This is a genomic window from Klebsiella sp. M041 (genome assembly GCF_059759695.1).
In genome coordinates, this window is the sequence record NZ_JCAXWU010000019.1 from 1 (window position 1) to 56,879 (window position 56,879).

Genomic DNA, 56,879 nt, shown 5'->3' on the forward strand with positions numbered 1-56,879 from the left:
ACCGGTGGTAATAAAGCGAAAAAATTCGGTGGAGCGGTAGTTCAGTCGGTTAGAATACCTGCCTGTCACGCAGGGGGTCGCGGGTTCGAGTCCCGTCCGTTCCGCCACTTATTTAACATTAAGCCTGCTCAGATAGCAGGCTTAGTGGTAAGAAAACTTTAGGGGCGTAGTTCAATTGGTAGAGCACCGGTCTCCAAAACCGGGTGTTGGGAGTTCGAGTCTCTCCGCCCCTGCCATTTATAAGAATCCTTTGCTCAGGCAAAGGATTTTTTTTATCTCTACTCTCCATCTGCAATATCCCTGTTCAAAATACCTTGCTTCTCTCCGTCCATGGAGAGTACCGCTTATTTCAGGATAGGGCTTTTCAGGATCTCGTGGATCTGCGCCTGCTTATCGCTATTTTGTAACCAGATCGCATAGAGTGGGCGGGAAAGCGTAGCGCTGTCCATGACCGTATGTAACCCATGCTTCTCTTTGGCCCAGCGAACAGGTAGCCAACAGCAGCCGTTCAGGCGTGATAATTGCTGGTAGATCAATTCAGCTGAAGAGGTAGTGAGCAGCGGAACATCATCGCTTCCTATCAGACCCACTTCGTTTTGCTGAAAATCAGGCCCCCATTCAAGGCGCAAGTAATTCAATTCATTTCTGTTTTTTGCAGGCGATGCGCAATACAAGGCAAGGGTAAAATTACCCAACAGCTGGCTGCTTAATTCATCCATCTTCGGCGATTCGGTGGTGATCAGCAGATCCAACTGGCGTTCATGAAGCTGTTTAACCAGCGACTGCCGCTGTGCGATACGCGCTTCAAACTGGAGATTGTAAGGTGCGCTGTAGAGGGTGCCGAGCCAGCCGTTAAGCATGCATTCCCACAGCGAGGCGCTGGCTCCGATGGAGAATTCATTATGTCGCGAAGAGTGTGCGACCTCCTTGCGCGCAGCCTGCCAGGTATTCATTAACGTTTCGGCGTAAGGCAGGAGCTTTTCTCCGGCCGTCGTCAGGCGAATGTTATTACGATGTCGGGTGAACAGGTTCACACCAAGTTGATTTTCCAGCTGACGAATACGAAAGCTGACCGCTGACTGCGTCAGGTAAAGCGCCTCTGCTGCTCGCCCAAAGTGACGAGTTCTGCTCACTTCCAGGAAAGTCTTGAGCAATTCCGTATCCACACCGTTCTCCACAAAATTATTTGTCGTGATGATTTAAATGTTTTGTTTGACGCTCTGTCAAGCGTAACTAATACTCCGCGCCATAAATAGCTCGGCCAAAGAATCAGGAGCGTGTAGGATGGCGGAAAGCTTTACGACGACTAATCGTTTTTTCGACAATAAAAATTATCCACGCGGGTTCTCCCGTCACGGTGATTTCACCATCAAAGAGGCGCAACTGCTGGAACGTCATGGTTATGCCTTTAACGAACTGGAACTGGGTAAACGCGAACCTGTTACCGATGATGAAAAACAGTTTGTCTCGGTGTGCCGTGGTGAGCGTGAGCCGGTAACGGAAGCAGAACGCGTATGGATTAAGTATATGGCGCGCATCAAGCGGCCGAAGCGTTTCCATACCCTTTCCGGCGGCAAACCGCAGATGGAAGGCGCTGACGATTACACCGAAAGCGATGACTAAGAAAAAAGGGCGTAAGCCCTTTTTTTACGCCATCATTTTCTGCAGATGGTTTAGCATCCGGTCTATCGCCCGATAGCTGAGCGCCTCCTGCAAATGACGGCGTTCAATCTCTTCAGCCTCTGCCAGATCGGCAATGGTTCTCGCCACCTTTAACAGACGCTGCCAGGCTCGAATAGAGAGCCCCAACTGCGTTAGCGTCTGTTCCAGCCAGACAGCGTCCTCCCGCCGTAAGTGGCAGCAGCTCTTCATTTCACGATTCTCAAGATGAGCATTGAGCTTATTTTGCCTGAGCATTTGCCGTTCGCGCGCCGCCAGCACCCGCTGCCGGACCGTTGCGCTAGACTCTTCGCCCTGCGTGCCCTGGCTCAGTATCCCTGGCGGCGGCAGCGGGATCTCTAAGGAGAGATCGAAGCGGTCAAGGAAGGGGCCTGACAGACGTCCCAGATAACGTAATGTCTGCTCAGGCGATGTACGATTATGTTTGCCCTGATAATGCCCTGTCGGGCTTGGGTTCATCGCCGCGATAAGCTGAAAGCGCGCCGGATAGTCAATTTTGGCGCGCGAGCGTGATATGTGGATCTTGCCTGACTCAATGGGTTCGCGCAGCGCATCCAGTACACGCCGCTCAAACTCAGGCAGTTCATCAAGAAACAGCACGCCATTATGGGCCAGGGAAATCTCACCGGGGACCGGTATTGAGCCGCCGCCCACCATCGCTGCCAGCGAGGCGCTATGGTGAGGCGCGCGAAACGGCCTCTGACGCCACCGGGTCTTCGCGGTATGCAGATTGACCAGGCTCTGAATGGCGGTGCTCTCCAGTGCTTCCTGATTGCTTAATGGCGGCAGGAGACCGGGTAGCCGGCTGGCAAGCATGGTTTTCCCGGTGCCGGGCGGGCCTATCAGGAGCAGGTTGTGACCCCCGGCGGCCACAATCTCCAGCGCTCGTTTTCCCTGCTGCTGGCCGATAACATCGCGCAAATCTTCGCCGCGTTCATCAACAATAGGTGCCTCGGCAAGAGGCGGTGAAAGCGATGTCTGCCCCGCGAGAAAAGCGCACACCTCCTGCAGATGGTCGGCGACCAGGCAATCGCTGCCGCCGATCAGGCCGACCTCAGCCGCATTATCAGCGGAGACGACGATACGCCGGCCGGCTTTGATGGCCTCCATTGCGCTGGGGATCGCCCCTGGAACGCCACGTAACCCACCTGTGAGGGCGAGTTCGCCCACAAACTCATAGTGATTCAGTCGCGTCGTATTGAGCTGCTCTGAGGCGACGAGAAGCGCGAGAGCGATAGGCAGATCGTATCGTCCGCCCTCTTTAGGTAGATCCGCTGGCGCCAGGTTAATGGTTATTTTCTTCGCAGGGAAAGCGTAGCCGCTGTTGATCAGGGCGCTACGGACCCGGTCACGGGCCTCTTTCACGGTAGTCTCCGGCAGTCCGACCATAGTCAGGCCGGGCAGACCGTTGCTGAGATGAACCTCGACAGTAATCAATGGCGCTTCGATACCGAGCGCCGCGCGAGTATAGACGATGGCGAGCGACATAAAACCTCCTGTACCAGGCAGGATTATGGCTGACCTGTGGTAAAACGGGAGCGGTAATAGTGAGAATTTAGGACCATAAATCCATACTTTTCGCGCTATATCGTTACATTTAGCCGAAAATGGAATTTCGCTCGCAAAAGAGAGTGGCGTGGGCAAGGCACGCGCAAAAGCGCGCGCCAGGCGAGAGAAAACTGAATTTTTTTCATTTCTGATTTTTTTCATATAAAACAATTATTTTTGCTGAAACTGTTAGGCTGCTCAGCAACGGAGATATAAAAAAATCTTGTGTTTTATGTGATGTCTGTGGTACCTCTTTAGGTATTCCTTCGAACAAGAAGCCAGAAAGTACAGAAAATGACAGCCCTTCTACGAGTGATTAGCCTGGTCGTGATTAGCGTGGTGGTGATTATTATCCCACCGTGCGGGGCTGCACTTGGACGAGGAAAGGCTTAAGAATCAAGCCTTAACGAACTAAGACCCCCGCACCGAAAGGTCCGGGGGTTTTTTTATAACTGAAATAACCTAAGCGAGGAGCAGATGATGACTTTTAGCATAAAATTCTGTTTCTCCCGATTTATGACGGGGAACTAACTATGAATGGCGCGCAGTGGGTGGTACATGCTTTGCGGACACAGGGGGTCGACACCGTTTTTGGCTATCCGGGTGGCGCAATTATGCCGGTTTACGATGCACTGTATGACGGCGGCGTGGAGCACCTGCTGTGCCGGCATGAGCAAGGGGCAGCCATGGCGGCCATTGGTTATGCGCGAGCAACCGGTAAAACCGGAGTGTGTATCGCGACCTCCGGCCCGGGCGCGACCAATCTGATCACCGGCCTGGCGGACGCTTTGCTTGACTCCATCCCCATTGTCGCCATCACCGGCCAGGTGGCCGCGCCCTTCATCGGCACGGATGCGTTTCAGGAAGTAGACGTTCTCGGTTTGTCACTGGCCTGTACTAAGCACAGTTTCCTCGTGCAGTCTCTGGACGAGCTGCCGCGGGTCATTGCTGAAGCTTTCCAGGTGGCAAACTCAGGCCGTCCAGGCCCGGTGCTGGTTGATATCCCTAAGGATATTCAGATGGCGCAGGGCGATCTCGATCCCCATTTCTCTACGGTCGCCGATGAGATGGCATTTCCGCAGGCGGAAGTGGCTCAGGCTCTGCAGATGCTGGCTCAATCGCAGCAACCGATGCTGTATGTTGGCGGCGGGGTCGGCATGGCGCAGGCGGTACCGGCGCTGCGTGAATTCCTCGCCGTAACCCGGATGCCGGCGACCTGCACTCTGAAAGGGCTGGGCGTGGTGGACGCCGATTACCCGTATTATCTCGGCATGCTGGGAATGCACGGCACCAAGGCGGCCAACCTGGCGGTACAGGAGTGCGATCTGCTGATTGCCGTCGGCGCGCGCTTTGACGATCGCGTGACCGGCAAGCTCAATACCTTCGCGCCACATGCCAAAGTGATCCATATGGACATCGATCCGGCGGAGCTGAACAAGCTGCGCCAGGCGCACATCGGTCTGACCGGCGACCTGAACCGCTTGCTGCCGGCGCTGCAGCAGCCGTTAGCTATCGATGGCTGGCGCGAGCGGAGTGCCGCGCTGCGTGCCGATCACGCCTGGCGTTACGATCATCCCGGTGAGGCAATCTACGCGCCGCTGTTGCTGAAACAGCTTTCCGACCGCAAGCCGGCGGACAGCGTGGTGACAACCGACGTTGGTCAGCATCAGATGTGGTCGGCTCAGCATATGACCTATACCCGCCCGGAAAACTTCATCACCTCCAGCGGCTTAGGCACCATGGGCTTTGGCCTGCCGGCCGCCGTTGGCGCCCAGGTGGCGCGCCCTAACGATACAGTGATCTGTATCTCCGGTGACGGCTCCTTCATGATGAATGTGCAGGAGCTGGGCACCGTTAAACGCAAGCAGTTACCGCTTAAGATCGTATTACTCGACAACCAGCGGTTAGGGATGGTTCGACAATGGCAGCAGCTGTTTTTCCAGGAACGTTATAGCGAAACCACTCTGACTGATAACCCTGATTTCCTCACGCTGGCCAGCGCCTTCGGTATTCCTGGCCAACACATCACCCGTAAAGACCAGGTTGAAGCGGCACTCGACACCATGCTTTCGAGCCAGGGGCCATACCTGCTTCATGTCTCAATCGACGAACTTGAGAATGTCTGGCCGTTGGTGCCGCCCGGCGCCAGTAACTCTGAAATGCTGGAGAAATTATCATGATGCAACATCAGGTCGCTTTACAGGCACGTTTCAACCCGGAAACCTTAGAGCGCGTGCTGCGCGTTGTCCGCCACCGTGGTTTCCAAATCTGCGCAATGAACATGGAAACCGCGGCGGACGCACAGAACATAAATATCGAATTGACCGTTGCCAGCCCGCGGCCCGTCGAATTACTGTTTAGTCAATTAAGCAAACTGGTCGACGTTGCCTGCGTCGAGATCCAGCAACCCACATCACAACAAATCCGCGCCTGAGCGCAAAGGAAGAAAAATGACGACGAAAAAAGCTGATTACATCTGGTTCAATGGCGAGATGGTTCCGTGGGGCGAAGCGAAAGTTCATGTGATGTCCCATGCGCTGCACTATGGCACCTCGGTATTCGAGGGCATCCGTTGCTATGACTCGCACAAAGGCCCGGTGGTGTTCCGTCATCGCGAACATATGCAGCGTCTGCATGATTCAGCCAAAATTTATCGTTTTCCGGTCTCCCAGAGCGTCGACGAACTGATGGAAGCCTGCCGCGAAGTCATTCGCACCAATAATCTGACCAGCGCTTATATCCGCCCGCTGGTGTTTGTTGGCGATGTCGGCATGGGGGTAAACCCGCCTCCGGGTTACAACACTGACGTGATCATCGCGGCGTTCCCGTGGGGAGCCTACCTCGGCGCAGAAGCGCTGGAGCAGGGGATCGATGCAATGGTCTCTTCCTGGAACCGCGCGGCGCCGAACACCATCCCGACGGCGGCGAAAGCCGGCGGCAACTATCTCTCCTCGCTGCTGGTTGGCAGCGAAGCGCGTCGCCATGGCTACCAGGAGGGTATCGCCCTCGATGTTAACGGCTATATCTCGGAAGGCGCAGGCGAAAACCTGTTTGAAGTGAAGGACGGCGTGCTGTTCACCCCGCCGTTTACCTCTTCCGCGCTGCCGGGCATTACCCGCGACGCCATCATCAAGCTGGCGAAAGATCTCGGTATTGAAGTCCGCGAGCAGGTATTGTCCCGTGAATCCCTGTACCTGGCGGATGAAGTCTTCATGTCCGGCACCGCGGCGGAAATCACCCCGGTACGCAGCGTGGATGGCATCCAGGTCGGCGCAGGCCGTCGCGGTCCGGTTACCAAACGTATTCAGGAAGCCTTCTTTGGCCTCTTCACCGGTGAAACAGAAGATAAATGGGGCTGGTTGGATCCGGTAAGTAAGTAATTAAAAATGGGACGGCACGCACCGTCCCATTTAATAAACACAGATGGGAGTAAAAAGAGCATGCCTAAGTACCGTTCCGCCACCACCACACATGGCCGCAATATGGCGGGCGCCCGCGCGTTGTGGCGCGCAACCGGGATGACCGATGCCGATTTCGGCAAACCGATTATCGCCGTCGTTAACTCCTTTACCCAGTTTGTTCCCGGGCACGTGCACCTGCGCGATCTCGGCAAACTGGTTGCCGAGCAGATTGAAGCCGCCGGTGGCGTGGCCAAAGAATTCAACACCATCGCAGTGGATGATGGGATCGCCATGGGTCACGGGGGTATGCTCTATTCACTGCCATCCCGCGAGCTGATCGCCGACTCGGTGGAGTACATGGTTAACGCCCATTGTGCGGATGCGATGGTCTGTATCTCCAACTGCGACAAAATCACCCCGGGGATGTTGATGGCTTCCCTGCGCCTGAACATTCCGGTGATCTTTGTGTCCGGCGGCCCAATGGAAGCCGGGAAAACCAAGCTGTCAGATAAAATCATCAAGCTCGACCTGGTGGATGCGATGATCCAGGGGGCGGATCCGAAAGTGTCCGACGAGCAGAGTAATCAGGTGGAACGCTCCGCCTGTCCGACCTGCGGTTCCTGTTCCGGGATGTTTACCGCCAACTCCATGAACTGCCTGACCGAAGCGCTGGGCCTGTCGCAGCCGGGTAACGGCTCTCTGCTGGCGACCCACGCCGATCGTAAGGAGCTGTTCCTTAACGCCGGGAAACGTATCGTTGAGCTGACCAAACGCTATTACGAGCAGGATGACGCTTCCGCGCTGCCGCGCAATATCGCCAGCAAGGCGGCCTTTGAGAACGCCATGACGCTGGATATCGCCATGGGCGGTTCCACCAACACCGTTCTGCACCTGCTGGCGGCGGCGCAGGAAGCTGAAATCGATTTCACCATGAGCGATATCGATAAGCTCTCCCGCAAAGTGCCGCAGCTGTGTAAGGTGGCGCCGAGCACGCAGAAATACCATATGGAAGATGTGCATCGCGCCGGCGGCGTGCTGGGCATTCTGGGCGAGCTGGACCGCGCTGGGCTGCTGAATCGCGAGGTTAAAAACGTCCTCGGCCTGACGCTGCCGCAGACCCTGGAACAGTACGATGTGATGGTCACCCAGGACGATGCGGTGAAAAAGATGTTCCGCGCCGGCCCGGCGGGCATCCGTACCACCCAGGCGTTCTCGCAAGACTGCCGCTGGGATACGCTGGATGACGATCGCGCCGAAGGCTGTATCCGTTCTCTGGAACACGCTTACAGCAAGGACGGCGGCCTGGCGGTGCTGTACGGCAATTTCGCGGAAAACGGTTGTATCGTGAAAACCGCCGGCGTGGACGACAGCATCCTGAAATTTACCGGTCCGGCGAAAGTTTATGAGAGCCAGGACGATGCGGTAGAGGCCATCCTCGGCGGTAAAGTCGTTGAAGGCGACGTCGTGGTGATCCGCTACGAAGGGCCGAAAGGCGGGCCGGGGATGCAGGAGATGCTTTACCCCACCAGCTTCCTGAAGTCGATGGGGCTGGGCAAAGCCTGCGCGCTGATCACCGATGGCCGTTTCTCCGGCGGCACCTCAGGGCTCTCTATCGGTCACGTCTCACCGGAAGCGGCGAGCGGCGGCAACATTGCGCTCATTGAAGATGGCGACATGATCGCGATTGATATTCCGAACCGCAGCATCCAGCTGCAGCTGAGCGATGCGGAAATTGCGGCGCGTCGTGAAGCCCAGGAAGCGCGTGGCGACCAGGCGTGGACGCCGAAGCATCGCCAGCGTCAGGTCTCCTTTGCCCTTCGCGCCTACGCCAGCCTGGCGACCAGCGCTGACAAAGGCGCGGTTCGCGATAAATCGAAACTGGGTGGCTAATCATGGCGGATTCACAACCCCTCTCCGGCGCCCCCGAGGGCGCCGAATACCTGAGAGCAGTGCTGCGCGCGCCGGTTTATGAAGCGGTGCAGAAAACGCCGCTGCAAAAAATGGACAAACTCTCTTCTCGCCTGGATAACGTTATTCTGGTGAAGCGCGAAGATCGCCAACCGGTACACAGCTTTAAGCTGCGCGGCGCCTACGCGATGATGTCCAGCCTGACCGCGGAACAGAAATCCCACGGGGTGATCACCGCCTCGGCGGGCAATCATGCCCAGGGCGTGGCGTTCTCCGCATCGCGGCTGGGCGTTAAGGCGCTGATCGTGATGCCGGTAGCGACCGCCGACATCAAAGTGGATGCCGTTCGCGGCTTTGGCGGCGAAGTGTTGCTGCATGGCGCCAATTTTGACGAAGCGAAGGCGAGAGCGATTGAGCTGGCGCAGCAGCAGGGCTTTACCTGGGTGCCGCCGTTCGATCACCCGATGGTCATCGCCGGTCAGGGGACCCTGGCGCTGGAGCTGCTGCAGCAGGATGCCCACATCGACCGCGTGTTCGTCCCGGTGGGCGGCGGCGGCCTGGCGGCAGGCGTGGCGGTGTTGATCAAGCAACTGATGCCGCAGATTAAAGTGATAGCGGTGGAAGCGGAAGATTCGGCCTGCCTGAAGGCGGCGCTGGATGCCGGTCATCCGGTGGATCTGCCGCGCGTCGGCTTGTTTGCCGAAGGCGTGGCGGTCAAACGCATCGGCGATGAAACCTTCCGTCTGTGCCAGGAGTATCTGGACGACATCATCACCGTCGACAGCGACGCTATTTGCGCGGCGATGAAGGATTTGTTCGAAGATGTGCGGGCGGTGGCAGAGCCTTCCGGCGCCCTGGCGCTGGCGGGGATGAAGAAATATGTCGCCCAGCACAATATTCGCGGCGAGCGACTGGCTCACATTCTGTCCGGGGCCAACGTCAACTTCCACGGTCTGCGCTACGTGTCTGAACGCTGCGAGCTCGGGGAACAGCGCGAAGCGCTGCTGGCGGTGACGATCCCGGAAGAGAAAGGCAGCTTTCTGAAGTTTTGCCAGCTGCTGGGGGGGCGTTCGGTGACCGAGTTCAACTACCGCTTTGCCGATGCCAAAGACGCCTGCATCTTTGTGGGGGTGCGTCTGAGTCGTGGGCTGGAGGAGCGGAAAGAGATCCTCCAGTTACTGAACGATGGCGGCTACAGCGTCGTTGACCTTTCCGATGACGAAATGGCCAAGCTCCATGTGCGCTATATGGTTGGCGGCCGACCGTCCAAAGCGCTGCAGGAGCGGCTGTTCAGCTTCGAATTTCCAGAGTCCCCGGGGGCGCTGCTGAAGTTCCTGCACACCCTTGGCACCCACTGGAATATTTCGCTGTTCCACTACCGTAGCCACGGCACCGACTATGGTCGGGTTTTGGCGGCCTTCGAGCTGGGCGAGCACGAGCCGGACTTTGAAACTCGTCTCAATGAGCTGGGCTATGAGTGTCACGATGAGACCCATAACCCGGCATTCCGCTTTTTCCTCGCGGGCTAGTGGTTCGGCAGGATTTTCCAGAAAGCATCAATAAGCGGCTCATGCAGCCGCTTTTTTTGTGCGCAAACGCCGAGCTCGAACGGGGTTTGCTCATCGCTGCGCTCCAGAATCATCACCCTGTTGCGTACCGGCTCCGGACTGTTCTCCAGCACCACCTCCGGCAGCAGCGCCACGCCGCATCCCAGGGCGACCATCGACACCATCGCTTCGTGGCCCCCGACGGTGGCGTAGATCGACGGATTGCTGATTTTATGCCGTCGAAACCACAGCTCGATGCGTCGACGTACCGGCCCCTGATCAGCCATGATAAACGGCACTGTCGACCAGTCCGGACGCTCGACGGTCGCCTGGTTGCGCACCGGGCAGGGAAGGGCCGGGGCAATTAACACCACGGCGAGGTTCTCCAGCATCGAAAACGCCACCGACCCTGGCAGGGTCTCCGGTTTACCGGCAATCGCCAGGTCGGCTTCGCCGGTGACCACCTTCTCCATGGCGTCGGCGGCGTCGCCGGTCGACAGCTTGATCTCTACCGAGGGATGCGCGGCGCGAAAGCGGTCGAGGATCGGCGGCAGATGGCTATAGGCGGCGGTGACAGAGCAGAAGATGTGAAGCTCGCCGGAGAGCGAAGGGCCCTGCTGATCGATGGCGTGGCGAAGCTGCTGATACTGCAGTAAAGTCTGCTGGGCAAAGGTGCGTAACTCTTCCCCTGCTTCGGTCAGGGTCACCGTGCGATTATCTCGCACGAACAGCGGCTGGCCGAGGTCCTCTTCCAGGCGCTGGATCTGGCGCGAAAGCGTCGACGGGCTGACGTGCATGGCCCGCGCGCTGCGGCCAAAATGGCGGCTTTCCGCCAGATGCAGAAAGGTTTTCAGATCGCGTAAATCCACGGCGCGTACTCCCCGGTTTTGTATTTCATAAAATGCAACGTGACGTTGTGAATATATCAATTTCCGCAATAAAATTCCTGTCATATAGTAAGTTCATTCTCGCAAAAGCGAACCGAACAATAAGCACGACACAACATCACGGAGTTACAGACATGGCTAACTACTTTAATACACTGAACCTGCGCCAGCAGCTGGCACAGCTGGGCAAATGCCGCTTTATGGCGCGCGACGAATTCGCCGATGGCGCAAGCTACCTTCAGGGTAAAAAAGTGGTCATCGTCGGCTGCGGCGCGCAGGGTCTGAACCAGGGTCTGAACATGCGTGACTCCGGCCTGGATATCTCCTATGCGCTGCGCAAAGAAGCGATCGCCGAGAAGCGCGCCTCCTGGCGTAAAGCGACCGAAAACGGTTTTAAAGTCGGCACTTATGAAGAGCTGATCCCACAGGCGGACCTGGTGGTTAACCTGACCCCGGACAAACAGCACTCTGACGTTGTGCGCTCCGTACAGCCGCTGATGAAAGACGGCGCGGCGCTGGGCTACTCCCACGGCTTCAACATCGTGGAAGTGGGCGAGCAGATCCGTAAAGACATCACCGTGGTGATGGTGGCGCCGAAGTGCCCGGGTACCGAAGTGCGTGAAGAGTACAAACGCGGTTTCGGCGTACCGACGCTTATCGCGGTACACCCGGAAAACGACCCGAAAGGCGAAGGCATGGCCATTGCGAAAGCATGGGCAGCGGCGACCGGCGGCCACCGTGCGGGTGTCCTGGAATCTTCCTTCGTGGCAGAAGTGAAATCTGACCTGATGGGCGAGCAGACCATCCTCTGCGGCATGCTGCAGGCGGGTTCTCTGCTGTGCTTCGACAAGCTGGTGGCGGAAGGTACCGACCCGGCGTATGCAGAAAAACTGATTCAGTTCGGCTGGGAAACCATCACCGAAGCGCTGAAGCAGGGCGGCATCACCCTGATGATGGATCGCCTCTCTAACCCGGCGAAACTGCGCGCTTATGCGCTCTCCGAGCAGCTGAAAGAGATTATGGCGCCGCTGTTCCAGAAACACATGGACGACATCATTTCCGGCGAATTCTCCTCCGGTATGATGGCGGACTGGGCGAACGACGATAAGAAACTGCTGACCTGGCGTGAAGAGACGGGTAAAACCGCGTTCGAAACCGCGCCGCAGTATGAAGGTAAAATCGGCGAGCAGGAGTACTTCGATAAAGGCGTTCTGATGATCGCGATGGTGAAAGCAGGCGTTGAGCTGGCGTTCGAAACCATGGTCGATTCCGGCATCATCGAAGAGTCCGCTTACTACGAATCACTGCACGAGCTGCCGCTGATCGCCAACACCATCGCCCGTAAGCGTCTGTACGAGATGAACGTGGTTATCTCCGATACCGCTGAATATGGTAACTACCTGTTCTCTTACGCTTGCGTACCGCTGCTGAAAGAGTTCATGACCACCCTGCAGACTGGCGACCTGGGTACGGCCATTGCCGAAGGCGCGGTAGACAACGCCCAGCTGCGTGATGTCAACGAAGCCATCCGCAACCACCAGATCGAGAAAGTGGGTCACAAACTGCGTGGCTATATGACCGATATGAAGCGTATTGCGGTTGCCGGCTAATTCCTCGCCGTCTTTCGACTGGCCGATGCGTTGGCTACGGTACGTACACCCCAGTCACATAGTAATCTATGTTCCTGGGGATGTACTTCCTGGCCGCCTTCCGGCAAGCCGAAATCCATAGAAGAATGAATTTGTTTAGTAGGCCTGATAAGCGAAGCGCCATCAGGCAAAAACCCGGAGATTAAGATCCCCGGGTTTTTTTATTATTTCCGGTACAGGACTTTGATGATGTGGTAGCCGAACTGGGTATGCAGCGGTCCGGTTGGCTCCAGCACCGGGCAGGAGAAGACTACTTTATCGAACGCCGGGACCATCTGGCCCTGGCGGAATTCACCTAAATCACCGCCGCGTTTGCCTGATGGGCAAATAGAGTGTTTCTTTGCCAGCTTACCGAAGTCGGCGCCGTTTTTAATCTGCTCCAGAAGATCCAGAGCCAGTTTCTCTTCTTTAACAAGAATATGCAGTGCTGCTGCTGTTTTTGCCATGATCGTGCCTTGAATAGGTTGAGATAAATCGGGGCGCAATATACCACGCGTCAGCGGCGATAAAGCACCTTAATGATATGGTAGCCAAACTTGGTTTTTACCGGACCGTAGGGCTTGAGAAGCGGGCAGCTAAAGACCGCCTGATCGAATGGGCCGACCATCGCGCCTTGCTGAAACTCGCCCAGGTCGCCGCCGTTGCGCCCCGACGGACATTGGGAATAGCGCTTCGCCAGATGATCGAAGCTGACGCCCCGCTCCAGTTTGGCGAGGATCTCCTGGGCCAGTTTTTCTTCTTTGACCAGGATATGCAGGGCTGCTGCGGTCTTTTTCATGGTTCTGCTCTATGGGTTAATCGCGATTTCTTCACTTTACCATCAGTCGGTAAATCTCGGCTCCGCTTTCTGCTACAATCCCCACCCCGTTCGAAGATTGAGCAAGACTCCCATGCGTTTAAACCCTGGCCAACAACAAGCCGTCGAATTTGTAACCGGACCGTGCCTGGTGCTGGCGGGCGCCGGCTCCGGTAAGACCCGCGTGATCACCAATAAAATCGCCCACTTGATCCGCGGCTGCGGCTATCAGGCGCGCCATATCGCGGCCGTGACCTTTACCAACAAAGCCGCGCGCGAGATGAAAGAGCGCGTTGGGCAAACGCTGGGGCGCAAAGAGGCGCGCGGGCTGATGATTTCCACCTTCCACACCCTGGGGCTGGATATCATCAAGCGGGAATATGCCGCGCTGGGCATGAAGTCTAACTTCTCCTTATTCGACGATACCGACCAGGTGGCGTTGCTCAAAGAGCTGACCGAAGGGTTGATCGAAGATGACAAAGTGGTGCTCCAGCAGTTGATCTCGACGATCTCCAACTGGAAAAACGATCTGAAAACCCCGGCCCAGGCCGCCGCGGGTGCGAAAGGCGAACGGGACCGCATATTCGCCCACTGCTATGGACTGTACGATGCGCATATGAAGGCCTGCAATGTCCTCGATTTTGACGATCTGATCCTGCTGCCGACGCTGCTGCTGCAGCGCAACGAGGAGGTGCGCGAACGCTGGCAGAATAAGATCCGCTACCTGCTGGTGGATGAGTATCAGGATACCAACACCAGCCAGTATGAGCTGGTGAAGCTGCTGGTGGGCCAGCGGGCGCGTTTTACCGTGGTAGGCGACGATGACCAGTCGATCTACTCGTGGCGCGGCGCGCGGCCACAGAACCTGGTGCTGCTCAGCCAGGACTTCCCGGCGCTGCAGGTTATCAAGCTTGAGCAGAACTATCGCTCCTCCGGGCGTATTCTGAAAGCCGCTAACATTCTGATCGCCAACAACCCGCACGTTTTTGAAAAGCGTCTGTTTTCCGAACTGGGATACGGCGCTGAGCTGAAAGTGCTCTCCGCCAACAATGAAGATCATGAAGCGGAGCGCGTGGCCGGGGAACTGATCGCCCACCACTTTATTAATAAAACCAATTACAAAGACTATGCGATCCTTTATCGCGGCAATCACCAGTCGCGGGTCTTTGAAAAGATGCTGATGCAGAACCGCATCCCGTACAAAATCTCCGGCGGCACGTCGTTCTTCTCGCGCCCGGAAATTAAAGATCTGCTGGCCTATCTGCGCGTGCTGACCAACCCGGACGACGACAGCGCCTTCCTGCGTATCGTCAACACGCCGAAGCGCGAGATCGGCCCCGCGACGCTGCAAAAGCTCGGTGAGTGGGCGATGGGCCGCAACAAAGGATTGTTCACCGCCAGCTTTGATATGGGTCTTAGCCAGACGCTGACCGGGCGCGGCTATGAATCACTCACCCGCTTCACCCACTGGCTGCGCGAGATCCAGCAACTGGCCGAACGCGAGCCGGTCAACGCCGTGCGCGACTTGATCCGCGGGATTGACTACGAATCCTGGTTGTATGAAACCTCGCCCAGCCCGAAAGCCGCGGAAATGCGCATGAAAAACGTCAACCAGCTGTTCACCTGGATGACCGAGATGCTGGAAGGCAGCGAAATCGATGAGCCGATGACCCTGACGCAGGTGGTCACCCGCTTTACGCTGCGCGACATGATGGAGCGCGGCGAATCGGATGAAGAGCTGGATCAGGTGCAGCTGATGACCCTCCATGCCTCAAAAGGGCTGGAGTTCCCGTATGTTTACCTGGTGGGCATGGAGGAGGGATTGCTCCCGCACCAGAGCAGCATTGATGAAGATAACGTCGATGAAGAGCGCCGGTTAGCCTACGTGGGCATCACCCGTGCGCAGAAAGAGCTGACCTTTACGCTCTGTAAGGAGCGCCGGCAGTATGGTGAGGTGGTGCGCCCGGAACCGAGCCGTTTCCTGCTCGAGCTACCCCAGGACGATCTGATTTGGGAGCAGGCGCGCAAAGTGATTACCGCTGAAGAGCGAATGCATAAAGGACAGGCTAACGTGGCGAACATTCGCGCCATGCTGGCAAAAGCTAAAGAGAAAGGATAGCGATAAGCAGGCCGGGTAAGGCGAAGCCGCCGCCCGGCAATGTTCAGCGTATTACTTCACCTCAAGCATCCAGTGCACATAGCTTTGCCACTGGCATTCCTGTTCGATCAGCTCAGCCCCAAGCGGGTGATTATCCAGCCAGTTTTCCGGCAGCGTCAGGGACAGTTTTTCATCATCGGCCACCAGATTGATGGCGGGCAGCAAATCGTCACGCCGCCGGCTGGCAAAGAGTATCGCCAGTCGCAGCAGGCGACAAAGATGTTCGGCAACCCGCGGCGGGACGGCGTTCTGCTGATGAAGCGATGAGAGGTCGATGGCGTTAGTCTGGTTAAGCAGCAGCGTCGCAATCAGCTTCTTCTGCGCTGGGGTAAAGCCGGGCAGGTCGAGATTATTGACCAGATAGGCCGCGTGCTGCGGCGCGCGCTTAAAATCCACGCTCAGGCCAATCTCATGCAACGCACAGGCGCTGAGGAGCAAATCGCGGCTCAGCGGATCCAGTTCCCAGCAGCCGTCCAGCTGGCTGAGCAGGTGGCTGGCAAGACCAGCGACGCGCTGGGCCTGTTCGGTGTCGATCATAAAACGACGCTGAATATTACGCAGAGTGCGGCTGCGGATGTCCTGTTCAACGGAGAGATGCAGCATGCCATACACCAGCCCTTCCCGTAATGCGCCGCCCGCGAGGGTCATACACTGAATATTCAGTTCGCTGAAGATAGCGATAAGGATCGCCAGCCCGCTCGGAAACACGAGCGCTCGCTCAAGGGTTAAGCCTTCGATCTCCAGCTCTTCCAGGCGTCCGCACTGGATGGCGCGCTGTTTAAGCTGCTGGAGTTTGGTCAGGGTGATCCGCTCATCCATCCCCTGCGCCATCATAATTTCCTGCAGAGCCTGAACGGTGCCGGAGGCGCCAACGCACACTTTCCATCCGTGATAGCGCAGCACATCGGCGATGGGCAGTAGCACCTCACGCGCGGCCGCCTCGGCAAGATCGAAATTCTCTTTCGTCAGGCTGCGGTCGGCGAAATAGCGTTCAAGCCAGGTCACACAGCCCATCGACAGGCTAAATAGCGAGGTCGTTTGCGCGCCGGTGCCGGTCACCAGTTCGGTGCTGGCGCCGCCGATATCGACCACCAGACGCTGATCGGCGCCGCCGGTGGTGTGGGCGACACCCTGATAAATCAGGCGCGCTTCTTCTTCACCGCTAATGACCTGTACCGGACTGCCGAGGATCTCCTGCGCTTTCGCCAGAAATTCGCCGGCATTGACGGCAAGACGCAGCGTGGCGGTGGCCACGACGCGGATTTGCGCCGGCGGAATATCCTGCAGGCGTTCGGCAAACAGGCGTAAGCACTGCCAGCCGCGCTCCATCGCTTCTGCGGAGAGCGTGTTGTCGCTATTAAGGCCGGCGGCCAGACGAACTTTGCGCTTAATCCGGCTCAGCGTCTGGATACTGCCAGCCACCTCGCGCACCACCAACATATGGAAACTGTTGGAGCCCAAATCAATGGCGGCATACAGCGAGGTGGAGCTCATGCTCTTCATCGTTCAGAAGGCTCCCTCGTCGACGGGGCGCTTGTGCCCAATCCGTGTAACTGAGCGGGTTGCCGGGGAAACGCGCCCTGGCAGATTCTGAATGATTGAGCGTATAGCATAGAGTTCTTAACCTGAACGACGACGATTGCGCGGTGGACCGCTGCGGCGCGGGCCGTTGCCTGGACGCGCACGGGTCAGGCGCAGCGGCTTAGGCAGGTCGGTCATCAGCGCGTCCGGGTTGTACTTGCTGACCGGAATTGAGTGACCAATATAGGTTTCGATAGCCGGCAGGTTCAGCGCATACTCTTCGCAGGCGAGGCTGATGGAGTGACCGCTGGCGCCAGCGCGACCGGTACGGCCAATGCGGTGAACGTAATCTTCGCAGTCGTCCGGCAGATCGTAGTTAAAGACGTGGGTCACGGCCGGAATGTGCAAGCCACGAGCGGCAACGTCAGTCGCGACCAGAATATCAAGGTCGCCGCGGGTAAATTCTTCGAGAATCCGCAGACGTTTTTTCTGCGCCACGTCGCCGGTCAGCAGACCTACGCGATGGCCGTCGGCGGCGAGATGGCCCCAGATATCTTCACAACGATGCTTGGTATTGGCGAAGACGATGGCGCGATCGGGCCACTCTTCTTCCAGCAGCGTCTGCAGCAGGCGCATTTTTTCTTCGTTGGACGGGTAGAAGAGCTCTTCTTTAATACGGTGGCCCGTTTTCTGTTCCGGCTCGACTTCAACGTACTCGGCGTTGTTCATTTGTTCGAACGCCAGTTCGCGTACGCGATAAGAAAGCGTCGCGGAGAACAGCATGTTCAGACGCTGAGTGGCCGGCGGCATGCGGCGGAACAGCCAGCGGATATCTTTAATAAAGCCGAGATCGTACATGCGATCGGCTTCGTCCAGCACGACGACCTGAATGGCGCCGAGGTTAATGTGGTTTTGCTTCGCGTAATCGATAAGACGACCGGTGGTACCGATCAGAATATCGACGCCGCTTTCCAGCACTTTCAGCTGCTTATCGTAGCCGTCGCCGCCGTAAGCCAGACCCAGCTTCAGACCGGTGGCCTGCGCCAGCGGTTCAGCGTCCGCGTGGATCTGTACCGCCAGTTCACGCGTCGGCGCCATAATCAGCGCGCGCGGCTGGTTAACCTGGCGATCGGCGATAGCCGGGTGAGAGAGAAGATAATGAAACGTCGACGTCAGGAACGCCATCGTTTTACCGGTACCGGTTTGCGCCTGCCCGGCGACATCGCGGCCTTCCAGCGTCAGCGGAAGGGCGAGGGCCTGAATAGGTGTGCAATTATGAAACCCTTTCTTTTCAAGGGCTTCAATGACTGCCGGGTGCAGGGCGAAGTCGGAAAACTTCTGTTCTGTTAAATGTGTTTTGCTCATAGTGTGGTAGAATATCAGCTAACTATTGCATTAAGAAAGCGTATCCGGTGAAATAACGTCAACCTTTCGTTGGCGGTGTACGAAATTATTCAAGGTACGTCTACGGTAACTGAACGAATCCAGGATAGCTTAGACCACTAAGCGAGCCGGGAGCGATAAATCTGCAATATGCAGTGCGCGTTCAGGTGACCCTGGCGTCAAAGGGTGGGTCCATGAGGGATCGCGCCAGTTGGCAGACCAGAGAATTGAGGTATCCTGAAGAATAGCGTGCATAACGTAGCCGCAGCGCGTCGTTGATGGCTACGACACCAACACACCAGGCTTATTCCTGTGGAGTTAAATATGAGCGATAAAATTATTCACCTGACTGACGACAGTTTTGACACGGACGTACTCAAGGCTGACGGGCTGACCCTCGTCGATTTCTGGGCAGAGTGGTGTGGTCCGTGCAAAATGATCGCCCCGATTCTGGATGAGATCGCTGAAGAGTATCAGGGCAAACTGACCGTAGCTAAGCTGAACATCGACCAGAACCCGGGCACCGCGCCGAAGTACGGCATTCGCGGCATCCCAACCCTGCTGCTGTTCAAAAACGGCGAAGTAGCGGCCACCAAAGTCGGCGCACTGTCCAAGGGTCAGCTGAAAGAGTTCCTCGACGCCAACCTGGCGTAAGCGAATTGCTGTTCCGGCGTCCAGATTCCTATTTTTTGCGGAACTCTGGACGCCCGGCTGGAGTCGTGCTAAGTTAATCCACAGACTTCGTTTTAAACATACCTTGTTTGAATCTTGTTTTACCCGAAGCATCCCGCAAAAAACGCGCGTGAAGCTATTAATTCCGGGCTTTTCACTCATTCCGTCTAGTCGTTTCAGTTCTGCGTTCTTTCCTGTGACCAGGCGACGTACAGACACGAGATGAAGGCCGTTAACAGGCATGGAAGTTCCTGCCATACCATTCACAACATTAAGTTCGAGATTTACCCCGAGTTTAAGAACCCACACCACTATGAATCTTACCGAATTAAAGAATACGCCGGTTTCTGAGCTGATTACTCTCGGCGAAAATATGGGGCTGGAAAACCTGGCTCGTATGCGTAAGCAGGATATTATTTTTGCCATCCTCAAGCAGCATTCGAAGAGTGGCGAAGATATCTTTGGCGACGGCGTACTGGAGATACTGCAGGATGGATTTGGATTCCTCCGCTCCGCAGACAGCTCCTACCTCGCCGGCCCTGACGACATCTACGTATCCCCCAGCCAAATCCGCCGTTTCAACCTCCGCACTGGTGACACCATTTCCGGTAAGATTCGTCCTCCGAAAGAGGGTGAGCGTTACTTTGCGCTGCTGAAAGTTAACGAAGTTAACTACGACAAGCCGGAAAACGCCCGTAACAAGATCCTGTTCGAGAACTTAACGCCGCTGCACGCGAATTCTCGTCTGCGTATGGAGCGTGGTAACGGTTCTACCGAAGACTTAACCGCTCGCGTACTGGATCTGGCTTCCCCGATTGGCCGCGGTCAGCGTGGTCTGATCGTCGCGCCGCCGAAAGCCGGTAAAACCATGCTGCTGCAGAACATCGCGCAGAGCATCGCTTACAACCATCCGGACTGCGTGCTGATGGTGCTGCTGATCGACGAACGTCCGGAAGAAGTGACCGAGATGCAGCGTCTGGTGAAAGGTGAAGTGGTTGCTTCCACCTTCGACGAACCGGCATCCCGTCACGTTCAGGTTGCTGAGATGGTTATCGAGAAAGCGAAACGTCTGGTTGAACACAAGAAAGACGTTATCATCCTGCTTGACTCCATTACCCGTCTGGCGCGCGCCTACAACACCGTGGTCCCGGCTTCCGGTAAAGTGCTGACCGGTGGTGTGGACGCCAACGCCCTGCACCGTCCGAAGCGTTTCTTCGGTGCGGCGCGCAACGTCGAAGAGGGCGGCAGCCTGACCATCATCGCCACGGCGCTGATCGACACCGGCTCCAAAATGGATGAAGTTATCTACGAAGAGTTTAAAGGCACCGGTAACATGGAGCTTCACCTCTCTCGTAAGATTGCCGAAAAACGCGTCTTCCCGGCTATCGATTACAACCGTTCCGGTACGCGTAAAGAAGAGCTGCTCACCACTCAGGAAGAGCTGCAGAAAATGTGGATCCTGCGCAAAATTATCCATCCGATGGGTGAGATCGACGCGATGGAGTTCCTCATTAATAAACTGGCAATGACTAAGACGAATGATGACTTCTTCGATATGATGAAGCGCTCGTAAGGTAAAAAAAGCCAAAAACGCCACGCCTTTGCGTGGCGTTTTCATTTTGGGATTTGTATGATCCAGAGACAGAGAAAGCGGGACGAAAGTTGTCGTATAATGGCGCCGGACAGCAGGCGGAGACAGCTTTAACAGACTAAAATCTATACAATAAATTTGTAATGTTCTGCTTTTCCCCTTCTGGAGTTGGGGCATCATCGCTATACTTCCCGGATTAACTATGCTGAGAGCACATGCGTTGTGAATTTACTCACTGCTATTACTGAATTAATCAGTATTTTCTTATTCACGACCCTCTTTATTTTTGTCGCGCGGAAAGTGGCAAAAAAGATTGGGTTAGTGGATAAACCAAACTATCGCAAACGGCATCAGGGGTTGATTCCGTTGGTCGGTGGTATCTCAGTTTATGCAGGCATCTGTTTCACCTTCGCCATCGCCGATTATTATATTCCTCACGCCTCGCTGTATCTGGCCTGTGCGGGGGTATTGGTGCTGGTTGGCGCGCTGGACGATCGCTTCGACATCAGCGTGAAAATTCGCGCGGTCATTCAGGCCGCGATCGCCGTGATTATGATGATGGCAGGGAATCTGCATCTGAGTAGTCTGGGCTTTATTTTTGGCTCGTGGGAGCTGGTGCTGGGGCCTTTCGGCTTCTTCCTCACTCTGTTTGCCGTCTGGGCCGCCATCAACGCGTTTAATATGGTCGATGGGATTGACGGCCTGCTCGGCGGCCTGTCATCCGTCTCCTTTGCGGCGACCGGGATCATCCTCTGGTTTGACGGTCAGTACAGCCTGGCGATGTGGTGTTTTGCGATGATCGCCGCCATTCTGCCCTATATTCTTCTTAATCTTGGCGCCCTCGGCCGCCGCTATAAAGTTTTTATGGGTGACGCCGGCAGCACCATGATTGGCTTCACCATCATCTGGATCCTGCTGGAAACCACACAAGGTAAAACGCATCCCATCAGCCCGGTCACCGCGCTGTGGATTATCGCTATCCCGTTGATGGATATGGTGGCGATTATGTATCGCCGCCTGCGTAAAGGCATGAGTCCTTTCTCACCGGACCGGCAGCATATTCATCATTTGATCATGCGCGCCGGGTTTACTTCCCGCCAGGCGTTCGTCCTGATCACCCTGGCCGCTGCCCTGCTGGCGCTGGTTGGCGTCGCGGCGGAATATACCCGCATTGTGCCGGAATGGGTGATGTTAATTCTCTTTTTGGTGGCCTTCTTCCTTTATGGCTACTGTATTAAGCGCGCCTGGAAAGTGGCGCGTCTGGTTAAGCGCATCAGACGCAGAATTCGGCGACACAGCGGCAATAATCCGAAACTAACCAAGTAAAGCTGGGGATGTGATGACTCAACCATTACCGGGAGCACAATCAGTGAACGTTGAGAACGAGCTGGATATTCGCGGGCTGTTTCGCGCTTTATGGGCAGGAAAAGGCTGGATAGTCGGCGGTGCTGTACTCTTCGCCGCTATCGTGTTGGTGTACACCTTCTTTGCTCGCCAGGAGTGGAGCGCCACGGCGATCACCGATCGGCCTACTGTCAACATGTTGGGGGGGTACTATTCCCAGCAGCAGTTCTTACGCAATCTGGATATCAAAGCCGACCTGGCCTCGGTGGATCAGCCTTCCGCCATGGATGAAGCGTATAAAGAGTTCATCATGCAGTTGGCCTCCTGGGATACCCGGCGTGATTTCTGGCTGCAAACGGACTACTACAAGCAGCGACAGTCGGGTAATGCTCGCGCCGATGCGGCGATGCTGGATGAATTAATTAACAATATCCAGTTTATGCCAGGTGATGCGGCCAAGAGCGTCAACGACAGCGTCAAACTGACCGCCGAGACCGGGCAGGATGCCAATAATTTGCTGCGCCAGTATGTGGCTTTCGCCAGCCAGCGGGCGGCCGGCCATCTTAACGACGAGCTCAAAGGCGCCTGGGCGGCGCGGACGGTACAAATGAAGGCGCAGGTGAAGCGCCAGGAAGAGGTGGCCGAGGCTATTTTCAACCGCCGGACCCACAGCGTCGAGCAAGCGTTGAAGGTCGCTCAGCAGCATAATATTTCGCGCAGCGAAACGGATGTTCCTGCCGATCAGTTGCCGGATTCAGAGCTATTTTTATTGGGCAGGCCGATGCTGCAGGCCAGACTGGAAAATCTGCAGGCCGTCGGACCGGAATATGACCTCGATTACGACCAGAATCGCGCCATGCTGAGCACGTTGAACGTCGGTCCAATGTTGGATCCGCGTTTTCAGACTTACCGGTATTTGCGAACGCCGGAAGAACCTGTAAAACGCGATAGCCCGCGCCGTGTATTTCTGATGGTGATGTGGGGGATTGTGGGTGCGCTCATCGGCGCAGGCGTGGCGTTATCGCGTCGTCGTGTCCTGTGATTGCGGCCTGTGGTGAAGGGCAAATGACCTTCATCGCCTAATCGAAGAGAATCGATGTGAAAGTACTAACTGTATTTGGCACGAGGCCGGAAGCCATCAAGATGGCTCCTCTGGTCCATGCGCTGGCAAAGGATCCTCATTTTGAGGCGAAAGTATGCGTGACCGCGCAGCATCGGGAGATGCTCGATCAGGTGTTGAAACTATTCTCCATCACCCCGGACTACGATCTCAACATCATGAAGCCGGGGCAGGGGCTCACCGAGATCACCTGCCGTATTCTTGAGGGGCTGAAGCCGGTTCTGGAGTCGTTTAAACCCGACGTGGTGCTGGTGCATGGCGATACCACCACCACGATGGCGGCGAGCCTGGCGGCGTTTTACCAGCGCATACCGGTGGGCCATGTAGAGGCGGGTCTGCGGACCGGCGATTTAAGTTCGCCGTGGCCGGAAGAGGGCAACCGTACGCTGACCGGGCATCTGGCGACCTACCATTTCGCCCCTACGGAAACCTCGCGGCAGAATCTGCTGCGGGAAAACATTGCCGACAGTCGCATCACGGTGACCGGGAATACGGTCATCGATGCCCTATTCTGGGTGCGCGATCGCGTTCTGGGCGATGAAGCGCTACGGGAGACCCTGCTGCAGCGCTATCCTTTCATTAGCCACGGTAAAAAAATGATTCTGGTTACCGGCCATCGGCGGGAAAGCTTTGGGCTCGGCTTTGAGCAGATCTGCCAGGCGCTGGCGGAGATAGCCCATACCCACCCTGAGGTGCAGATTGTCTATCCGGTTCACCTGAATCCTAACGTCAGCGAACCGGTGAACCGTATTCTCGGCCATATCGACAACGTGATGTTGATTGAACCGCAGGACTACCTGCCGTTCGTCTGGTTGATGGATCGGGCCTGGCTCATCCTGACCGATTCCGGTGGTATTCAGGAAGAGGCGCCTTCCCTGGGGAAACCGGTGCTGGTCATGCGCGATATGACCGAACGTCCGGAAGCGGTGGCCGCCGGTACCGTCTGTCTGGTGGGCACCGACAGCCAGCGCATCGTGGCGGAAGTCACGCGACTGCTGGAGGATGATGCCGCATACCAGGCGATGAGCCGCGCGCATAATCCTTATGGCGATGGCGAAGCATGTCGTCGAATTTTGTCTGCACTTAAAAATAATCAGGTAACGCTATGAGTTTTTCTACCATTTCAGTGATTGGCCTTGGCTATATCGGGCTGCCAACCGCTGCCGCGTTCGCCTCCCGGCAGAAGCGGGTGGTCGGCGTTGATGTCAATCAACATGCCGTGGAGACCATTAACCGTGGAGAGATTCATATCGTGGAGCCGGATCTGGCGAGCGTGGTGAAGACCGCGGTCGAGCAGGGATATTTAAGCGCCACCACCACCCCGGTGGCAGCGGATGCCTACCTGATTGCCGTGCCGACGCCGTTTAAAGATCGCCACGAGCCGGATATGGTGTTTGTCGAGTCGGCGGCTAAATCCATTGCGCCGACGTTAAAGAAAGGCTCGCTGGTGATCCTCGAGTCCACCTCGCCGGTCGGGTCGACCGAACAGATGGCTGAGTGGCTGGCGGAGATGCGCCCGGACCTCAGCTTTCCCCAGCAGGTGGGTGAAGCGGCGGACGTGAATATCGCCTACTGCCCGGAGCGGGTATTGCCCGGCCAGGTGATGGTCGAGCTGATTAAAAACGACCGCGTTATCGGCGGCATGTCGCCGGTCTGCTCCGCTCGCGCCAGCGAGCTGTATAAAATCTTCCTCGAAGGCGAATGTGTGGTGACCAACTCGCGTACCGCCGAGATGTGCAAGCTGACGGAAAACAGCTTCCGCGACGTCAACATCGCTTTTGCCAACGAGCTGTCGCTGATTTGCGCCGATCAGGCCATTAACGTCTGGGAACTGATCCGCCTGGCGAACCGCCATCCGCGAGTGAATATCCTGCAGCCGGGACCGGGCGTCGGCGGCCACTGTATCGCCGTCGACCCGTGGTTTATCGTGGCGCAAAACCCGCAGCAGGCGCGTCTGATCCGCACGGCCCGTGAGGTCAACGACCACAAGCCGGAATGGGTTATCGAACAGGTGAAGGCGCAGGTAGCTGACTGCCTGAATGCCACCAACAAACGGGCCAGCGAACTGACCATTGCCTGTTTTGGCCTCGCCTTTAAGCCGAATATTGACGACCTGCGCGAAAGCCCGGCAATGGAAATTGCCGCGCAGATTGCCCGCTGGCACAGCGGCACGACGCAGGTAGTTGAGCCCAACATTCACGCGCTGCCGAAGAAACTCGACGGTCTGTGTACGCTGGCGACCCTCGATGCGGCGCTGGCCAGCGCCGACGTGCTGGTGATGCTGGTCGATCACAATGAATTTAAAGCCGTTAGCGGCGACAGCGTCACCCAGGCGTATATCATCGACACCAAAGGAGTGTGGCGGTGAGAACCATTCTGGTCACCGGCGGCGCGGGCTTCATTGGTTCGGCGGTAGTGCGGGAGATTATCCAGCACACCGCCGATCGCGTGGTGGTGGTGGATAAACTGACCTACGCCGGCAATTTAATGTCGCTGGCGCCGGTGGCGCAGGATGCGCGTTTCGCCTTTGAACAGGTGGATATCTGCGACCGCGGCGAGCTGGACCGTATTTTCGTGCAGTATCAACCGGATACAGTGATGCACCTGGCGGCGGAAAGCCATGTCGATCGGTCGATTGACGGCCCGGCGGCATTTATTGAAACCAATATCGTGGGCACCTATACGCTGCTGGAGGCGGCCCGTAGCTGGTGGAATACGCTGGATACGGCGCAAAAATCGGCGTTTCGCTTCCATCACATCTCCACCGATGAAGTGTATGGCGATCTGCACGGCAGCGATGATTTCTTTACCGAGACCACGCCCTATGCGCCAAGCAGCCCCTATTCGGCCTCGAAAGCCAGCAGCGACCACCTGGTGCGTGCCTGGCTGCGGACCTATGGCCTGCCGACGCTTATCACCAACTGCTCGAATAACTACGGCCCGTATCACTTCCCCGAGAAGCTGATCCCGCTGACCATCCTCAACGCGCTGGCAGGCAAGCCGCTGCCAGTGTATGGCAATGGACAGCAGATCCGCGACTGGCTGTACGTGGAAGATCACGCCAGAGCGCTGTATCTGGTGGCGACCCGCGGCGAACCGGGCGAGACTTACAATATCGGCGGTCATAACGAGCGTAAAAACATCGAGGTGGTGGAAACCATTTGCGAATTGCTCGAAGCGCTGGCGCCGCATAAGCCGCAGGGCGTGGCGCACTATCGCGACCTGATCGCCTTTGTTGCCGATCGCCCGGGCCACGATCTGCGCTATGCCATTGATGCCTCGAAGATCGCCCGTGAGCTGGGCTGGACGCCGGCTGAGACCTTCACTTCCGGTATGCGTAAGACCGTGGCGTGGTATCTGGCGAACGAGACATGGTGGCGCCAGGTTCAGGACGGAAGCTATCAGGGCGAGCGTCTTGGACTGCAAGGCTAATCATCTCTGGGGGTAATGATGAAAGGTATTATTCTGGCGGGGGGTTCCGGAACGCGACTGCATCCCATCACCCGCGGCGTGTCGAAGCAGCTGTTGCCGATCTACGATAAGCCGATGATCTACTACCCGCTGTCGGTATTAATGCTGGCCGGGATCCGTGAGATCCTGATCATCACCACGCCGGACGATCTGCGCGATTTCCAGCGCCTGCTCGGCGATGGCTCAGAGTTTGGCATTGCGCTGCACTATGCCGTACAGCCGACGCCGGATGGTTTAGCCCAGGCGTTTATCATCGGCGAAGCCTTTCTTAACGGCGAACCGGCGTGCCTGGTGTTAGGCGACAACATCTTCTTCGGCCAGAGCTTCAGCCCCAAGCTGCGCAGCGTGGCTTCCCGCACGGAAGGGGCGACGATTTTTGGCTATCAGGTGATGGATCCTGAGCGCTTTGGCGTGGTGGAGTTTGATGACAACTTTCGCGCGCTGTCGCTGGAAGAGAAGCCGAAGCAGCCGAAGTCGAACTGGGCGGTCACCGGTCTCTATTTCTACGATGGCAAGGTGGCGGAGTACGCCAAACGGGTCAAGCCATCCGAGCGCGGCGAACTGGAAATCACCTCCATCAACCAGATGTACCTTGAAGATGGCGCACTGACCGTCGAACTGCTTGGACGCGGCTTTGCGTGGCTGGATACCGGCACCCACGATAGCCTGATCGAGGCCAGCATGTTCGTGCAGACCGTCGAGAAGCGTCAGGGCTTCAAAATCGCCTGTCTGGAAGAGATCGGCTGGCGCAACGGCTGGCTGGACGACGACGGCGTCAAACACGCGGCGAAGCGGTTGGAAAAAACCGGCTACGGCCAATATCTGCTGGATCTGCTCCGTGCCCGTCCGCGCCAGTATTGATCCCCTGGAGTGGGAGAACCGCTTCTTTGCCGTTAACAGCGCCGTCGTTCACTTTGACGAGCATGCGCCGCGGCTGACGCCTGAGGCGCTGGCGGGGTGGTCGCGAGTGCAGGCGAAGGTAGCCGCCAGCGACACCGTCCGGCTCGACGCGCTGCAGCAGCTGGGTTTTCAGCTGGTGGAAGGCGAGGTCGATCTGGCGCTACCGGTGGGCAACCCTGCGGATGCGGGCGCCGACGTCGCCGTGGAGGCGGATATTGCGCCACTGCGCGAGCAGGCGGCGCAGGCCTTTGCGATGAGCCGCTTTCGCGCGCCCTGGTATGCTGCCGACGCCAGCGGCCGCTTCTATGCCCAGTGGATTGAAAATGCGGTGCGCGGCACCTTCGATCATCAGTGCCTGATTTACCGCCATCCAGAGGGCGATATTCGCGCCTTTGTCTCTCTGCGCCAGCTCAATGCCACCGAGGCGCGTATCGGCCTGCTGGCCGGACGCGGCGCCGGGGCGCAGCTGATGCAGGCGGCGCGGTACTGGGCCGCTTCGCGCGGACTTTCTACACTGCGGGTGGCGACCCAGATGGGCAACACCGCCGCGCTTAAACGTTATATTCTCAGCGGTGCTAATGTGGAAAGCACCGCCTACTGGCTATACAGGTGACCCCATGATCCCATTTAACGCGCCGCCGGTGGTTGGAACCGAGCTTGATTACATGCAGTCTGCGATGAACAGCGGCAAGCTGTGCGGCGACGGCGGCTTTACGCGCCGCTGCCAGCAGTGGATGGAGCAGCGTTTTGGCACGGCAAAAGCCCTGCTAACCCCTTCCTGCACGGCTTCGCTGGAGATGGCCGCGCTGCTGCTGGATATCCAGCCGGGCGACGAAGTGATTATGCCCAGCTATACCTTTGTCTCCACCGCCAATGCCTTTGTGCTGCGCGGGGCGAAAATCGTCTTCGTCGATATCCGTCGCGATACGATGAATATCGATGAAACGTTAATCGAAGCCGCTATCACCGATAAAACCCGGGCGATCGTCCCCGTGCACTATGCCGGCGTAGCCTGCGAGATGGATACCATCATGGCCATCGCCGACAAGTACAACCTGTTCGTGGTGGAAGACGCCGCGCAGGGGGTGATGTCCACCTACAAGGGGCGCGCGCTGGGCACCATCGGCCATATCGGCTGCTTCAGCTTCCATGAAACTAAAAACTACACCGCCGGCGGTGAGGGCGGGGCGACGCTGATCAACGATCGCACGCTGGTGGAACGTGCGGAGATCATTCGCGAAAAAGGCACCAACCGCAGCCAGTTCTTTCGTGGTCTGGTGGATAAATATACCTGGCGGGACATTGGCTCCAGCTATCTGATGTCCGACCTGCAGGCTGCCTATCTGTGGGCGCAGCTGGAAGCGGCGGAGCGCATCAACCAGCAGCGTCTGGCGCTGTGGCAGAATTACTATGACGCGCTGCTGCCGCTGGCCCGCGCGGGACGTATTGAACTGCCGACGGTCCCGGCTGACTGCGGGCAAAACGCGCACATGTTCTACATTAAGCTGCGCGATATCGAGGATCGCAGCAGGCTTATCGCCTGGCTGAAAGAGGCGGAGATCCTCGCGGTATTCCATTACATTCCCCTGCACAGCTGTCCGGCAGGCGAACACTTCGGCGAATTCCACGGTGAAGACCGCTATACCACCCAGGAGAGCGAGCGCCTGGTGCGCCTGCCGCTGTTTTACAATCTGTCTGTGGTGAACCAGCGGACGGTGATTAACTCACTGCTGAGCTACTTCTCCTGATATGTCGTTAGCAAAAGCCTCATTGTGGACGGCGGCCTCGACGCTGGTCAAAATCGGCGCCGGGCTGTTGGTCGTCAAGCTGTTGGCCGTCTCGTTTGGGCCCGCGGGCGTTGGTCAGGCCGGTAACTTCCGGCAACTGGTCACCGTGCTCGGCGTGCTGGCCGGGGCCGGGATATTTAACGGCGTCACGAAGCTGGTGGCTCAGCATCACGACGATCCCCCGCGCCTGAAGCAGGTGGTGGGCACCTCGTCGGCGATGGTGCTTGGCTTTTCCACGCTGCTGGCGCTGGTGTTTTTACTGGCGGCGGCGCCGATAAGCCAGGGGCTGTTCGGTCATACTCATTATCAGAATCTGGTACGGCTGGTGGCGCTGGTGCAGATGGGGATCGCCTGGGCGAACTTCCTGCTGGCGCTGATGAAAGGCTTTCGCGATGCGGCGGGAAACGCCTTCTCGCTGATTGCCGGCAGCCTGATTGGCGTGGTGGCCTATTATGCCTGTTACTACTTCGGTGGTTACCAGGGGGCGCTGCTGGGGCTGGCGTTAGTGCCGGCGCTGGTGGTGATCCCGGCGGGCATCATGCTCTGGCGGCGGGGTAATATTCCGCTGAGCGCCCTGCGTCCGCGCTGGGATAACGGTCTGGCGGGACGGCTATCTAAATTTACTCTGATGGCGCTGATAACCTCAGTGACCCTGCCGGTGGCTTATGTGATGATGCGTAATCTGCTGGCGGCGCATTATGGCTGGGAGGCGGTCGGTATCTGGCAGGGGGTGAGCAGTATCTCCGATGCCTATCTGCAGTTTATTACCGCCTCGTTCAGCGTCTATCTCCTGCCGACGCTGTCGCGGCTGAGCGCCAAAACGGATATCACCCGCGAGATAGTCAAGTCGCTGAAATTCGTCCTGCCGGCAGTGGCGGCGGCAAGCCTGACGGTCTGGCTGCTGCGCGATTTTGCCATCTGGCTGCTGTTTTCCGATCGCTTTACCGCGATGCGTGACCTGTTCGCCTGGCAGCTGGTGGGCGACGTTTTAAAAGTAGGCGCTTACGTCTATGGCTATCTGGTGATCGCTAAAGCGTCGCTGCGTTTTTATATTCTGACGGAAATCAGCCAGTTCACGCTGCTGACCGCATTTTCACACTGGCTTATACCGGCGCACGGCGCGGTTGGCGCGGCGCAGGCGTATATGGCCACTTATATTGTTTATTTCGCCCTTTGTAGTGGCGTGTTTTTACTCTGGCGTAAACGGGCATGACAGCACTGATACATGTACTGGGATCGGATATCCCGCATCATAACCAGACCGTACTGCGGTTCTTTAACGACGAACTGGCCGCCGATCCGCAGGCCAGGAGATTTATGGTCGTCGGTGATGAGGCCAGCGTGCGTGATGGGTATCCGGCGCTGGACATCACCTGCTATCCGGGGAAGAAGTCGCTGGCGCAGGCGGTGATTGCGCAAGCCAAAGCCACCCGTCAGCAGCGCTTTTTCTTCCACGGCCAGTTCAATACCGGCCTGTGGCTGGCGCTGTTGAGCGGCGGTATCCGCCCATCGCAGTTTAACTGGCATATCTGGGGGGCGGATCTGTATGAAAACGCGACCAGCCTGAAGTTCCGCCTGTTCTATCCGCTGCGCCGCCTGGCGCAGGGGCGGGTAGGGCGCGTTTTCGCCACCCGCGGCGATCTTAGCTGGTTCGCTAACCGCCATCCGCGTGTTCCGGGCGAACTGCTCTACTTCCCGACCCGTATGGATCCGGCGCTGAATACCCTGGCCGAAAACGCGCCGCGTGGCGACACGCTGACCATTCTGGTGGGCAACTCCGGGGATCGCAGCAATGAACATATTGCCGCGCTGAAGGCTATCCATCAGCAGTTTGGCGATACGGTAAACGTCATCGTGCCGATGGGCTATCCGGCGAATAACGAGGCCTATATCAATGAGGTTCGTGAGGCGGGGGCGGCGCTGTTTAGTCGCGAGCATCTGCAGATCCTCAGCGAGAAGCTTGAGTTTCATGATTATCTGGCGCTGCTGCGCCGCTGCGATCTGGGCTATTTCCTGTTTGCGCGTCAGCAGGGGATCGGCACCTTGTGCCTGTTGATTCAGGCGGGCATTCCCTGCGTGCTCAACCGCGAAAACCCATTCTGGCAGGATATGACCGAGCAGCATGTGCCGGTGCTGTTCACCAGCGATGCGCTGGACGTCAGCGTGGTGCGCGAAGCGCAGCGCCAGCTGGCGAGCGTGGATAAGTCGGGTATCGCTTTCTTCCGGCCGAACTATCTGACGGGCTGGCAGCGGGCGCTACGGTTAGCGGCGGAGGGGCAGGCATGACGTTAATGCAATTTAGCGGGCTGCTGGTGGTCTGGCTGCTGTCGACGCTGTTTATCGCCACCGCCACCTGGTTTGAGTTCCGTCGGGTACGCTTCAACTTCAACGTCTTTTTCTCGTTGCTGTTTCTGCTGACCTTTTTCTTCGGTTTCCCGCTGACCAGTATTCTGGTGTTCCGCTTTGACGTCAGCGTGGCGCCGCCGGAGATTTTGCTGCAGACGCTGCTGATCGCGGTGTGCTTCTACGCGATCTACTACGTGACCTATAAAACGCGGCTGCGTCCGGCATCGCGTGAGGTTACGCGTCGGCCGCTGTTTACCATGAACCGGGTGGAAACCCATCTGGCGTGGGGCATACTGATGGGGCTGGCGCTGCTGTGCGTCGGCATCTTCTTCGCCCACAATGGTTTCCTGCTGTTTAAGCTCAACTCCTACAGCCAGATTTTCTCTGCTGAAGTCTCCGGCGTGGCGTTGAAGCGCTTCTTCTACTTCTTTATCCCGGCGATGCTGGTGGTCTATTTCCTGCGCCAGGATTATAAGGCGTGGATTTTCTTCCTCGTCAGCACCGTGGCCTTTGGTCTGCTGACCTACGCTATCGTCGGCGGGACTCGCGCCAATATCATCATCGCCTTCGCCATCTTCCTGTTTATCGGCATTATTCGCGGCTGGATCAGCTTGTGGATGCTGGCTGCGGCGGGCGTGCTGGGCATCGTCGGCATGTTCTGGCTGGCGCTGAAGCGCTACGGGATGAACGTCAGCGGCGACGAAGCGTTTTATACCTTCCTCTATCTCACACGCGATACCTTCTCGCCGTGGGAGAACCTGGCGCTGCTGCTGCAAAACTATGACAAGATCGATTTCCAGGGGCTGGCGCCGATGATCCGCGACTTCTACGTCTTTATCCCCAGCTGGATGTGGCACGGTCGTCCGACGATGGTGCTCAATACCGCCAACTACTTCACCTGGGAAGTGTTAAACAACCATTCGGGGCTGGCGATTTCGCCGACGCTGATTGGCTCGCTGGTGGTGATGGGCGGCGTCTGGTTTGTGCCGCTGGGCGCTGTGGCGGTCGGGTTGATTATTAAATGGTTCGACTGGCTGTATGAGCTCGGCAACCGGGAGAGCAATCGCTATAAAGCGGCAATCCTGCATAGTTTCTGTTTCGGCGCTATCTTCAACATGATAGTGCTGGCGCGCGAGGGGCTGGATTCGTTCGGCTCCCGCGTGGTGTTTTTCCTCGTGATCTTTGGTATCTGCTTGCTGGCGGCGAAACTGCTGTACTGGTTCCTGGATAGCGTGGGACTGATTCATAAGCGCGTAAAACCGCTTTCGCAACCGCAAGTCTGAGAAGGATGGACATGACTGGGACCATTTCCGCGCCGTTGTACCTGTTAAGAGGGCTGCAGCTCATAGGCTGGCGCGATATGCAGCACGCTCTGGATTATTTATATGCCGACGGCGTTCTCCGGGAGGGGACGCTGGTGGCGATTAATGCCGAGAAAATGCTGGCCGTAGAGGATAACCCCGAGGTGCGGGCGCTGATTGAGGCGGCGGAGTTTAAATATGCGGATGGCATCAGCGTGGTACGTTCGCTGCGTAAAAAATATCCGCAGGCCCAGGTGTCCCGCGTGGCGGGAGCCGATCTCTGGGAAGCGTTAATGCAGCGCGCCGGCGCTGAAGGCACTCCGGTGTTTTTGGTCGGCGGTAAACCTGAAGTCCTGGCGCAGACGGCGTCCAGCCTGCGCCAGCGCTGGCAGGTGAATATCGTCGGCAGCCAGGACGGCTATTTTGCGCCTGAGCAACGGCAGGCATTGTTCGAACGCATTCGCGACAGCGGGGCGAAAATCGTCACCGTCGCCATGGGGTCCCCGCGTCAGGAGATCTTTATGCGCGACTGTCGGCGCCTGTACCCGCACGCGCTGTATATGGGCGTCGGCGGCACTTACGATGTTTTCACCGGGCACGTTCATCGGGCGCCGAAGTTCTGGCAGGATCTGGGGCTGGAGTGGTTTTACCGCCTGGTTTCCCAGCCGAGCCGGATTAAAAGGCAGGCCCGGCTGCTACGATATTTACGTTGGCATTACACCAATAAACTCTAATATTCCTCTGCATTCTGGCGAGTTTGTGTCCATTTTCTGTTTAATGTCTTTACTCGCCTGATACTTTATTTGCCATTTCCATAAAATTCATTAACCATTCGCAGGCTTCATACGCGCGGGGGGAGACCTGCGCGTCGGCAAGGCTATGAGTTCAGTTAATAACAATAACCGGGAGTACCCGGAATACGGCAAACACAAGAGGATATATGACTGAGAAAAAAGCGGAGCTCCAGCGTGGACTGGAGGCCCGGCATATTGAACTGATCGCCCTTGGGGGGACGATTGGCGTGGGGTTGTTTATGGGGGCGGCCAGTACCCTGAAGTGGGCTGGGCCTTCCGTGCTGCTGGCGTACATTATCGCTGGCCTATTCGTCTTTTTCATTATGCGCTCAATGGGCGAAATGCTGTTCCTTGAGCCCGTCACCGGCTCCTTCGCAGTGTATGCGCATCGCTATATGAGCCCCTTCTTCGGCTACCTGACCGCCTGGTCGTACTGGTTTATGTGGATGGCGGTGGGCATCTCTGAGATTACCGCCATCGGCGTCTATGTGCAGTTCTGGTTCCCGGAGATGGCGCAGTGGATCCCGGCGTTAATTGCCGTGGGGCTGGTGGCGCTGGCTAACCTCGCGGCGGTCCGGCTGTACGGTGAAATCGAGTTCTGGTTCGCCATGATTAAAGTGACCACCATTATCGTGATGATCGTCGTGGGCCTGGGCGTCATTTTCTTCGGCTTTGGCAACGGCGGCCACTCCATCGGTTTTGGCAACCTGACCGAACATGGCGGCTTCTTTGCCGGCGGCTGGAAGGGCTTCCTGACGGCGCTGTGTATCGTGGTCGCGTCCTATCAGGGCGTGGAGCTCATCGGCATTACCGCTGGTGAAGCGAAAAATCCGCAGGTCACACTGCGCAGCGCGGTGGGCAAAGTGCTGTGGCGGATCCTGATTTTCTACGTCGGCGCGATTTTCGTTATCGTCACCATCTTCCCATGGGATCAAATCGGCTCCAACGGCAGCCCGTTCGTACTGACGTTTGCCAAAATCGGTATTACCGCCGCGGCGGGGATTATCAACTTTGTGGTGCTGACGGCGGCGCTTTCCGGCTGCAACAGCGGGATGTACAGCTGCGGACGTATGCTGTACGCCCTGGCGAAGAACCGTCAGCTGCCGGCGGCGATCGGTAAGGTATCGCGCAACGGCGTTCCGGCCGTCGGCGTGGCGCTGTCTATTCTGATCCTGCTGGTAGGCTCCTGCCTGAATTACATCATTCCTAATCCGCAACGGGTGTTTGTCTATGTCTATAGCGCCAGCGTCCTGCCGGGGATGGTGCCCTGGTTTGTGATCCTGATTAGTCAGCTGCGTTTCCGTCGCGTACATCGGGCAGCGATAGCCAGCCATCCGTTCCGTTCGCTGCTGTTTCCGTGGGCCAACTATTTCACCATGGCTTTCCTGATCTGCGTGCTGGTCGGGATGGGGCTGAATGATGAAACCCGGATGTCGCTCTTTGTCGGCATTATTTTCCTTGCTGCCGTTACCCTGATTTATAAGGTGTTTGGCCTCGGAAGGCAGGGGCAAGTCAATAATACGGCTGAATAAGCGCCAAAACGAACAAAGCATGAGCAAACGATAATTTTCTTTTAAAAGGCACTAGACAGCGGGGGAGGAAGTCCGTATTATCCGACCCCGCAACGGCGCTAAGCGCCCGTAGCTCAGCTGGATAGAGCGCTGCCCTCCGGAGGCAGAGGTCTCAGGTTCGAATCCTGTCGGGCGCACCATTAACCCGGTGCTGGAGCTGCGGTGGTTTTAATACCGCGTAAAAGGTTTGCAGTGGTGGCTATAGCTCAGTTGGTAGAGCCCTGGATTGTGATTCCAGTTGTCGTGGGTTCGAATCCCATTAGCCACCCCATTATTTGATAGAGTTGTGAATTTGCGAAGGTGGCGGAATTGGTAGACGCGCTAGCTTCAGGTGTTAGTGTTCTTACGGACGTGGGGGTTCAAGTCCCCCCCCTCGCACCACGACTTTAACGAATTGAACTAAAAATTCAAAAAGCAGTATTTCGGCGAGTAGCGCAGCTTGGTAGCGCAACTGGTTTGGGACCAGTGGGTCGGAGGTTCGAATCCTCTCTCGCCGACCAATTTTGAACCCCGCTTCGGCGGGGTTTTTTGTTTTCTGTGACTTCCTGCCATGACTTATTTCCCTGATCTTGCTGATAAAAAATCTTCTCTTTGCTTAAGAATACGCGTCAGGAAAACTCTCAATTCATCACTGTGGTAGATGCAATTTCCCTGGATCCTGTGCGATAATAATCGGGTAGATGCTCATTCCATCTCTTATGTTCGCCTTTGTGCCTCATAAACTCCGGAATGATGCAGAGCCGTTCTTACGGTGCTTATCGTCCACTGACAGATGTCGCATTTATGCCTCATCAAACACCATGGACATTACGTTGAGTGAAGCACCCAATTTGTTGTCAAACAGACCTGTTTTAACGCCTGCCCTGATTTCAGCGCAGGCGTTTTTTTCTTTCAGGGGGATCGTCAACGGGAAGGCGGGGTAGAAGGGCTATCGCCCCGCAGGAGGCGACAGCCAGGTGAGGTTATTGCTGAGGGTTATTCTGCAGCGTCAGCAGCAGACCATCGCGGCGCATGGTAGCCGCTTCCTCCGGTTGATGGAGACGATCCAGAGCATCCGCCAGCCAGGCGTAATCAAAGGCATCCGGACGCTGCTTAAGCGCGGCGCGGAAGGCGATGCTGGCCTCCTGCCATTCGCCGTGCCGCATCAGCGACTGGCCCAGGGTGCTCCACAGCAGCGGACGATCGCCAACGGCTTTGATCTGCTGGCGCAGTACTTTCTCCAGCTGTTCCGGGTTATTGGTCTTCAGGCGCGGGATCGGCATCACCAGACGGTCGTCATACTGTTTCTTCAGACCATCAATAATAATTTGCTGCGCGGTATCGTGATCGTCGCTCTCGATGAGGCGCTCGGCCATCGCCACCTGCAGCGGCACCAGCGCCCGCGTTTTACGGCTCTGGTTGCGCCACCATTCGCGCAGCCCCTCGCTGCCGCCGTCGGCCAGCGCTTTGTCCATCAGGCCAACCCATGCCAGCTGTTCCAGCGCGGCGCGGTGCTCTTCATCGCCGACGTTAGCTTTCGCCATCGACGGAATGATATCCAGCAGCGACTGCCAGGCGCCGGTACGGGTATAAGCCTGTTCGGCGAGGCGCAGCACTTCCGGATGACGCGGGGTGATTTCCAGTAGCTTATCGATGCCATGACGCGCGGCGTGATTTTCATTGCGCGCCAGCTGCAGGCGAACGCGGGTGATTTCCACCGGGATCAGGTCATCGCCCGCTAGGTCGGTGGCGCGCTCCAGATGCTGGTTAGCCCGCGCTTCATCGCCGCGCTGCTGGGCCGCTTCCGCCGCCAGCAGATAGTTCACCACCGGCTGTTCGGCGTGATCGGCGTTTTTCGCCATCAGCTTCTCAACCTGCTGGTAATCACCTTCGGCCAGCTTAAGCAGCGCCTGCTCGGTTTGCTTACGCGCGCGACGGCGTTTACGGCCGACAAACCAGCCGCGCGTATGCGCCCCGGTGCGGAAAATGCGGCGCAGCAGCCATTCAATGGCGAACAGCACCACCATGGCGAGGATCAGGATGATCACCAGCCCGGTCACGCTGGTCTCGATATTGTAATTATCGGTCTGGATCAGGACGTAGCCCTGATGCCCGGCGATCATCGGGCCAAGCACGATCCCGGCGATCAACAGTGCGAAGAGTAAAAGAATTTTCAGCATGCGTTACTCTCCTTGCGGCGCAGCGGGGGCGGCCGGTGCTGCAGGTGCAGGCGAGGGCGCGCCGCCTGCGGAAACGGCAGGCTGCGCCATCAGATTACGCACCCGGGTCTGCATCAGTTTTTCCAGCAACGCCTGGCTCTGCAGCGTTTCCGGCACCGTCATAGTAATGCTTTGCTGACTGAGCTTATCCACCTCTTCAAGGAAGGCTTTAGTGGTGGCGTCATCGGTATCGTAATAGGCGCGTACCCAGGTCGAGACGTTATCCAGCGACTGTTTCCAGGTCTCTTCCTGATGGCGCGGCACTGCCTGCGCGGCGACCAGCAGGCGAGAGCGAATATTTTCCCGCAGATAGATATCCTGATTCGGCGCCAGCAGCGGGACCGCCGTTTCATCGCGGCGGCGCACGGTGATAAAACTGTCCATAAAATTCTGCCAGCTTTTCTGCAGATTGACGCGCCATTCGCTGATGGAGCTGGAGAGCTCATCGCTATCAGAATCCATCGGCGAATCGTCATCGTTATTATCCGCCAGCCGCAGGTTATCGATTTGGTTCGCCAGCTGATTAACCTTGAGGATCATGCCGTCGTAGTCGACCTGGTTCACCGCGGAGAGGGTGGCGATATCGTCGGTGATCGCCCGGCGGGCGCCGATCAGGCTTGGGTCATTCATGTCGGCGAGGCTGGCGTCGGCGCTTTTCAGCAGCGCGGCGGCGGTGGTGACATCCTGATCGCTCCACAGCTTACGTCCCGCCAGCTTGACGAGGAAGTCGGCCTGGGCCAGCAGCCAGGTTTTGGCGTCGCTACCGGAAATGATCGCCACTTTTTGCTGGACTTCGTCCAGCTGTTTGGCCAGCGTCTCCTGCTGGTGTTTGGCTTCGTTTAGCTGGTCGGCCTGCTGTTTGATAATGCCTTCCAGTTCGCTTTTTTGGCTCTCCTGCGCTTTTTGCAGCGCCGCGACCTGGCTTGATAATTCAGAGGTGGTTTCGTTTTGACGCGAGGCCTGCTGTTTGTTCAGGCCATACAGGCCGATACCGGCGGCTATCGCAATGGCGATAGCGATCGCGCTGAGCGCCAGGCTGGTTTTGTTGCCAGCCTTCTTCTTATCAGTGTTCTCTGGCTGTGGTGTGGTCTCCACGGCCTCCCTGGTCTCTTCAACCACGGCGGATTGATTTTGTTGTTCCGTCATTATGGCTTCCAATGTTGAGAGTTATTGTAATGCGCGTAGCAGCGCATCGTTGTCGGCGCTATCGGCAACCTGAATCTCCTGCCAGCCCAGCTCCCGGGCCTGAAGGGCCAGACGTTCGCTGACAACGACAACGCGGCAGTGCAGGAGCCACCGTTCGCGATACCATTGCGGTATTAACGACCATAGCTGCTGCAGCATCTCGCCGCTGGTGACCACCAGCGTGGTGACCCCGCGAGATTGCCAGCGCATCGCTTCTTCTGCGCCATCGTAATGCTTTGCACTACGTTGATAACATTCACAAAATGTGACCCTGGCGCCGCGCTCGGTCAGCGTCGCGCCTAAGAGTTCCCGCCCACCATTGCCGCGTAAGATCAGCGCATTCTTCCCGGCAATGTTTTGTAATTCAGGTAATTGTAGCAAGACTTCGCTAATTTCCCGATCTAACGGGTAATGGATGTGCTGCCCGCTGACCGTATGCAGGGCCAGCGCCGTCGTGCGGCCAATGGCAAAATAACGCGGGGAAGTGGGCCAGGGCATACCCTGTTGCTGCAGACGGGCATGGGCGAACTCCACCGCATGCTGGGACAGCGCGAACAGCAGATCGTCAGGCCCCAGGCGGGCAAGCGCGTCGCCCAGCGCGGGAAGCTCCCGACCGGGCGTAAATTCTATCAGCGGAAAGCTCCAGGCCACGCGTCCCATGGCCCGCAGACGGCTGACCAGCGCTTCTCCTTGCGGTAGTGGACGAGTGACCAGGATGCTCATCGTGGGGCTTCTCCATCATAAACTGCCGCGAGAATATCGCGGGCGCCGTTATCCAGGAGCTCTTCCGCCAGCGAGATGCCAAGCGCTTCGGCCTGCTCTGCTGGCCCGCGCCGTTCGCCGCGTACCATCTGCGAACCATCCGGGGCGCCAACCAGCGCCCGCAGCCACAATTCACCGTCTTTCAGTTCCGCATAGCTACCAATCGGCACCTGACAGCCGCCTTCGAGACGCGTGTTCATCGCCCGCTCGGCGCGAACGCGCACTGCCGTTTCCGTATGGTTGAGAGGCGCTAACAGCCCCTGGGTCCATGCATCGTCGAGACGGCATTCGATGCCCACCGCGCCCTGGCCGACCGCCGGCAGAGATTGCTCAGGCGACAGCGGCTGGCGAATTCGCGCCTCGAGCTGCAGGCGCTTCAGGCCGGCGGCGGCGAGGATGATGGCGTCATACTCGCCGTTATCCAGCTTACTCAGTCGGGTACCGACGTTACCGCGCAGAGAGCGGATCACCAGATCCGGACGGGTGGCGGCCAGCTGGCACTGACGGCGTAAACTTGACGTGCCAACGATGCTGCCGGCCGGGAGTTCATCAATCGAGGCATAGCGATTGGAGACAAACGCGTCGCGCGGATCGTCGCGCTCGCAGATAGTCACCAGCCCCAGCCCCTCCGGGAATTCCACCGGCACATCTTTCATCGAATGAACGGCGATATCGGCGCGCCCTTCGAGCATGGCAAGCTCTAACTCTTTCACAAATAAGCCCTTGCCACCCACCTTTGCCAGGGGAGTATCAAGGATGACATCCCCGCGAGTGACCATCGGCACCAGCTCGACCTTCAGTCCGGGATGCGCTTGTTCCAGGCGCGCTTTAACATATTGCGCCTGCCATAGCGCAAGCGGGCTTTGCCGTGTGGCAATTTTCAAAACTTTGTCTAACATGCTTGTTACCGTCATTGTCGACCACTAACCATCCTAACATTGTTGTCTTACGGATGTTAGTTTTCACGGTTTATGTGGGAGATAGCTCCGGCCCACTCTTTTTTAACCTTTCATGCGCGTGGGCGGTTGCCGGAGGCGTAGTGAGGAATTTACAGGTAATAAACGGTGCTACACTTGTATGTAGCGCATCTTTCTTTACGGTCAATGAGCAAGGTGTTAAATTGATCACGTTTTAAACCATTTGTCTGTCCGCTGCTCTTCACAACCACACCGACGACGAATGGTGACGGTTTTTGTTGAAATACTGAAATCCTCCGTACTATTGTACCTCGGGTTTTTGAACATCAGGCGATATGTCTTGTACCTCTATATTGAGACACTGAAACAGAGACTGGATGCCATCAACCAACTGCGCGTGGATCGCGCGCTTGCTGCCATGGGACCCGCTTTCCAGCAGGTTTACAGTCTACTGCCAACGTTATTACATTATCATCACCCGCTGATGCCGGGTTACCTTGACGGTAACGTTCCCCGTGGCATTTGCCTCTACACGCCTGATGAAACCCAACGCCACTATCTTGAAGAACTGGAACTGCATCGCGGCATGCAGACCCAGGAGCCGCCGAAAGGCGAGCTGCCGATCACCGGCGTCTACTCGATGGGCAGTACCTCCTCCGTCGGCCAGAGCTGTTCTTCCGATCTGGATATCTGGGTATGTCACCAGGCCTGGCTGGATAGCGAAGAGCGCCAGCTGCTGCAGCGAAAATGCAGCCTGCTTGAGAGCTGGGCGGCCTCGCTCGGTGTGGAAGTCAGCTTCTTCCTGATCGATGAAAACCGCTTCCGCCATAACGAAAGCGGCAGCCTCGGCGGCGAAGACTGCGGTTCGACCCAGCATATTTTACTGCTCGATGAGTTCTACCGCACCGCGGTCCGTCTCGCCGGCAAGCGTATTCTGTGGAATATGGTGCCGTGCGATGAAGAAGAGCATTACGACGATTACGTCATGGGGCTGTATGCCCAGGGCGTGCTGACGCCAAACGAGTGGCTCGATCTCGGCGGCCTCAGCTCGCTGTCGGCGGAAGAGTACTTCGGCGCCAGCCTGTGGCAGCTGTATAAGAGTATCGACTCCCCCTATAAAGCGGTGCTGAAAACGCTGCTGCTGGAAGCCTATTCCTGGGAATACCCCAATAACCGCCTGCTGGCGAAAGATATCAAACAGCGCCTGCACGATGGCGAGATCGTCTCCTTCGGCCTCGACCCGTACTGCATGATGCTGGAGCGCGTCACCACCTACCTGCAGGCCATCGAAGATGAAACCCGTCTCGACCTGGTGCGCCGCTGCTTCTATCTGAAAGTGTGTGAAAAACTCAGCCGCGAACGCGCCTGCGTCGGCTGGCGTCGCGAAGTCGTCAGCCAGCTGGTCAACGCGTGGGGCTGGGATGAAAAGCGTCTGATGATGCTCGACAACCGCGCGAACTGGAAAATTGATGAAGTGCGCAAGGCGCACAACGAACTGCTCGATGCGATGATGCAGAGCTATCGTAATCTGATCCGCTTCGCGCGGCGCAATAACCTCAGCGTCTCCGCCAGTCCGCAGGATATTGGCGTGCTGACGCGTAAGCTGTATGCGGCTTTTGAAGCGCTGCCGGGCAAAGTGACGCTGGTGAACCCGCAAATATCGCCGGACCTGTCGGAACCGAATCTGACCTTTATCCACGTGCCGCCGGGTCGCGCCAACCGTACCGGTTGGTATCTGTATAACCGCGCGCCGGATATGGAATCGATCATCAGCCATCAGCCGCTGGAATATAACCGTTATCTTAATAAGCTGGTGGCCTGGGCCTGGTTTAACGGCCTGCTGACCTCACGCACCCGCCTGTTTATTAAGGGCAACGGCATCGTCGATCTGGCGAAGCTGCAGGAGATGGTGGCCGACGTGTCGCACCACTTCCCGCTGCGCCTGCCGGCGCCGACGCCAAAAGCGCTATACAGCCCATGCGAAATTCGCCACCTGGCGATTATCGTCAACCTCGAATATGACCCGACGGCGGCCTTCCGCAATCAGGTGGTGCACTTTGATTTCCGTAAGCTTGATGTTTTCAGCTTCGGCGAAGAGCAAAAATGCCTGATCGGCAGCGTCGACCTGCTGTATCGCAACTCGTGGAACGAAGTGCGTACCCTGCATTTCAACGGCGAGCAGGCGATGATCGAAGCGCTGAAAACGATCCTCGGTAAAATGCATCAGGACGCCGCGCCGCCGGACAGCGTGGAGGTGTTCTGCTATAGCCAGCACTTGCGCGGCCTGATCCGTACCCGCGTACAGCAGATGATCTCCGAGTGCATCGAACTGCGTCTCTCCAGTACCCGCCAGGATACCGGGCGCTTTAAAGCGCTGCGCGTCTCCGGCCAGACCTGGGGGCTGTTCTTCGAGCGTCTCAATGTTTCGGTGCAGAAGCTGGAAAACGCCATTGAATTCTACGGCGCTATCTCGCACAACAAGCTTCACGGCCTGTCGGTGCAGGTGGAAACCAATCACGTTAAGCTGCCGGCGGTTGTGGACGGCTTCGCCAGCGAAGGGATTATTCAGTTCTTCTTTGAAGACGCGGATAACAACGACAGCGGCTTTAACATCTATATTCTCGATGAGAGCAACCGCGCTGAGGTGTATCACCACTGCGAGGGCAGCAAAGAGGAGCTGGTGCGCGACGTCAGCCGCTTCTATTCGTCATCGCACGATCGTTTTACCTACGGCTCCAGCTTTATCAACTTCAACCTGCCGCAGTTCTATCAGATTGTCGAGGTGGATGGGCGCACCCAGGTGATCCCTTTCCGCACTCAGGCGATTGCCGCCGCGATACCCACCAGCCAGGACGTTACCGCCTCGCCGGTGCTGCAGCAGCGCTACTCGTAACGCTTATCGGGGCGCGCTTTCCCAGGCCGGGTCAGGCGTCGCGGCTCCGTGCCTGCGTTCGTCGCCCGGCGGTACGGGCCTGGGGACTACCTGAGCCGTCGGGTAGCCCGGATGAGGCGCGATGCGCCGCCATCCGGGGAAACACGTCATTAACGGAATCTCACCGTCTCACCGGCCTGCTGACTTGCCGCCTGCTCCAGCAGATCCCAGAAGGTCTCGCCGCTGCGATCGCAGATCCACTCGTCACCTTTGAGATCGAAATGGTAGCCGCCCTGTTTGGTGGCCAGCCATACCTGGTGCAGCGGCTCCTGACGGTTAATAATGATTTTGCTGCCGTTTTCAAAGCTGATGGTCAGCACACCGCCGTTGATTTCGCAGTCGATGTCGCTATCGCCGTCCCAGTCGTCCAGGCGTTCTTCGATGGTCATCCACAGGCTGTCGGCAAGGCGATGAAATTCACTGTCATTCATGATTCTGTCCCGCATTTTTGAGATTGGCGGCAGTATAGCGCGAAACAAAAGCGCGCGCAGTCAGATGCTAAAGGCTTGCTTTTACGCCTTCTCCTGCGATGATAGAAAGCAGAAAGAATGAATCACGGGCAACTATCAATGAAAAACGTTTTTCCTACGCTTGCCGTTTTGTTTGCGATCTTCAGCCTGACCGGCTGCGGTCTGAAAGGGCCTCTCTATTTCCCGCCGGCTGACAAAACTGCGCCGCCGCCGACCAAACCGGTTAACCCGGGCATTCAGAGCTCAACGCCGGATCGTAACGATCGTGGCGATACCGGTGGTCCGAGCCAGGTCAATTACTAACGATAACGTTCTGTTCCGCGCAACTGGAGTAGATGATGCAGTTCTCTAAAATGCATGGCCTTGGCAACGATTTTATGGTCGTTGACGCGGTAACGCAGAATGTTTTTTTCTCGCCGGAGCTGATTCGCCGCCTGGCGGATCGCCACCTTGGCGTCGGGTTCGATCAGCTGTTAGTGGTGGAGCCGCCCTACGATCCGGATCTGGATTTCCATTACCGGATCTTTAATGCCGACGGCAGCGAAGTGTCGCAGTGCGGCAACGGCGCGCGCTGTTTCGCACGCTTCGTCCGGCTGAAAGGCCTGACCAATAAACGTGACATCCGCGTGAGTACGGCCAACGGCCGTATGGTATTAAGCGTAACGGAAGACGATCTGGTGCGGGTGAACATGGGCGAGCCCAACTTCGAGCCCTCCCAGGTGCCGTTCCGCGCCAACAAAGCGGAAAAGACCTATATCATGCGTGCCGCCGAGCAGACAGTATTGTGCGGCGTGGTATCCATGGGGAACCCGCACTGCGTTATCCAGGTGGATGATGTGGATACGGCGGCGGTGGAAACCCTCGGCCCGGTAATGGAAAGCCATGAGCGTTTCCCGGAACGCGCCAATATCGGCTTTATGCAGGTGGTCGGCCGGTCCCATATCCGTCTGCGCGTCTACGAACGCGGCGCCGGTGAAACTCAGGCCTGCGGCAGCGGCGCTTGCGCCGCGGTGGCGGTGGGGATCCAGCAGGGGCTGCTCGCTGAAACGGTACGTGTGGAATTACCCGGCGGTCGTCTTGATATCGCCTGGAAAGGCCCGGGCCAGCCGCTGTTTATGACCGGCCCGGCGGCCCATGTCTATGATGGATTTATTCATTTATGAAACCAATCGGGGAAGAACAACAGGAGGTCGCCAGCGCATTGGACGATCGCGCCGTGGTGGACTATCTGTTGCAACATCCTGAATTTTTTATTCGTAATGCCGCCCAGGTCGAACACCTCCGCGTCCCGCATCCGGTACGCGGTACGATTTCGCTGGTGGAGTGGCATATGATGCGGGCGCGTAACCATATTCATGTGCTGGAAGAGAATATGTCGCTGCTGATGGAGCAGGCGGTCGCCAATGAAAGCCTGTTCCAGCGCCTGCTGCAGCTGCAAACGCGGCTGGCGGCGGCGGAGAGCCTCGACGATATGCTCAACCGCCTTCACCGCTGGGCGCGCGAGCTGGGGCTGGCGGGCGCCACGGTGCGCCTGTTCCCTGACAGCTGGCGCCTCGGCGCGCCTTCGAAGTTTACCCATCTGGCGTTAAGCCGGCAGGCGTTTGAGCCGATCCGTATTCAACGTCTGGGCCAGGCGCGCCACTACCTTGGGTCGCTCAACGGTCCGGAGCTGCTGGTGGTGCTGCCGGAGGCGAAAGCCATTGGGTCAGTGGCGATGTCGCTGCTGGGCGGCGATAATGCCCCCGGCGTGATGCTCTTTAGCAGCCGCGATGCGCAGCATTATCAGCCAGGACAGGGGACGCAGCTGCTGCAGGAGATTGCCCAGATGCTGCCCGGCCTGCTGGAGCGCTGGATTGAACGCGCATGACCGATTCTCCTCTCTTCTCCGCCGTCGCCCGCTTTCTGCGCCACCTGGGCGTTGAACGTCAGCTCAGCCCGATCACGTTACTGAATTACCAGCGACAGCTGGACGCGCTGATCGCCCTGGCGGATGAGGCGGGTCTGAAAAGCTGGTCGCAGTGCGATGCCGCTCAGGTGCGAAGCTTTGCGGTGCGCAGTCGCCGCGCGGGGTTAGGCCCGGCGAGCCTGGCGCTTCGCCTGTCGGCGCTGCGCAGTTTCTTCGACTGGCTGGTCGGCCAGGGCGAGCTCAGCGCCAACCCGGCGAAAGGGATCGCCGCGCCGAAAATTCCCCGTCACCTGCCGAAAAATATCGATGTCGATGACGTCAATCGGCTGCTGGATATCGATCTCAACGATCCGCTGGCGGTGCGCGACCGGGCGATGCTGGAGGTGATGTACGGCGCGGGGCTGCGTTTGTCCGAGCTGGTCAACCTTGATATCAAACATCTCGATCTCGAAAGCGGCGAGGTCTGGGTGATGGGCAAAGGCAGCAAAGAGCGCCGTTTGCCGATCGGTCGCAACGCCGTGATGTGGATTGAGCACTGGCTGGATTTACGCGGCCTGTTCGGTACCGACGACGACGCGCTGTTTTTGTCGAAACTGGGCAAGCGCATTTCGGCGCGCAACGTACAGAAGCGGTTCGCCGAGTGGGGCATTAAGCAGGGGCTGAACAGCCATGTGCATCCGCACAAGCTTCGCCACTCCTTTGCCACCCATATGCTGGAGTCCAGCGGCGATCTGCGCGGTGTGCAGGAGCTGTTGGGGCATGCTAACCTCTCCACCACCCAAATTTATACCCATCTCGACTTTCAACACCTTGCCTCGGTGTACGATGCCGCGCATCCGCGCGCAAAACGGGGGAAATAATGCGTTTTTACCGACCTCTGGGCCAGATTTCCGCGCTGACGTTTGACCTGGACGATACCCTTTATGATAACCGCCCGGTAATTGACCGGACGATGCACGAGTCGCTGGCTTTTGTGCGCAGCTACCATCCGTCGCTCAGCCAGTTCGACGCCCATGAGCTTAATCAGCTGCGCCAGACGCTGCTGGCATCCGAGCCTGAGATCTATCACGACGTGACCGTCTGGCGCCACCGTGCGCTGGAGTTAGGCATGCGTAACGCCGGCCTCTCCGCCGACGCGGCGAAAGCGGGGGCCGATGCGGCGATGGAACACTTCGCCCACTGGCGTAGCCGCGTCGATGTCCCGCAGGAGACCCACGATACGCTGGCGAAGCTGGCGGAGAAGTGGCCGCTGGTGGCGATTACCAACGGCAACGCCCGACCAGAGCTGTTCGGCCTGAGCGACTATTTCCGCTTTGTGCTGCGCGCCGGGCCGGATGGCCGCTCCAAGCCGTTTGCCGACATGTACCATCTGGCGGCGGAGCGCCTGAACTTACCGCTCGGGCATATTCTGCACGTCGGCGATGACCTGACCACTGACGTCGCCGGATCGCTGCGCTGTGGCATGCAGGCATGCTGGATCAAACCGCAAGGCGCGGACCTGATGCACACCGCGGACAGCCGCCTGCTGCCGCATATTGAAATTTCACGGTTGGCATCTCTGACCTCGCTGATATAATCACCAGTCACTCTGTATATATTAACAGGGGTTCGTGGAACCCCTTCTCTTCCGGCGGTGCCAATGGACGTTTCTTACCTGCTCGACAGCCTCAATGACAAACAGCGTGAAGCCGTAGCGGCCTCGCGCACCAACATGCTGGTGCTGGCAGGGGCGGGCAGTGGTAAGACGCGCGTTCTGGTGCACCGTATCGCCTGGCTGCTGAGCGTAGAGAACTGCTCGCCGTATTCTATTATGGCGGTGACCTTTACCAACAAAGCGGCGGCAGAGATGCGCCATCGTATCGGCCAGTTGATGGGCACCACCCAGGGCGGCATGTGGGTGGGCACCTTCCACGGCCTGGCCCACCGCCTGCTGCGCGCGCACCATCTGGACGCCAACCTGCCGCAGGATTTCCAAATCCTTGATAGCGAAGACCAGTTGCGCCTGCTGAAGCGTCTGATTAAGGCGATGAACCTCGATGAGAAGCAGTGGCCGCCGCGTCAGGCGATGTGGTACATCAACAGCCAGAAAGATGAAGGGCTGCGTCCGCATCATATTCAGAGCTACGGCAACCCGGTCGAGCAGACCTGGCAGAAGGTCTATCAGGCCTATCAGGAAGCCTGCGATCGCGCCGGGCTGGTGGACTTCGCCGAACTGCTGCTGCGCGCCCACGAACTGTGGCTGAATAAGCCGCATATCCTCCAGCACTACCGCGAGCGTTTCACCAATATCCTCGTCGACGAATTCCAGGATACCAACAACATTCAATACGCCTGGATCCGCCTGCTGGCGGGCGATACCGGCAAGGTGATGATTGTCGGCGATGACGATCAGTCGATTTACGGCTGGCGCGGCGCGCAGGTCGAGAACATTCAGCGCTTCCTTAACGATTTTCCCGGTGCGGAAACCATCCGCCTTGAGCAGAACTATCGCTCGACCAGCAACATCCTCAGCGCCGCCAACGCCCTGATTGAAAACAACAACGGTCGCCTGGGCAAGAAGCTATGGACCGACGGCGCCGACGGCGAGCCAATCTCGCTGTACTGCGCTTTCAACGATCTCGACGAAGCACGCTTCGTGGTGAACCGGATAAAAACCTGGCAGGAGAACGGCGGGGCGCTGGAGCAGTGCGCCATCCTCTATCGCAGCAACGCCCAGTCGCGCGTGCTGGAAGAGGCGCTTCTGCAGGCCAGCATGCCGTACCGCATCTATGGCGGCATGCGCTTCTTCGAGCGCCAGGAAATCAAAGATGCGCTCTCGTACCTGCGTCTGATCGCCAACCGCAACGACGATGCGGCGTTTGAGCGCGTAGTCAATACGCCGACCCGCGGCATCGGCGACCGCACGCTGGACGTGGTGCGCCAGACGTCGCGCGATCGTCAGCTGACGCTGTGGCAGGCCAGCCGCGAGCTGCTGAAAGATAAAGCGCTGGCCGGTCGCGCCGCCAGCGCCTTGCAGCGCTTTATGGAGCTGATTGACGCGCTGGCGCAGGAGACCACCGATATGCCGCTGCACGTCCAGACCGATCGGGTGATTAAAGACTCCGGGCTGCGCGCGATGTACGAGCAGGAGAAAGGCGAGAAGGGCCAGACCCGTATTGAAAACTTAGAGGAGCTGGTGACGGCGACGCGCCAGTTCAGCTACAACGAAGAAGATGAAGATCTGATGCCGCTGCAGGCGTTCCTCTCCCACGCCGCGCTGGAAGCGGGCGAAGGGCAGGCGGACACCTGGCAGGACGCGGTTCAGCTGATGACCCTGCACTCGGCGAAAGGGCTGGAGTTCCCGCAGGTGTTCATCGTCGGCGTCGAAGAGGGGATGTTCCCGAGCCAGATGGCCCTTGATGAAGGCGGCCGCCTGGAAGAAGAGCGTCGTCTGGCCTACGTTGGCGTGACGCGCGCCATGCAGAAGCTGACGCTGACCTACGCGGAAACCCGCCGTCTGTACGGCAAAGAGGTTTACCATCGCCCGTCGCGCTTTATTGGAGAACTGCCGCAGGAGTGCGTAGAAGAGGTGCGTCTGCGGGCCACGGTAAGCCGCCCGGTAAACCATCAGCGACTGGGCGCGCCGATTGCCGAGAGCGATACCGGCTACAAATTAGGCCAGCGCGTACGACATCCGAAGTTCGGCGAAGGCACCATCGTCAACCTCGAAGGCAGCGGCGAGCACAGCCGGCTGCAGGTGGCTTTTCAGGGTCAGGGGATCAAATGGCTGGTAGCGGCTTACGCCCGGCTCGAGGAAGTGTAACTTTAAGAAAAATATCATTATTTTGTAATATTCTGCTACCTTTATACGTTAAGGCGCCTGATTTGCGCTTTCGCGTTCCGTTGCGTGTTGACGCCGATTTTGCGCTGGCGTAACATGCGCGCACGATTACGCTAAGAGGACATTCGCCTTGGACACACCCAGTAGATGCTGGCTCAATTTCCTGTCATTCAGGAACAACTCCTAAGGCTATCCTCTTATGCTGATAGCCTTAGCGGTTGTCAGCGACCTGCCCCATTCCCGTCGCGCTGAGTCAGGCTTAATGGTCTGAAACCCAATTTGTTTCTGTGTGCCCACCGAACTGTCCGATAATTTTTTTGCATTGGGAGTCCCGGTCATGCTGAGCGCATTTCAACTGGAAAACAATCGTTTAACGCGCCTGGAAGCCGATGAGATCAAGCACCTCGCCAGCTCGGTGTGGGTCGATCTGGTCGAGCCTGACGATGACGAGCGAAGCCGCGTGCAGACGGAACTGGGTCAGAACCTGGCGACGCGCCCGGAACTGGAAGATATCGAAGCCTCCGCACGTTTCTTTGAAGATGAAGACGGGTTACATATCCACTCCTTCTTCTTTTTCGAAGATGCCGACGATCACGCGGGTAACTCTACCGTGGCGTTTACTATCCGCGAAGGGCGCCTGTTTACGCTGCGCGAGCGTGAACTGCCGGCTTTTCGCCTCTACCGCATGCGCGTGCGTAACCAGACGCTGGTGGACGGCAACGCTTACGAGCTGTTGTTAGATCTGTTCGAGACCAAAATCGAACAGCTGGCGGATGAGATAGAAAACATCTACAGCGACCTGGAAAAGCTGAGCCGCGTGATTATGGAAGGCCACCAGGGCGATGAGTACGACGAAGCGCTGTCGACGCTGGCGGAACTGGAAGATATCGGCTGGAAGGTCCGCCTCTGTTTGATGGATACCCAGCGCGCGCTGAACTTCCTCGTACGTAAGGCGCGCCTGCCGGCGGGTCAGCTGGAGCAGGCGCGGGAGATCCTGCGCGATATCGAATCCCTGCTGCCGCACAACGAATCGCTGTTCCAGAAGGTGAACTTCCTGATGCAGGCGGCGATGGGCTTTATCAATATCGAACAGAACCGCATCATTAAGATCTTCTCGGTGGTGTCGGTGGTGTTCCTGCCGCCAACTCTGGTAGCCTCCAGCTACGGAATGAACTTTGAATTTATGCCGGAGCTGCACTGGAGCTTCGGCTACCCGGGGGCGATCGTCTTTATGATGCTGGCCGGCCTGGCGCCGTATCTCTACTTCAAGCGTAAAAACTGGCTGTAGTTGTTGTGCCGGATGCGCTTCGCTTATCCGGCCTGGGTGCTGGACTTTTGTAAGCCGGATAGGGCATAGACGCTATCCGGCAATCTACTGGCTCCGACGCCCCCGTCTTTGCGTATACACCGCATCCATCACGAATATCGCCAGCGCCACCCAGATAAAGCCAAAGGTGACCATTTTATCCTTGCCCGGCACTTCGCCGTAGAACGTCACCGCCAGCAGGAACATCAGCGTTGGGCCGATGTACTGGAAAAAGCCCAGCGTGGAGAGCCGCAGACGCGTTGCCGCCCCGGTGAAGCACAGCAGAGGGATGGTGGTCACTACGCCCGCCGCCATCAGCAGCAGATTGAGCGACCAGGGGTTCTGCCCCATATGGCTGGTTGGGCTGTCGGTGATGCCGAACAGCCAAATCGCCGCCACCGGCAACAGCCACAGCGTTTCCACCAGCATGCCGGTCTGCGCATCGACAGCGATTTTCTTGCGCACCAGGCCATAAAAGGCAAAGCTGAAGGCCAGCCCCAGGCCGATAATCGGCAGCGAACCAAAGGTCCAGAGCTGCACCAGCACGCCGCAAAAGGCGAGGATCATCGCCAGCCACTGCAGGCGACGGAAACGTTCGCCAAGGAAAATCATCCCTAACAGAATGTTCACCAGCGGGTTGATAAAGTAGCCGAGACTGGCTTCCAGCATATGGTGGTTATTCACCGCCCAGATGAACAGCAGCCAGTTGCCGCCGACCAGCACCGCAGAGAGCGCCAGCAGGAAGATCTTGCGCGGCGTCTTCAGCAGCTTTTTCACCTGCGGCCACTGGCGGCTGACGCTGATGAGCGCCACCATGAAGAAGAAAGACCAGATCACGCGATGGGTCAGAATTTCATCGGCGGGAACATAGTAGATAAGTTTGAAGTACGCCGGCGCGATACCCCAGATAAAGTAGGCGGCGAGGGCCAGAATAATCCCCAACCGCGTCTGTTTCGCATCCATCGGTAAAATCCATTGCCAAAGAGAGTGATGTTACTCGATTTTGGCCAATCAACCCACCATATAGGTCGCTGTTGCGCTGGCAATATATACCTGCGCTTCGTTATGCAGTTCCACACGGGCTACCGCCACTTTATTGCCGGCGCGCAGCAGGGTGCTGGTCGCGGTAAAACGTTCGCCGCGGCCCGGACGCAGGTAGTCCACGCGCAGGTCGATGGTTCCCATGCGGGAAAGCCGCTGGCGCAGCTCTTCTTCGTTGATAGTGTCATGGCGGGTAAGGGTGCTGCCAACGCAGACCAGCCCTGCGGCGACGTCCAGCGCGGAGGCGATCACTCCGCCATGCAGAATGCTTTGCGCCCAGTTGCCGACCATCATCGGCTGATTATTAAAGCTGAGCTGGGCAAACGCTTTTTCATAGCGCTCCAGTTCGAGGCCGAGGGCGCGGTTAAACGGCATGTGATAGACGAAAATCTCCCCCACCAGTTTCAGAGCTGCTTCGGCAGTAAGTTCGGACATAACACCGGTTCCATTCGTTAATAAAATGTTGATTTTATGCTTCTAAAATATTGATTTCCACTTTCGGAGTGGATTAGGGGGCAGGGGATTAATAAACAGGTAGAATGTCTTCAGGTTAAACAAAAATAAAAACTATTTATCAGGAGACCAGCATGCGTATCTCTTTGGCCTGCCTGGCGGCGCTGTGCGCGCTACCGGCTGGTGTTATGGCGCAGGATGCGTCGGTACACGACAAACCAGCAGTGCGCGGCAGTATTATCGCCAACCTGCTACAGGATCATGATAATCCTTTTCTGCTCTACCCTTATGAAAGCAACTATCTGCTCTACACGTGGACCAGCGATCTCAATAAAGAGGCGATTCGCAGCTATGACTGGGCCGAAAATGCCCGTAAAGATGAAGTGAAGTTTCAGCTGAGCCTCGCCTTCCCGCTGTGGCGCGGCATCCTGGGGGATAATTCGCTGCTCGGCGCGTCCTATACCCAGAAATCCTGGTGGCAGCTCTCCAACAGCAAAGAGTCGGCGCCGTTTCGCGAAACCAACTACGAACCCCAGCTGTTTCTTGGCTTTGCGACCGACTATCAGTTTGCCGGCTGGACGTTGCGCGATATCGAAATGGGATATAACCACGACTCGAATGGCCGTTCCGATCCCACCTCGCGCAGCTGGAACCGGCTTTATGCCCGCCTGATGGCGCAAAATGGCAACTGGCTGGTGGAAGTGAAACCCTGGTATGTGGTGGGCAGCACCGATGATAACCCGGATATCACCAAATATATGGGCTATTACCGCCTGAAGGTGGGTTACCAGATGGGCGAGGCGATCCTCAGCGCGCAGGGGCAATACAACTGGAATACTGGCTACGGCGGGGCGGAACTTGGGGTGAGCTATCCCATCACCAAACATGTTCGCGCTTACACCCAGATCTACAGCGGCTACGGCGAATCGCTTATCGACTACAACTTTAATCAAACGCGCGTCGGCGTCGGGCTAATGCTTAACGATCTGTTTTAATCGTTGCACTCTGGCTCGCAGGCGCTGAAAATAGCGCCTGTTTTCTTTTCAGGCAAATGGGGTCAACGTGGCACAGGCGGAAGTATTAAATCAGGAATCGCTGGCTAAGCAGGTTTTACAAGAGACCTTCGGCTACCAGCAGTTCCGTCCTGGCCAGGAGACGATTATCGAGACGGCGCTCGAGGGCCGTGACTGCCTGGTGGTTATGCCGACCGGTGGCGGCAAGTCGCTGTGTTATCAGGTACCGGCGCTGGTCATGGGCGGCCTGACGGTCGTGGTCTCGCCGCTGATCTCGCTGATGAAAGATCAGGTCGATCAACTGCTGGCCAACGGCGTGGCGGCGGCCTGTTTGAACTCGACGCAAAGCCGCGAACAGCAGCAGGACGTGATGGCCGGCTGCCGCAGCGGGCAGGTTCGTCTGCTGTATATCGCCCCGGAACGGTTGATGCTCGACAACTTCCTTGAGCATCTGGCGAACTGGAATCTGGCGATGCTGGCGGTGGACGAAGCGCACTGCATCTCTCAGTGGGGCCATGACTTCCGCCCGGAATATGCCGCGCTGGGCCAGCTGCGTCAGCGGATGCCGCAGATCCCGTTTATGGCGTTGACCGCCACCGCCGATGACACCACCCGCCGCGATATCGTCCGTCTGCTGGGACTTAACGATCCGCTGATTCAGGTCAGCAGCTTCGACCGGCCGAACATCCGCTATATGCTGATGGAGAAATTCAAGCCGCTCGACCAGCTGATGCGCTACGTCCAGGATCAGCGAGGCAAATCGGGCATTATCTACTGCAACAGCCGTTCGAAAGTGGAAGATACCGCCGCGCGTCTGCAGAGCCGCGGCATCAGCGCGGCGGCTTACCATGCCGGCCTGGAAAACGACGTGCGCGCCGACGTGCAGGAGAAATTCCAGCGGGACGATCTGCAGATTGTGGTGGCGACAGTGGCCTTTGGGATGGGCATCAACAAGCCGAACGTCCGCTTTGTGGTGCATTTTGATATCCCGCGCAATATTGAATCCTACTATCAGGAGACCGGCCGCGCCGGGCGTGACGGCCTGCCGGCGGAAGCGATGCTGTTTTACGATCCGGCGGACATGGCGTGGCTGCGCCGCTGTCTGGAAGAGAAGCCCGCCGGACCGCTGCAGGATATCGAACGGCATAAGCTGAACGCGATGGGGGCGTTTGCTGAAGCCCAGACCTGTCGTCGTCTGGTGTTGCTGAACTACTTTGGCGAAGGACGCCAGGAGCCGTGCGGTAACTGCGATATCTGTCTTGATCCGCCGAAGCAGTACGATGGCTTAATGGACGCCCGTAAGGCGCTCTCCACTATTTATCGGGTCAACCAGCGCTTCGGGATGGGTTACGTGGTGGAAGTCCTGCGTGGCGCCAACAATCAGCGCATCCGCGAGATGGGCCACGATAAGCTCCCGGTATACGGCATCGGCCGGGAACAGAGTCACGAGCACTGGGTGAGCGTGATCCGCCAACTGATTCACCTTGGGCTGGTGACGCAGAATATCGCCCAGCACTCCGCGCTGCAGCTGACCGAAGCCGCACGCCCGGTGCTGCGCGGCGACGTTCCGCTGCAGCTTGCCGTACCGCGTATCGTGGCGCTGAAGCCGAAGGCGATGCAGAAATCCTTCGGCGGTAATTACGATCGTAAGCTGTTTGCCAAGCTGCGCAAGTTACGTAAAGCGATTGCCGATGAAGAAAACATTCCCCCGTACGTGGTCTTCAACGACGCGACGCTGATTGAGATGGCGGAGCAGTCGCCGCTAACCGCTGGCGAAATGCTCAGCGTCAACGGCGTAGGGACACGTAAACTCGAGCGTTTCGGCAAGCCGTTTATGGCGCTGATCCGGTCGCATGTCGATGGCGACGATGAGTAGTCAGCTGGCTATAAAAGTGCCAGAATAGTTATCCTCTTCATTATTTTCCTGCGAGTTAACTATGCTGATGCTTTTCCTCACCGTGGCGCTGGTGCATATCATTGCGCTAATGAGCCCGGGGCCGGATTTTTTCTTTGTCTCACAAACGGCCATCAGCCGCTCGCGCAGAGAGGCGGTGATGGGCGTACTGGGGATCACCTGCGGCGTGATGATCTGGGCGGGGGTTGCGCTGCTCGGCCTGAACCTGATCCTCGCCAGAATGGCATGGCTGCACAACATCATTATGATCGGCGGTGGCTTGTACCTGTGCTGGATGGGCTATCAGATGTTGCGCGGCGCGTTGAAAAAAGAGGCGGTGTCCCCGGCAGAACCGCAGGTTGAACTGGCCCGCAGCGGACGCAGCTTCCTGAAGGGATTGCTGACCAATCTGGCGAACCCGAAAGCGATTATCTACTTCGGCTCGGTGTTTTCGCTGTTCGTCGGTGACAGCGTTGGCGCCGGCGCGCGCTGGGGCATTTTTCTGCTGATTATCATGGAGACGCTGGCCTGGTTTTTGGTGGTTGCCAGCCTGTTCGCCCTGCCGGGGATGCGCCGCGGCTATCAGCGGATGGCGAAGTGGATCGACGGTATCGCCGGCACGCTGTTTGCGGGCTTCGGCATCCACCTGATTATCTCGCGTTAACCTGGCGCTATGCTCCACCCGGCTATATCCGGGTGGAGAAAGTGTCAATAGCGAAGCCGCTGCAGCTCGTCTTCAGACAGACCGGTCATTTCCATAATCGCTTCGTCATCAATCCCGCGTTTGCGCATCGCTTCGGCAACCTGCAGCAAGGCCTGATGTTTGCCTTCCTTTATACCTTCCTTTATGCCTTGCTGTACGCCTTTCCTGATGCCTTTTTCCATACCTTCTGCGAGCCATGTTTCCGCCAGCGTCATCAGTAATCCTCCATGCTGCGGCACGCGCTGTGCCAGCCCGTATAAGAGTGCCCGAGTATCCTCGGCATCCCCTGCCTGAGCCATATAGTTTACCAATACGGTGATTTGTTGTCCGCTCATCTGCTCCAGCATTAAGAGTTGGGTCAACTTATCCAGCAATTGCGCCATATCGCGCTGGCGGATGTGTTTTTGCACCAGCGTCAGGGCCGCCATGCTGCGGTGCTGCATAATGTCGTCGTCGGGGATCACCGTGATATCGACCAGCGGAAACGCCCCGCTATAGAGCTGGCGGGCGTTCTCGGGATCGGCGAAATTATCCAGCCAGCTCATAGACCAGGGATAGGGGCTGCGTCGTCCCTGATAGAAGAGGACCGGAATAACCAGAGGCAGCGTTTTATGGCCGCTCTCCAGATGGCGCTGCATGGCGGCGATGGCATAGCGCATTAAGCGAAAGGCCATCAGTTTATCGGGGGCGCTCTGGTGCTCGATCAGAACATGGACATACCCCTTACCGCGGGTGGTTTCCAGCGAATAGAGAATATCGCTGTAGTAGGGCCTGAGGTCGTCTTCAAGAAAGCTGCCGGATTCCAGACGCAGGGTATCCAGTTTGCAGATCGCTGTTAACGACGGTGGCAGGTGGATCTCGATAAAATCGCGCGCTGTCTCTGCCCGCGACAGAAAAGTTTTAA

The 56,879-nt window shown here is 57.6% G+C and carries 52 protein-coding genes and 6 tRNA genes (1 of these 58 running past the window's edge); 43 read left to right on the forward strand and 15 right to left on the reverse strand.

Going from position 1 to position 56,879, the window contains the following annotated elements; translation table 11 throughout:
• Positions 1 to 30: 30 nt before the first annotated feature.
• A tRNA-Asp gene (locus AC6CWS_RS21350) sits at positions 31 to 107 on the forward strand.
• A 53-nt stretch (positions 108 to 160) separates the two neighbouring features.
• A tRNA-Trp gene (locus AC6CWS_RS21355) sits at positions 161 to 236 on the forward strand.
• A gap of 108 nt (positions 237 to 344) precedes the next feature.
• Here the strand turns inward: AC6CWS_RS21355 and hdfR are convergent.
• Positions 345 to 1,166 carry an HTH-type transcriptional regulator HdfR gene (gene hdfR, locus AC6CWS_RS21360; RefSeq protein ID WP_065883598.1) on the reverse strand — a complete coding sequence of 274 codons (822 nt, stop codon included), beginning with the start codon at positions 1,164 to 1,166 and terminating at the stop codon, positions 345 to 347.
• A 118-nt stretch (positions 1,167 to 1,284) separates the two neighbouring features.
• On the opposite strand from hdfR, the gene AC6CWS_RS21365 reads away from it, so the two are divergent.
• Entirely contained in the window at positions 1,285 to 1,623 is a 339-nt protein-coding gene (locus AC6CWS_RS21365) for a MaoP family protein (protein ID WP_004886877.1), read from the forward strand.
• Between the two features lie 24 nt (positions 1,624 to 1,647).
• Here AC6CWS_RS21365 and AC6CWS_RS21370 read toward each other — a convergent pair whose 3' ends face one another.
• Positions 1,648 to 3,168 (reverse strand): YifB family Mg chelatase-like AAA ATPase, encoded by a 1,521-nt coding sequence (locus AC6CWS_RS21370; RefSeq protein WP_032454493.1) that lies wholly within the window; start codon positions 3,166 to 3,168, stop codon positions 1,648 to 1,650.
• A gap of 354 nt (positions 3,169 to 3,522) precedes the next feature.
• Between AC6CWS_RS21370 and ilvL the strand changes: the two genes are divergently transcribed.
• From ilvL to ilvA, 7 genes are all read left to right on the forward strand, one after another.
• A complete protein-coding gene (gene ilvL / locus AC6CWS_RS21375; protein WP_001311244.1) occupies positions 3,523 to 3,621 on the forward strand; it encodes an ilv operon leader peptide in 99 nt (32 codons plus the stop codon).
• An 87-nt stretch (positions 3,622 to 3,708) separates the two neighbouring features.
• The gene (ilvX, locus tag AC6CWS_RS21380; protein ID WP_175426296.1) at positions 3,709 to 3,759 is read left to right on the forward strand and encodes a peptide IlvX; all 51 of its coding nucleotides are present in this window, start codon (positions 3,709 to 3,711) and stop codon (positions 3,757 to 3,759) included.
• Between the two features lie 2 nt (positions 3,760 to 3,761).
• Positions 3,762 to 5,408 (forward strand): acetolactate synthase 2 catalytic subunit, encoded by a 1,647-nt coding sequence (gene ilvG, locus AC6CWS_RS21385; protein ID WP_023291544.1) that lies wholly within the window; start codon positions 3,762 to 3,764, stop codon positions 5,406 to 5,408.
• Positions 5,405 to 5,662 carry an acetolactate synthase 2 small subunit gene (gene ilvM / locus AC6CWS_RS21390; protein ID WP_004886870.1) on the forward strand — a complete coding sequence of 86 codons (258 nt, stop codon included), beginning with the start codon at positions 5,405 to 5,407 and terminating at the stop codon, positions 5,660 to 5,662. Before ilvG ends, ilvM begins: the two co-directional genes overlap by 4 nt.
• A 16-nt stretch (positions 5,663 to 5,678) precedes the next feature.
• A complete protein-coding gene (gene ilvE / locus AC6CWS_RS21395) occupies positions 5,679 to 6,608 on the forward strand; it encodes a branched-chain-amino-acid transaminase (RefSeq protein ID WP_002883171.1) in 930 nt (309 codons plus the stop codon).
• Positions 6,609 to 6,668: 60 nt separating this feature from the next.
• Positions 6,669 to 8,519, forward strand: a complete 1,851-nt coding sequence (gene ilvD, locus AC6CWS_RS21400) for a dihydroxy-acid dehydratase (protein WP_023291545.1) — start codon at positions 6,669 to 6,671, stop codon at positions 8,517 to 8,519.
• 2 nt (positions 8,520 to 8,521) lie between these two features.
• Positions 8,522 to 10,066, forward strand: coding sequence for a threonine ammonia-lyase, biosynthetic (ilvA, locus tag AC6CWS_RS21405; protein ID WP_017899412.1), 1,545 nt, complete (start codon positions 8,522 to 8,524; stop codon positions 10,064 to 10,066).
• Here the strand turns inward: ilvA and ilvY are convergent.
• A complete protein-coding gene (gene ilvY, locus AC6CWS_RS21410) occupies positions 10,063 to 10,953 on the reverse strand; it encodes an HTH-type transcriptional activator IlvY (RefSeq protein WP_064155697.1) in 891 nt (296 codons plus the stop codon). The two genes, ilvA and ilvY, sit on opposite strands and share 4 nt — an antisense overlap.
• Positions 10,954 to 11,105: 152 nt before the next feature.
• Here ilvY and ilvC point away from each other — a divergent pair, with 152 nt between their 5' ends.
• Positions 11,106 to 12,581 (forward strand): ketol-acid reductoisomerase, encoded by a 1,476-nt coding sequence (ilvC, locus tag AC6CWS_RS21415; RefSeq protein ID WP_065883600.1) that lies wholly within the window; start codon positions 11,106 to 11,108, stop codon positions 12,579 to 12,581.
• Between the two features lie 203 nt (positions 12,582 to 12,784).
• Here ilvC and ppiC (AC6CWS_RS21420) read toward each other — a convergent pair whose 3' ends face one another.
• Both ppiC (AC6CWS_RS21420) and ppiC (AC6CWS_RS21425) read right to left on the reverse strand, forming a co-directional pair.
• The gene (ppiC, locus tag AC6CWS_RS21420; RefSeq protein WP_004886861.1) at positions 12,785 to 13,066 is read right to left on the reverse strand and encodes a peptidylprolyl isomerase PpiC; all 282 of its coding nucleotides are present in this window, start codon (positions 13,064 to 13,066) and stop codon (positions 12,785 to 12,787) included.
• 50 nt (positions 13,067 to 13,116) lie between these two features.
• The gene (gene ppiC, locus AC6CWS_RS21425) at positions 13,117 to 13,398 is read right to left on the reverse strand and encodes a peptidylprolyl isomerase PpiC (RefSeq protein WP_032454495.1); all 282 of its coding nucleotides are present in this window, start codon (positions 13,396 to 13,398) and stop codon (positions 13,117 to 13,119) included.
• Between the two features lie 112 nt (positions 13,399 to 13,510).
• Between ppiC (AC6CWS_RS21425) and rep the strand changes: the two genes are divergently transcribed.
• Positions 13,511 to 15,535, forward strand: coding sequence for a DNA helicase Rep (rep, locus tag AC6CWS_RS21430; RefSeq protein WP_004886858.1), 2,025 nt, complete (start codon positions 13,511 to 13,513; stop codon positions 15,533 to 15,535).
• A 51-nt stretch (positions 15,536 to 15,586) separates the two neighbouring features.
• On the opposite strand, the gene gppA is transcribed toward rep, so the two are convergent.
• Both gppA and rhlB read right to left on the reverse strand, forming a co-directional pair.
• Positions 15,587 to 17,077 carry a guanosine-5'-triphosphate,3'-diphosphate diphosphatase gene (gppA, locus tag AC6CWS_RS21435; protein WP_023291549.1) on the reverse strand — a complete coding sequence of 497 codons (1,491 nt, stop codon included), beginning with the start codon at positions 17,075 to 17,077 and terminating at the stop codon, positions 15,587 to 15,589.
• 117 nt (positions 17,078 to 17,194) lie between these two features.
• Positions 17,195 to 18,460 carry an ATP-dependent RNA helicase RhlB gene (rhlB, locus tag AC6CWS_RS21440; RefSeq protein ID WP_023291550.1) on the reverse strand — a complete coding sequence of 422 codons (1,266 nt, stop codon included), beginning with the start codon at positions 18,458 to 18,460 and terminating at the stop codon, positions 17,195 to 17,197.
• A gap of 342 nt (positions 18,461 to 18,802) precedes the next feature.
• Here rhlB and trxA point away from each other — a divergent pair, with 342 nt between their 5' ends.
• The 19 genes from trxA to AC6CWS_RS21535 all read left to right on the forward strand — a co-directional run bounded on the left by trxA (position 18,803) and on the right by AC6CWS_RS21535 (position 35,875).
• Positions 18,803 to 19,132, forward strand: coding sequence for a thioredoxin TrxA (trxA, locus tag AC6CWS_RS21445; protein ID WP_002883224.1), 330 nt, complete (start codon positions 18,803 to 18,805; stop codon positions 19,130 to 19,132).
• Between the two features lie 331 nt (positions 19,133 to 19,463).
• Positions 19,464 to 20,723, forward strand: a complete 1,260-nt coding sequence (gene rho / locus AC6CWS_RS21450; protein ID WP_002883293.1) for a transcription termination factor Rho — start codon at positions 19,464 to 19,466, stop codon at positions 20,721 to 20,723.
• Positions 20,724 to 20,963: 240 nt separating this feature from the next.
• Positions 20,964 to 22,067, forward strand: a complete 1,104-nt coding sequence (gene wecA / locus AC6CWS_RS21455; protein WP_004886849.1) for a UDP-N-acetylglucosamine--undecaprenyl-phosphate N-acetylglucosaminephosphotransferase — start codon at positions 20,964 to 20,966, stop codon at positions 22,065 to 22,067.
• Positions 22,068 to 22,080: 13 nt separating this feature from the next.
• Positions 22,081 to 23,127 carry an ECA polysaccharide chain length modulation protein gene (gene wzzE / locus AC6CWS_RS21460; RefSeq protein ID WP_065883603.1) on the forward strand — a complete coding sequence of 349 codons (1,047 nt, stop codon included), beginning with the start codon at positions 22,081 to 22,083 and terminating at the stop codon, positions 23,125 to 23,127.
• Between the two features lie 56 nt (positions 23,128 to 23,183).
• Positions 23,184 to 24,314, forward strand: a complete 1,131-nt coding sequence (gene wecB / locus AC6CWS_RS21465; RefSeq protein WP_071997580.1) for a non-hydrolyzing UDP-N-acetylglucosamine 2-epimerase — start codon at positions 23,184 to 23,186, stop codon at positions 24,312 to 24,314.
• The gene (gene wecC, locus AC6CWS_RS21470; protein ID WP_050534268.1) at positions 24,311 to 25,573 is read left to right on the forward strand and encodes a UDP-N-acetyl-D-mannosamine dehydrogenase; all 1,263 of its coding nucleotides are present in this window, start codon (positions 24,311 to 24,313) and stop codon (positions 25,571 to 25,573) included. The genes wecB and wecC overlap by 4 nt, the downstream gene beginning before the upstream one ends.
• Entirely contained in the window at positions 25,570 to 26,637 is a 1,068-nt protein-coding gene (rffG, locus tag AC6CWS_RS21475) for a dTDP-glucose 4,6-dehydratase (protein WP_023291554.1), read from the forward strand. Before wecC ends, rffG begins: the two co-directional genes overlap by 4 nt.
• Before the next feature lie 18 nt (positions 26,638 to 26,655).
• Positions 26,656 to 27,537 (forward strand): glucose-1-phosphate thymidylyltransferase RfbA, encoded by an 882-nt coding sequence (gene rfbA, locus AC6CWS_RS21480; RefSeq protein ID WP_065883605.1) that lies wholly within the window; start codon positions 26,656 to 26,658, stop codon positions 27,535 to 27,537.
• Complete coding sequence (gene rffC / locus AC6CWS_RS21485) at positions 27,515 to 28,189, forward strand: dTDP-4-amino-4,6-dideoxy-D-galactose acyltransferase (RefSeq protein WP_023291556.1); 675 nt, start codon at positions 27,515 to 27,517, stop codon at positions 28,187 to 28,189. The genes rfbA and rffC overlap by 23 nt, the downstream gene beginning before the upstream one ends.
• A 4-nt stretch (positions 28,190 to 28,193) precedes the next feature.
• Positions 28,194 to 29,324, forward strand: coding sequence for a dTDP-4-amino-4,6-dideoxygalactose transaminase (gene rffA / locus AC6CWS_RS21490; protein ID WP_044521751.1), 1,131 nt, complete (start codon positions 28,194 to 28,196; stop codon positions 29,322 to 29,324).
• Between the two features lies 1 nt (position 29,325).
• Positions 29,326 to 30,576, forward strand: coding sequence for a lipid III flippase WzxE (wzxE, locus tag AC6CWS_RS21495; RefSeq protein ID WP_065883607.1), 1,251 nt, complete (start codon positions 29,326 to 29,328; stop codon positions 30,574 to 30,576).
• Complete coding sequence (locus AC6CWS_RS21500; protein WP_065883608.1) at positions 30,573 to 31,649, forward strand: TDP-N-acetylfucosamine:lipid II N-acetylfucosaminyltransferase; 1,077 nt, start codon at positions 30,573 to 30,575, stop codon at positions 31,647 to 31,649. The genes wzxE and AC6CWS_RS21500 overlap by 4 nt, the downstream gene beginning before the upstream one ends.
• Positions 31,646 to 32,992: an ECA oligosaccharide polymerase gene (gene wzyE, locus AC6CWS_RS21505; protein WP_032454510.1), complete on the forward strand. Its 1,347-nt coding sequence runs from the start codon at positions 31,646 to 31,648 to the stop codon at positions 32,990 to 32,992. Before AC6CWS_RS21500 ends, wzyE begins: the two co-directional genes overlap by 4 nt.
• Before the next feature lie 11 nt (positions 32,993 to 33,003).
• On the forward strand, positions 33,004 to 33,744 hold the full coding sequence (gene wecG / locus AC6CWS_RS21510) for a lipopolysaccharide N-acetylmannosaminouronosyltransferase (RefSeq protein WP_023291561.1): 741 nt from the start codon (positions 33,004 to 33,006) through the stop codon (positions 33,742 to 33,744).
• A gap of 206 nt (positions 33,745 to 33,950) precedes the next feature.
• Complete coding sequence (gene thrP / locus AC6CWS_RS21515) at positions 33,951 to 35,336, forward strand: bifunctional threonine/serine APC transporter ThrP (protein WP_012969196.1); 1,386 nt, start codon at positions 33,951 to 33,953, stop codon at positions 35,334 to 35,336.
• Between the two features lie 102 nt (positions 35,337 to 35,438).
• Positions 35,439 to 35,515, forward strand: a tRNA-Arg gene (locus tag AC6CWS_RS21520).
• 55 nt (positions 35,516 to 35,570) lie between these two features.
• A tRNA-His gene (locus AC6CWS_RS21525) sits at positions 35,571 to 35,646 on the forward strand.
• A 23-nt stretch (positions 35,647 to 35,669) separates the two neighbouring features.
• Positions 35,670 to 35,756 (forward strand) — tRNA-Leu (locus tag AC6CWS_RS21530).
• Positions 35,757 to 35,798: 42 nt separating this feature from the next.
• Positions 35,799 to 35,875, forward strand: a tRNA-Pro gene (locus AC6CWS_RS21535).
• A 462-nt stretch (positions 35,876 to 36,337) separates the two neighbouring features.
• On the opposite strand, the gene hemY is transcribed toward AC6CWS_RS21535, so the two are convergent.
• The 4 genes from hemY to hemC are packed head-to-tail and all read right to left on the reverse strand — an operon-like array spanning position 36,338 to position 40,419.
• A complete protein-coding gene (gene hemY, locus AC6CWS_RS21540) occupies positions 36,338 to 37,534 on the reverse strand; it encodes a protoheme IX biogenesis protein HemY (RefSeq protein ID WP_023291562.1) in 1,197 nt (398 codons plus the stop codon).
• A 3-nt stretch (positions 37,535 to 37,537) separates the two neighbouring features.
• Positions 37,538 to 38,719 carry a uroporphyrinogen-III C-methyltransferase gene (gene hemX / locus AC6CWS_RS21545; protein ID WP_080901785.1) on the reverse strand — a complete coding sequence of 394 codons (1,182 nt, stop codon included), beginning with the start codon at positions 38,717 to 38,719 and terminating at the stop codon, positions 37,538 to 37,540.
• Positions 38,720 to 38,740: 21 nt separating this feature from the next.
• Positions 38,741 to 39,481, reverse strand: a complete 741-nt coding sequence (gene hemD / locus AC6CWS_RS21550) for a uroporphyrinogen-III synthase (protein ID WP_023291564.1) — start codon at positions 39,479 to 39,481, stop codon at positions 38,741 to 38,743.
• Complete coding sequence (gene hemC, locus AC6CWS_RS21555; RefSeq protein ID WP_065883613.1) at positions 39,478 to 40,419, reverse strand: hydroxymethylbilane synthase; 942 nt, start codon at positions 40,417 to 40,419, stop codon at positions 39,478 to 39,480. Before hemC ends, hemD begins: the two co-directional genes overlap by 4 nt.
• Positions 40,420 to 40,777: 358 nt before the next feature.
• Between hemC and cyaA the strand changes: the two genes are divergently transcribed.
• Positions 40,778 to 43,330, forward strand: a complete 2,553-nt coding sequence (gene cyaA / locus AC6CWS_RS21560; protein ID WP_002883383.1) for a class I adenylate cyclase — start codon at positions 40,778 to 40,780, stop codon at positions 43,328 to 43,330.
• A 149-nt stretch (positions 43,331 to 43,479) separates the two neighbouring features.
• Here cyaA and cyaY read toward each other — a convergent pair whose 3' ends face one another.
• Positions 43,480 to 43,800 (reverse strand): iron donor protein CyaY, encoded by a 321-nt coding sequence (gene cyaY / locus AC6CWS_RS21565; RefSeq protein WP_004886799.1) that lies wholly within the window; start codon positions 43,798 to 43,800, stop codon positions 43,480 to 43,482.
• A 138-nt stretch (positions 43,801 to 43,938) separates the two neighbouring features.
• Between cyaY and lptM the strand changes: the two genes are divergently transcribed.
• The 8 genes from lptM (at position 43,939) to corA (ending at position 50,853) form a co-directional block, all read left to right on the forward strand.
• Entirely contained in the window at positions 43,939 to 44,142 is a 204-nt protein-coding gene (gene lptM, locus AC6CWS_RS21570) for an LPS translocon maturation chaperone LptM (protein ID WP_004886794.1), read from the forward strand.
• Between the two features lie 35 nt (positions 44,143 to 44,177).
• Positions 44,178 to 45,002, forward strand: a complete 825-nt coding sequence (dapF, locus tag AC6CWS_RS21575; RefSeq protein WP_002883394.1) for a diaminopimelate epimerase — start codon at positions 44,178 to 44,180, stop codon at positions 45,000 to 45,002.
• On the forward strand, positions 44,999 to 45,706 hold the full coding sequence (locus AC6CWS_RS21580; protein ID WP_065883615.1) for a DUF484 domain-containing protein: 708 nt from the start codon (positions 44,999 to 45,001) through the stop codon (positions 45,704 to 45,706). Before dapF ends, AC6CWS_RS21580 begins: the two co-directional genes overlap by 4 nt.
• Positions 45,703 to 46,605 (forward strand): tyrosine recombinase XerC, encoded by a 903-nt coding sequence (gene xerC / locus AC6CWS_RS21585; protein WP_004886788.1) that lies wholly within the window; start codon positions 45,703 to 45,705, stop codon positions 46,603 to 46,605. Before AC6CWS_RS21580 ends, xerC begins: the two co-directional genes overlap by 4 nt.
• Entirely contained in the window at positions 46,605 to 47,321 is a 717-nt protein-coding gene (yigB, locus tag AC6CWS_RS21590) for a 5-amino-6-(5-phospho-D-ribitylamino)uracil phosphatase YigB (RefSeq protein WP_023291569.1), read from the forward strand. Before xerC ends, yigB begins: the two co-directional genes overlap by 1 nt.
• A gap of 63 nt (positions 47,322 to 47,384) precedes the next feature.
• Positions 47,385 to 49,547: a DNA helicase II gene (gene uvrD / locus AC6CWS_RS21595; RefSeq protein ID WP_004886784.1), complete on the forward strand. Its 2,163-nt coding sequence runs from the start codon at positions 47,385 to 47,387 to the stop codon at positions 49,545 to 49,547.
• A gap of 148 nt (positions 49,548 to 49,695) precedes the next feature.
• Complete coding sequence (ysgD, locus tag AC6CWS_RS21600; RefSeq protein ID WP_349815745.1) at positions 49,696 to 49,752, forward strand: YsgD/CorL family protein; 57 nt, start codon at positions 49,696 to 49,698, stop codon at positions 49,750 to 49,752.
• A 150-nt stretch (positions 49,753 to 49,902) separates the two neighbouring features.
• Positions 49,903 to 50,853 carry a magnesium/cobalt transporter CorA gene (gene corA, locus AC6CWS_RS21605; RefSeq protein ID WP_002883400.1) on the forward strand — a complete coding sequence of 317 codons (951 nt, stop codon included), beginning with the start codon at positions 49,903 to 49,905 and terminating at the stop codon, positions 50,851 to 50,853.
• Positions 50,854 to 50,937: 84 nt separating this feature from the next.
• On the opposite strand, the gene rarD is transcribed toward corA, so the two are convergent.
• On the reverse strand, positions 50,938 to 51,834 hold the full coding sequence (gene rarD / locus AC6CWS_RS21610) for an EamA family transporter RarD (protein ID WP_023291570.1): 897 nt from the start codon (positions 51,832 to 51,834) through the stop codon (positions 50,938 to 50,940).
• A gap of 48 nt (positions 51,835 to 51,882) precedes the next feature.
• Positions 51,883 to 52,347, reverse strand: coding sequence for an acyl-CoA thioesterase YigI (gene yigI / locus AC6CWS_RS21615; RefSeq protein WP_002883404.1), 465 nt, complete (start codon positions 52,345 to 52,347; stop codon positions 51,883 to 51,885).
• A gap of 152 nt (positions 52,348 to 52,499) precedes the next feature.
• On the opposite strand from yigI, the gene pldA reads away from it, so the two are divergent.
• From pldA to rhtC, 3 genes are all read left to right on the forward strand, one after another.
• Entirely contained in the window at positions 52,500 to 53,360 is an 861-nt protein-coding gene (gene pldA, locus AC6CWS_RS21620; RefSeq protein ID WP_065883617.1) for a phospholipase A, read from the forward strand.
• 67 nt (positions 53,361 to 53,427) lie between these two features.
• Positions 53,428 to 55,254 (forward strand): ATP-dependent DNA helicase RecQ, encoded by a 1,827-nt coding sequence (gene recQ / locus AC6CWS_RS21625; protein ID WP_032454515.1) that lies wholly within the window; start codon positions 53,428 to 53,430, stop codon positions 55,252 to 55,254.
• Positions 55,255 to 55,315: 61 nt separating this feature from the next.
• Positions 55,316 to 55,936 (forward strand): threonine export protein RhtC, encoded by a 621-nt coding sequence (gene rhtC / locus AC6CWS_RS21630; protein ID WP_023291572.1) that lies wholly within the window; start codon positions 55,316 to 55,318, stop codon positions 55,934 to 55,936.
• 44 nt (positions 55,937 to 55,980) lie between these two features.
• Here rhtC and AC6CWS_RS21635 read toward each other — a convergent pair whose 3' ends face one another.
• A protein-coding gene (locus AC6CWS_RS21635; protein ID WP_065883619.1) for an Rpn family recombination-promoting nuclease/putative transposase crosses the window boundary here: on the reverse strand, positions 55,981 to 56,879 show its 3' portion. The gene runs 34 nt beyond the window's last position; 899 of the gene's 933 nt are visible here — the last part of the coding sequence; the start codon falls outside the window, past its right edge — the gene reads right to left on this strand; its stop codon occupies positions 55,981 to 55,983.

Bases quoted from the DNA above. Each gene is read 5' to 3' on its own strand.
- AC6CWS_RS21365 (WP_004886877.1), top strand. From the start codon at position 1,285: ATGGCGGAAAGCTTTACGACGACTAATCGTTTTTTCGACAATAAAAAT.
- AC6CWS_RS21370 (WP_032454493.1), bottom strand. From the start codon at position 3,168: ATGTCGCTCGCCATCGTCTATACTCGCGCGGCGCTCGGTATCGAAGCG.
- ilvL (WP_001311244.1), top strand. From the start codon at position 3,523: ATGACAGCCCTTCTACGAGTGATTAGCCTGGTCGTGATTAGCGTGGTG.
- ilvG (WP_023291544.1), top strand. From the start codon at position 3,762: ATGAATGGCGCGCAGTGGGTGGTACATGCTTTGCGGACACAGGGGGTC.
- ilvM (WP_004886870.1), top strand. From the start codon at position 5,405: ATGATGCAACATCAGGTCGCTTTACAGGCACGTTTCAACCCGGAAACC.
- ilvE (WP_002883171.1), top strand. From the start codon at position 5,679: ATGACGACGAAAAAAGCTGATTACATCTGGTTCAATGGCGAGATGGTT.
- ilvD (WP_023291545.1), top strand. From the start codon at position 6,669: ATGCCTAAGTACCGTTCCGCCACCACCACACATGGCCGCAATATGGCG.
- ilvA (WP_017899412.1), top strand. From the start codon at position 8,522: ATGGCGGATTCACAACCCCTCTCCGGCGCCCCCGAGGGCGCCGAATAC.
- ilvC (WP_065883600.1), top strand. From the start codon at position 11,106: ATGGCTAACTACTTTAATACACTGAACCTGCGCCAGCAGCTGGCACAG.
- ppiC (WP_004886861.1), bottom strand. From the start codon at position 13,066: ATGGCAAAAACAGCAGCAGCACTGCATATTCTTGTTAAAGAAGAGAAA.
- ppiC (WP_032454495.1), bottom strand. From the start codon at position 13,398: ATGAAAAAGACCGCAGCAGCCCTGCATATCCTGGTCAAAGAAGAAAAA.
- rep (WP_004886858.1), top strand. From the start codon at position 13,511: ATGCGTTTAAACCCTGGCCAACAACAAGCCGTCGAATTTGTAACCGGA.
- gppA (WP_023291549.1), bottom strand. From the start codon at position 17,077: ATGAAGAGCATGAGCTCCACCTCGCTGTATGCCGCCATTGATTTGGGC.
- rhlB (WP_023291550.1), bottom strand. From the start codon at position 18,460: ATGAGCAAAACACATTTAACAGAACAGAAGTTTTCCGACTTCGCCCTG.
- trxA (WP_002883224.1), top strand. From the start codon at position 18,803: ATGAGCGATAAAATTATTCACCTGACTGACGACAGTTTTGACACGGAC.
- rho (WP_002883293.1), top strand. From the start codon at position 19,464: ATGAATCTTACCGAATTAAAGAATACGCCGGTTTCTGAGCTGATTACT.
- wzzE (WP_065883603.1), top strand. From the start codon at position 22,081: ATGACTCAACCATTACCGGGAGCACAATCAGTGAACGTTGAGAACGAG.
- wecC (WP_050534268.1), top strand. From the start codon at position 24,311: ATGAGTTTTTCTACCATTTCAGTGATTGGCCTTGGCTATATCGGGCTG.
- rfbA (WP_065883605.1), top strand. From the start codon at position 26,656: ATGAAAGGTATTATTCTGGCGGGGGGTTCCGGAACGCGACTGCATCCC.
- rffA (WP_044521751.1), top strand. From the start codon at position 28,194: ATGATCCCATTTAACGCGCCGCCGGTGGTTGGAACCGAGCTTGATTAC.
- wzxE (WP_065883607.1), top strand. From the start codon at position 29,326: ATGTCGTTAGCAAAAGCCTCATTGTGGACGGCGGCCTCGACGCTGGTC.
- AC6CWS_RS21500 (WP_065883608.1), top strand. From the start codon at position 30,573: ATGACAGCACTGATACATGTACTGGGATCGGATATCCCGCATCATAAC.
- wzyE (WP_032454510.1), top strand. From the start codon at position 31,646: ATGACGTTAATGCAATTTAGCGGGCTGCTGGTGGTCTGGCTGCTGTCG.
- wecG (WP_023291561.1), top strand. From the start codon at position 33,004: ATGACTGGGACCATTTCCGCGCCGTTGTACCTGTTAAGAGGGCTGCAG.
- thrP (WP_012969196.1), top strand. From the start codon at position 33,951: ATGACTGAGAAAAAAGCGGAGCTCCAGCGTGGACTGGAGGCCCGGCAT.
- hemY (WP_023291562.1), bottom strand. From the start codon at position 37,534: ATGCTGAAAATTCTTTTACTCTTCGCACTGTTGATCGCCGGGATCGTG.
- hemX (WP_080901785.1), bottom strand. From the start codon at position 38,719: ATGACGGAACAACAAAATCAATCCGCCGTGGTTGAAGAGACCAGGGAG.
- hemD (WP_023291564.1), bottom strand. From the start codon at position 39,481: ATGAGCATCCTGGTCACTCGTCCACTACCGCAAGGAGAAGCGCTGGTC.
- hemC (WP_065883613.1), bottom strand. From the start codon at position 40,419: ATGTTAGACAAAGTTTTGAAAATTGCCACACGGCAAAGCCCGCTTGCG.
- cyaY (WP_004886799.1), bottom strand. From the start codon at position 43,800: ATGAATGACAGTGAATTTCATCGCCTTGCCGACAGCCTGTGGATGACC.
- lptM (WP_004886794.1), top strand. From the start codon at position 43,939: ATGAAAAACGTTTTTCCTACGCTTGCCGTTTTGTTTGCGATCTTCAGC.
- dapF (WP_002883394.1), top strand. From the start codon at position 44,178: ATGCAGTTCTCTAAAATGCATGGCCTTGGCAACGATTTTATGGTCGTT.
- AC6CWS_RS21580 (WP_065883615.1), top strand. From the start codon at position 44,999: ATGAAACCAATCGGGGAAGAACAACAGGAGGTCGCCAGCGCATTGGAC.
- xerC (WP_004886788.1), top strand. From the start codon at position 45,703: ATGACCGATTCTCCTCTCTTCTCCGCCGTCGCCCGCTTTCTGCGCCAC.
- yigB (WP_023291569.1), top strand. From the start codon at position 46,605: ATGCGTTTTTACCGACCTCTGGGCCAGATTTCCGCGCTGACGTTTGAC.
- uvrD (WP_004886784.1), top strand. From the start codon at position 47,385: ATGGACGTTTCTTACCTGCTCGACAGCCTCAATGACAAACAGCGTGAA.
- corA (WP_002883400.1), top strand. From the start codon at position 49,903: ATGCTGAGCGCATTTCAACTGGAAAACAATCGTTTAACGCGCCTGGAA.
- rarD (WP_023291570.1), bottom strand. From the start codon at position 51,834: ATGGATGCGAAACAGACGCGGTTGGGGATTATTCTGGCCCTCGCCGCC.
- yigI (WP_002883404.1), bottom strand. From the start codon at position 52,347: ATGTCCGAACTTACTGCCGAAGCAGCTCTGAAACTGGTGGGGGAGATT.
- pldA (WP_065883617.1), top strand. From the start codon at position 52,500: ATGCGTATCTCTTTGGCCTGCCTGGCGGCGCTGTGCGCGCTACCGGCT.
- rhtC (WP_023291572.1), top strand. From the start codon at position 55,316: ATGCTGATGCTTTTCCTCACCGTGGCGCTGGTGCATATCATTGCGCTA.